Source organism: Pelagibius sp., from assembly GCF_028289705.1.
GTDB lineage: Bacteria > Pseudomonadota > Alphaproteobacteria > Kiloniellales > Kiloniellaceae > Pelagibius.
Window position 1 is genome coordinate 55366 of the sequence record NZ_JANQOI010000017.1, and the last position, 57182, is coordinate 112547.

Annotated in this window: 54 protein-coding genes (2 of these 54 only partly in view); 37 read left to right on the top strand and 17 right to left on the bottom strand. The window is 65.8% G+C overall.

The window, feature by feature from the left end:
• The 3 genes in view from Q0996_RS01865 to Q0996_RS01875 are tightly spaced (at most 8 nt apart) and all read right to left on the bottom strand, a layout consistent with a single transcriptional unit that may run on beyond the window.
• A protein-coding gene (locus tag Q0996_RS01865) for a CaiB/BaiF CoA-transferase family protein (protein WP_299615407.1) crosses the window boundary here: on the bottom strand, window positions 1-56 show its 5' portion. Its footprint begins 1069 nt before the window's first position; the window shows 56 of its 1125 coding nt (coding positions 1-56); the start codon lies at window positions 54-56; the stop codon falls past the left edge of the window.
• Window positions 53-694 carry a glutathione S-transferase family protein gene (locus Q0996_RS01870; protein ID WP_299615409.1) on the bottom strand — a complete coding sequence of 214 codons (642 nt, stop codon included), beginning with the start codon at window positions 692-694 and terminating at the stop codon, window positions 53-55. Before Q0996_RS01870 ends, Q0996_RS01865 begins: the two co-directional genes overlap by 4 nt.
• An 8-nt stretch (window positions 695-702) precedes the next feature.
• Complete coding sequence (locus Q0996_RS01875) at window positions 703-1863, bottom strand: acyl-CoA dehydrogenase family protein (RefSeq protein WP_299615411.1); 1161 nt, start codon at window positions 1861-1863, stop codon at window positions 703-705.
• A 164-nt stretch (window positions 1864-2027) separates the two neighbouring features.
• On the opposite strand from Q0996_RS01875, the gene Q0996_RS01880 reads away from it, so the two are divergent.
• Complete coding sequence (locus Q0996_RS01880; protein ID WP_299615413.1) at window positions 2028-3671, top strand: hypothetical protein; 1644 nt, start codon at window positions 2028-2030, stop codon at window positions 3669-3671.
• Here the strand turns inward: Q0996_RS01880 and Q0996_RS01885 are convergent.
• Window positions 3668-4522, bottom strand: coding sequence for a universal stress protein (locus Q0996_RS01885; protein WP_299615415.1), 855 nt, complete (start codon window positions 4520-4522; stop codon window positions 3668-3670). The two genes, Q0996_RS01880 and Q0996_RS01885, sit on opposite strands and share 4 nt — an antisense overlap.
• A 200-nt stretch (window positions 4523-4722) precedes the next feature.
• Here Q0996_RS01885 and Q0996_RS01890 point away from each other — a divergent pair, with 200 nt between their 5' ends.
• From Q0996_RS01890 to Q0996_RS01905, 4 genes are all read left to right on the top strand, one after another.
• Window positions 4723-6126, top strand: a complete 1404-nt coding sequence (locus Q0996_RS01890) for an adenylate/guanylate cyclase domain-containing protein (RefSeq protein WP_299615417.1) — start codon at window positions 4723-4725, stop codon at window positions 6124-6126.
• A 123-nt stretch (window positions 6127-6249) separates the two neighbouring features.
• Complete coding sequence (locus tag Q0996_RS01895; RefSeq protein ID WP_299615419.1) at window positions 6250-6942, top strand: class I SAM-dependent methyltransferase; 693 nt, start codon at window positions 6250-6252, stop codon at window positions 6940-6942.
• Window positions 6943-6953: 11 nt separating this feature from the next.
• A complete protein-coding gene (locus Q0996_RS01900; protein WP_299615421.1) occupies window positions 6954-7283 on the top strand; it encodes a hypothetical protein in 330 nt (109 codons plus the stop codon).
• A gap of 18 nt (window positions 7284-7301) precedes the next feature.
• Window positions 7302-8528 (top strand): winged helix-turn-helix domain-containing protein, encoded by a 1227-nt coding sequence (locus Q0996_RS01905; protein ID WP_299615423.1) that lies wholly within the window; start codon window positions 7302-7304, stop codon window positions 8526-8528.
• Here the strand turns inward: Q0996_RS01905 and Q0996_RS01910 are convergent.
• From Q0996_RS01910 to Q0996_RS01920, 3 genes are all read right to left on the bottom strand, one after another.
• The gene (locus Q0996_RS01910) at window positions 8525-9922 is read right to left on the bottom strand and encodes a hypothetical protein (protein ID WP_299615425.1); all 1398 of its coding nucleotides are present in this window, start codon (window positions 9920-9922) and stop codon (window positions 8525-8527) included. The genes Q0996_RS01905 and Q0996_RS01910 overlap by 4 nt on opposite strands.
• A gap of 133 nt (window positions 9923-10055) precedes the next feature.
• A complete protein-coding gene (locus Q0996_RS01915) occupies window positions 10056-10820 on the bottom strand; it encodes a hypothetical protein (protein WP_299615427.1) in 765 nt (254 codons plus the stop codon).
• Entirely contained in the window at window positions 10817-11503 is a 687-nt protein-coding gene (locus Q0996_RS01920; protein WP_299615429.1) for a ceramidase domain-containing protein, read from the bottom strand. Before Q0996_RS01920 ends, Q0996_RS01915 begins: the two co-directional genes overlap by 4 nt.
• A gap of 458 nt (window positions 11504-11961) precedes the next feature.
• Between Q0996_RS01920 and Q0996_RS01925 the strand changes: the two genes are divergently transcribed.
• Window positions 11962-12978: a cytochrome c peroxidase gene (locus Q0996_RS01925; protein WP_322096624.1), complete on the top strand. Its 1017-nt coding sequence runs from the start codon at window positions 11962-11964 to the stop codon at window positions 12976-12978.
• Between the two features lie 51 nt (window positions 12979-13029).
• Window positions 13030-14685, top strand: coding sequence for a methyl-accepting chemotaxis protein (locus Q0996_RS01930; RefSeq protein WP_299615430.1), 1656 nt, complete (start codon window positions 13030-13032; stop codon window positions 14683-14685).
• Between the two features lie 330 nt (window positions 14686-15015).
• Here the strand turns inward: Q0996_RS01930 and dgcA are convergent, their stop codons facing one another.
• Window positions 15016-16014 (bottom strand): N-acetyl-D-Glu racemase DgcA, encoded by a 999-nt coding sequence (gene dgcA, locus Q0996_RS01935; RefSeq protein ID WP_299615431.1) that lies wholly within the window; start codon window positions 16012-16014, stop codon window positions 15016-15018.
• 20 nt (window positions 16015-16034) lie between these two features.
• Window positions 16035-17033 (bottom strand): N-acetyltransferase DgcN, encoded by a 999-nt coding sequence (gene dgcN / locus Q0996_RS01940; protein ID WP_299615433.1) that lies wholly within the window; start codon window positions 17031-17033, stop codon window positions 16035-16037.
• A 227-nt stretch (window positions 17034-17260) separates the two neighbouring features.
• Here dgcN and Q0996_RS01945 point away from each other — a divergent pair, with 227 nt between their 5' ends.
• Entirely contained in the window at window positions 17261-18682 is a 1422-nt protein-coding gene (locus tag Q0996_RS01945; RefSeq protein WP_299615435.1) for an MATE family efflux transporter, read from the top strand.
• A gap of 29 nt (window positions 18683-18711) precedes the next feature.
• Here the strand turns inward: Q0996_RS01945 and Q0996_RS01950 are convergent, their stop codons facing one another.
• From Q0996_RS01950 to Q0996_RS01965, 4 genes are all read right to left on the bottom strand, one after another.
• Entirely contained in the window at window positions 18712-19119 is a 408-nt protein-coding gene (locus Q0996_RS01950) for a hypothetical protein (RefSeq protein ID WP_299615437.1), read from the bottom strand.
• Window positions 19120-19437: 318 nt separating this feature from the next.
• Window positions 19438-20994: an ATP-binding protein gene (locus tag Q0996_RS01955; protein WP_299615438.1), complete on the bottom strand. Its 1557-nt coding sequence runs from the start codon at window positions 20992-20994 to the stop codon at window positions 19438-19440.
• A 3-nt stretch (window positions 20995-20997) separates the two neighbouring features.
• Window positions 20998-21768, bottom strand: coding sequence for a response regulator transcription factor (locus Q0996_RS01960; protein ID WP_299615440.1), 771 nt, complete (start codon window positions 21766-21768; stop codon window positions 20998-21000).
• Between the two features lie 61 nt (window positions 21769-21829).
• Complete coding sequence (locus Q0996_RS01965; protein ID WP_299615441.1) at window positions 21830-22408, bottom strand: hypothetical protein; 579 nt, start codon at window positions 22406-22408, stop codon at window positions 21830-21832.
• Window positions 22409-23011: 603 nt separating this feature from the next.
• Between Q0996_RS01965 and Q0996_RS01970 the strand changes: the two genes are divergently transcribed.
• The 5 genes from Q0996_RS01970 to Q0996_RS01990 all read left to right on the top strand — a co-directional run bounded on the left by Q0996_RS01970 (window position 23012) and on the right by Q0996_RS01990 (window position 28707).
• Complete coding sequence (locus tag Q0996_RS01970) at window positions 23012-24112, top strand: polyamine ABC transporter substrate-binding protein (protein WP_299615443.1); 1101 nt, start codon at window positions 23012-23014, stop codon at window positions 24110-24112.
• A gap of 86 nt (window positions 24113-24198) precedes the next feature.
• Window positions 24199-25380 carry an ABC transporter ATP-binding protein gene (locus Q0996_RS01975; RefSeq protein WP_299615444.1) on the top strand — a complete coding sequence of 394 codons (1182 nt, stop codon included), beginning with the start codon at window positions 24199-24201 and terminating at the stop codon, window positions 25378-25380.
• A gap of 11 nt (window positions 25381-25391) precedes the next feature.
• The gene (locus tag Q0996_RS01980; RefSeq protein ID WP_299615446.1) at window positions 25392-26441 is read left to right on the top strand and encodes an ABC transporter permease subunit; all 1050 of its coding nucleotides are present in this window, start codon (window positions 25392-25394) and stop codon (window positions 26439-26441) included.
• Between the two features lie 4 nt (window positions 26442-26445).
• Complete coding sequence (locus tag Q0996_RS01985) at window positions 26446-27267, top strand: ABC transporter permease subunit (protein WP_299615447.1); 822 nt, start codon at window positions 26446-26448, stop codon at window positions 27265-27267.
• 186 nt (window positions 27268-27453) lie between these two features.
• A complete protein-coding gene (locus Q0996_RS01990) occupies window positions 27454-28707 on the top strand; it encodes an O-antigen ligase (RefSeq protein ID WP_299615448.1) in 1254 nt (417 codons plus the stop codon).
• A 35-nt stretch (window positions 28708-28742) separates the two neighbouring features.
• Here Q0996_RS01990 and cysC read toward each other — a convergent pair whose 3' ends face one another.
• The 4 genes from cysC to Q0996_RS02010 form a co-directional block, all read right to left on the bottom strand.
• On the bottom strand, window positions 28743-30686 hold the full coding sequence (gene cysC / locus Q0996_RS01995) for an adenylyl-sulfate kinase (protein ID WP_299615449.1): 1944 nt from the start codon (window positions 30684-30686) through the stop codon (window positions 28743-28745).
• Window positions 30687-30703: 17 nt separating this feature from the next.
• Window positions 30704-31498 carry a sulfate adenylyltransferase subunit CysD gene (cysD, locus tag Q0996_RS02000; protein ID WP_299615451.1) on the bottom strand — a complete coding sequence of 265 codons (795 nt, stop codon included), beginning with the start codon at window positions 31496-31498 and terminating at the stop codon, window positions 30704-30706.
• A 164-nt stretch (window positions 31499-31662) separates the two neighbouring features.
• Window positions 31663-32643: an SDR family NAD(P)-dependent oxidoreductase gene (locus tag Q0996_RS02005; RefSeq protein ID WP_299615452.1), complete on the bottom strand. Its 981-nt coding sequence runs from the start codon at window positions 32641-32643 to the stop codon at window positions 31663-31665.
• A gap of 258 nt (window positions 32644-32901) precedes the next feature.
• Window positions 32902-33474 carry a 3'-5' exonuclease gene (locus tag Q0996_RS02010; protein WP_299615453.1) on the bottom strand — a complete coding sequence of 191 codons (573 nt, stop codon included), beginning with the start codon at window positions 33472-33474 and terminating at the stop codon, window positions 32902-32904.
• Between the two features lie 236 nt (window positions 33475-33710).
• On the opposite strand from Q0996_RS02010, the gene Q0996_RS02015 reads away from it, so the two are divergent.
• The 24 genes from Q0996_RS02015 to Q0996_RS02130 form a co-directional block, all read left to right on the top strand.
• On the top strand, window positions 33711-35261 hold the full coding sequence (locus Q0996_RS02015; RefSeq protein WP_299615455.1) for a hypothetical protein: 1551 nt from the start codon (window positions 33711-33713) through the stop codon (window positions 35259-35261).
• Window positions 35262-35350: 89 nt separating this feature from the next.
• Window positions 35351-36040 (top strand): class I SAM-dependent methyltransferase, encoded by a 690-nt coding sequence (locus Q0996_RS02020; protein ID WP_299615592.1) that lies wholly within the window; start codon window positions 35351-35353, stop codon window positions 36038-36040.
• Window positions 36041-36065: 25 nt separating this feature from the next.
• Entirely contained in the window at window positions 36066-36914 is an 849-nt protein-coding gene (locus Q0996_RS02025; protein ID WP_299615456.1) for a PIG-L deacetylase family protein, read from the top strand.
• Window positions 36915-36966: 52 nt separating this feature from the next.
• Window positions 36967-38013, top strand: a complete 1047-nt coding sequence (locus tag Q0996_RS02030; protein ID WP_299615458.1) for a GNAT family N-acetyltransferase — start codon at window positions 36967-36969, stop codon at window positions 38011-38013.
• Window positions 38014-38211: 198 nt separating this feature from the next.
• A complete protein-coding gene (locus tag Q0996_RS02035; RefSeq protein ID WP_299615460.1) occupies window positions 38212-38901 on the top strand; it encodes a winged helix-turn-helix transcriptional regulator in 690 nt (229 codons plus the stop codon).
• Window positions 38898-39398 carry a transcription termination/antitermination protein NusG gene (locus Q0996_RS02040; protein ID WP_299615462.1) on the top strand — a complete coding sequence of 167 codons (501 nt, stop codon included), beginning with the start codon at window positions 38898-38900 and terminating at the stop codon, window positions 39396-39398. Before Q0996_RS02035 ends, Q0996_RS02040 begins: the two co-directional genes overlap by 4 nt.
• Window positions 39399-39586: 188 nt before the next feature.
• Complete coding sequence (gene pseB, locus Q0996_RS02045) at window positions 39587-40627, top strand: UDP-N-acetylglucosamine 4,6-dehydratase (inverting) (protein ID WP_299615464.1); 1041 nt, start codon at window positions 39587-39589, stop codon at window positions 40625-40627.
• The gene (gene pseC / locus Q0996_RS02050) at window positions 40627-41835 is read left to right on the top strand and encodes a UDP-4-amino-4,6-dideoxy-N-acetyl-beta-L-altrosamine transaminase (protein ID WP_299615466.1); all 1209 of its coding nucleotides are present in this window, start codon (window positions 40627-40629) and stop codon (window positions 41833-41835) included. The genes pseB and pseC overlap by 1 nt, the downstream gene beginning before the upstream one ends.
• A gap of 66 nt (window positions 41836-41901) precedes the next feature.
• Complete coding sequence (gene pseF, locus Q0996_RS02055; protein WP_299615468.1) at window positions 41902-42606, top strand: pseudaminic acid cytidylyltransferase; 705 nt, start codon at window positions 41902-41904, stop codon at window positions 42604-42606.
• Window positions 42607-42703: 97 nt separating this feature from the next.
• Window positions 42704-44266 carry a hypothetical protein gene (locus Q0996_RS02060; protein ID WP_299615470.1) on the top strand — a complete coding sequence of 521 codons (1563 nt, stop codon included), beginning with the start codon at window positions 42704-42706 and terminating at the stop codon, window positions 44264-44266.
• Window positions 44267-44514: 248 nt separating this feature from the next.
• The gene (locus Q0996_RS02065) at window positions 44515-45591 is read left to right on the top strand and encodes an N-acetylneuraminate synthase family protein (protein WP_299615472.1); all 1077 of its coding nucleotides are present in this window, start codon (window positions 44515-44517) and stop codon (window positions 45589-45591) included.
• Window positions 45591-46205: an imidazole glycerol phosphate synthase subunit HisH gene (gene hisH / locus Q0996_RS02070; RefSeq protein WP_299615474.1), complete on the top strand. Its 615-nt coding sequence runs from the start codon at window positions 45591-45593 to the stop codon at window positions 46203-46205. The genes Q0996_RS02065 and hisH overlap by 1 nt, the downstream gene beginning before the upstream one ends.
• A gap of 14 nt (window positions 46206-46219) precedes the next feature.
• Window positions 46220-47014, top strand: a complete 795-nt coding sequence (gene hisF, locus Q0996_RS02075) for an imidazole glycerol phosphate synthase subunit HisF (RefSeq protein WP_299615476.1) — start codon at window positions 46220-46222, stop codon at window positions 47012-47014.
• 23 nt (window positions 47015-47037) lie between these two features.
• A complete protein-coding gene (locus Q0996_RS02080; RefSeq protein WP_299615478.1) occupies window positions 47038-48327 on the top strand; it encodes an N-acetyl sugar amidotransferase in 1290 nt (429 codons plus the stop codon).
• A gap of 65 nt (window positions 48328-48392) precedes the next feature.
• Window positions 48393-49124 carry a GNAT family N-acetyltransferase gene (locus Q0996_RS02085; protein ID WP_299615480.1) on the top strand — a complete coding sequence of 244 codons (732 nt, stop codon included), beginning with the start codon at window positions 48393-48395 and terminating at the stop codon, window positions 49122-49124.
• Between the two features lie 144 nt (window positions 49125-49268).
• Complete coding sequence (locus Q0996_RS02090; RefSeq protein ID WP_299615482.1) at window positions 49269-49895, top strand: pseudaminic acid biosynthesis-associated methylase; 627 nt, start codon at window positions 49269-49271, stop codon at window positions 49893-49895.
• A gap of 16 nt (window positions 49896-49911) precedes the next feature.
• Window positions 49912-50613, top strand: a complete 702-nt coding sequence (locus tag Q0996_RS02095; protein WP_299615484.1) for an acylneuraminate cytidylyltransferase family protein — start codon at window positions 49912-49914, stop codon at window positions 50611-50613.
• Between the two features lie 20 nt (window positions 50614-50633).
• On the top strand, window positions 50634-51689 hold the full coding sequence (gene pseG, locus Q0996_RS02100) for a UDP-2,4-diacetamido-2,4,6-trideoxy-beta-L-altropyranose hydrolase (RefSeq protein WP_299615486.1): 1056 nt from the start codon (window positions 50634-50636) through the stop codon (window positions 51687-51689).
• A gap of 31 nt (window positions 51690-51720) precedes the next feature.
• Window positions 51721-52392, top strand: a complete 672-nt coding sequence (locus Q0996_RS02105; protein ID WP_299615488.1) for a formyltransferase family protein — start codon at window positions 51721-51723, stop codon at window positions 52390-52392.
• Window positions 52393-53451, top strand: a complete 1059-nt coding sequence (pseI, locus tag Q0996_RS02110) for a pseudaminic acid synthase (RefSeq protein WP_299615490.1) — start codon at window positions 52393-52395, stop codon at window positions 53449-53451.
• A gap of 123 nt (window positions 53452-53574) precedes the next feature.
• Window positions 53575-54429 carry an N-acetylneuraminate synthase family protein gene (locus tag Q0996_RS02115; RefSeq protein ID WP_299615492.1) on the top strand — a complete coding sequence of 285 codons (855 nt, stop codon included), beginning with the start codon at window positions 53575-53577 and terminating at the stop codon, window positions 54427-54429.
• A 12-nt stretch (window positions 54430-54441) separates the two neighbouring features.
• Window positions 54442-55146: an NTP transferase domain-containing protein gene (locus Q0996_RS02120; RefSeq protein ID WP_299615494.1), complete on the top strand. Its 705-nt coding sequence runs from the start codon at window positions 54442-54444 to the stop codon at window positions 55144-55146.
• Window positions 55143-56276, top strand: coding sequence for a polysaccharide pyruvyl transferase family protein (locus Q0996_RS02125; RefSeq protein ID WP_299615496.1), 1134 nt, complete (start codon window positions 55143-55145; stop codon window positions 56274-56276). The genes Q0996_RS02120 and Q0996_RS02125 overlap by 4 nt, the downstream gene beginning before the upstream one ends.
• 35 nt (window positions 56277-56311) lie before the next feature.
• On the top strand, window positions 56312-57182 hold the 5' portion of the coding sequence (locus Q0996_RS02130) for a hypothetical protein (RefSeq protein ID WP_299615498.1). The gene runs 503 nt beyond the window's last position; only the first 871 of its 1374 coding nucleotides appear in the window; its start codon is at window positions 56312-56314; its stop codon lies off the right edge, out of view.

Genomic DNA, 57182 nt, shown 5'->3' on the forward strand with positions numbered 1-57182 from the left:
GCCGCCACCGCCTGTTCCAGGCTGACGACCAGAAGGCCTTCCAACGGCCGGGTCATGACGACTCAAGCCCCATACAGGTGTCGCGCACGCTGGGCCGCGGCAGGACGCGCGCGCACCAATCCTCCAGACTCGGTTGCCCCGCGAGCAGCCGCTGGCCTTCTGCGGTCTCCAGGAAGTAGTGGAACATCGGTGCGGCATGCGCATCGGCGAGGCTGAAACCCGGGCCGGCGAGAAAGGGCTGGTCGCCCAGCAGCGCCGCCAGTGCCGTAAGGCAGCGCTCCGCTCTCGGCACAGCGGCCGCGATGACGGCCTCATCGGGTTCGCCTTTGCTGGCGCGTCCGGCACGCTGCACGAAGATCTCCCGCACCATGGGCCAGTAACCCTGACCGTCCAGCACAGAGATCACCTGTTCCATGCGGGCCCGGGCGCCCGGGCTGTCAGGCTGCAGGGGCGGCCCGTCAAAGGCCTCGTCGATGTAGCGGGCAATGGCGCGGGCCTCGTAGAGCCTCAAACCGTCATGTTCGAAAGCCGGGACCAAGCCGAACGGCTGGCGTTGAAGCCAGTCCTCCGGCCAGTCCGATCGGTCGAAAACATCGAAAGCCTGCTGATTGAAATCGACGCCCTTTTCAAGAAAAGTGATCTTCACAATGCGTACGTAGACGCTGTAGTGGGGACCGAAAAGAAGGGGCTTCACCTACAACCTCAGTACGACCGCGGCATGCCGAGCACGTGCTCGGCCAGATAGGCGAGGATCAGGTTGGTGGAGATCGGCGCCACCTGATAGAGCCGGGTCTCCCGATACTTGCGCTCGACGTCGTACTCCTCGGCGAAGCCGAAGCCGCCGTGGGTCTGCAGACAGGCTTCCGCCGCCGCCCAGGAGGCTTCGGAGGCCAGCAGCTTGGCCATGTTGGCCTCCTTGCCGCAGCGCTCCCCGGCATCGAACAGGCCCGCGGCCCGCGCCACCATCAGGGCCGCCGCCTCGCTCTGGGCATAGGCCCGGGCGATGGGGAACTGGACCCCCTGGTTCTGACCGATGGGCCGGCCGAAAACCCGGCGTTCACTCGCGTAGGCGCCGGCCTTGGCGATGAACCAGCGGGCATCGCCGATGCATTCGCCGGCGATCAGGATGCGCTCGGCGTTCATACCGTCGAGGATGTAGCGGAAACCCTGGCCCTCCTCGCCGATCAGGTTTCCCGCCGGCACCGAGAGGGTATCGAAGAACACCTCGGTGGCAGCGTGGTTCATCATGGCGCGGATCGGGCGGATGGTGACGCCCCGGCCCACCGCTTCGCGTAGGTCGACCAGAAAGACCGACAGGCCTTCGCCCTTCTTTGCCACCCGATCCTTTGGTGTGGTCCGCGCCAAGAGCAGCATGAGGTCGGAGTGCTCGGCGCGGCTGGTCCAGACCTTCTGGCCGTTGACGATGTAGCGGTCCCCCTCGCGCCTGGCCGTGGTGGCGAGGCTCAGGGTGTCGGTGCCGCTCGTCGGCTCGGTCACGCCGAAGGCCTGCAGCCGCAGGGAGCCCTCGGCGATGCCGGGCAGCCAGCGCTGTTTCTGTTCGGCGCTGCCGTGCTTCAGCAGCGTGCCCATGGTGTACATCTGGGCGTGGCAGGCGGCGCTGTTGCAGCCGGCCTTGTTGATCTCCTCCAGGATCGCCACCCCGGCCGAGAGCGGCAGGCCGCTGCCGCCGAAGTCTTCGGGGATCAGCGCCGCCAGATAGCCGGCCTCCGTGAGGGCCCGCACGAAGGCCTCCGGATAGGCACGTTCGGCATCCAGCCCCCGCCAGTACGCGCCGGGAAACCTGGCGCAGAGGGCACGGACCCCGGCGCGGATGTCGGGGAAGGTCTCGTCGTCACTGCTCATCGCGGGCGCTAGCCTAGCGATTCACCGGCGGGCCGCAAGGGCGCGGACTCTGCTGCCGGTTCACAACCGTACACTGGCCGATTTGCTTATGCTCTGTTGGACTATGTTCCCCGTTGTGCCATGATCGACGCAGACGCCATCACGTCACCGGGGGGAGCCGTCTGATGGCCTGTGAGATTTTCTTCGACTTCGTCGGCGCCGGCAGCGAGACCAGCGTGCTGGTGCAGGGCCGCATCGACGGTGAATGCCGGCGCATCTCCGTCCGCGTCGTTCTCTCCACCAGCGTCACCGTGCAAGAAGACGTCGACGTGCCCGGCAGCGGACTGCGCGACTGGTCCGTCACCATCGAGGGGGTCGAACCCGGCGTCCTCTCGTCCGCCTGCAAGGACGGCCGGGTGACGGTGCTGGCGAATTGCGTCGACGGTGGCGACTGCGAGGCCTCCCAGGAGCTGAGCTTCGTCTGCTGTCCGGACGTCCTCCTGAAGAAGCTGGACTTCAGCAGCGATTGCGTTCAGTCGGGCCCGGTCGGCTATGCCGCGGTGACCCTGGAGCTGGAAGTGCTCTGGCCGGAGGGCTACGAGGAGGAGCTGCTGGTCTCCGTCGCGATCCGCCCGGTCGACCCGCCGCAGGTGCCCACCACGACCGTGGTCATCCACTGCGCGCAACCACAGTCGGTCTATACCGACGCCGATTTCGCCTCGGCGCCGGACGGTCCGACCTACGTCATTGCCGGCCTCGACTACGAGGTGACCCTGCGCATCCTGGAGCCCGAACGCTGCCAGCGGGAGATCCCCATCCAGAGCTACAGCGTGCCGGCCTGCGAATGCGACTCGCTGCCGAACTTCGACGAGCTGTTCGACGTGTTCGATGCCGAGGGGCAGGAGATCGCGGATATCCACGGCATCGACTGCGTGGACAGCGCCAGCCTGCGCATCGTCCCCAGCCAGATCCCGACCGACTGGGAAGTGGCGGGCGACCCCGACGGCAACACGATCACGGTCTCCGCCGACCAGAGCGAAGCCACCGTCACCCTGCCGGAAGACGGCAGCGTCGCCATCGTCCTCGTCACCTTCGGTGAAGGCTCCTGCAAAGAGTCGGTGCCGATCAGCGCGCAGCGCTGCGTGGAACGCGAACCGGACGAACCGGGTGGAGATCCAACGGAGGACCCGGGCGAGGAACCGGGCGGAGACCCGACGGAAGATCCCACTGAGGACCCCAACGACGATCAGTCCGGCGGCCTGCCGGACTTCTGCAGCATCTTCGCGACACTGTTCCTGATCGGCATCGCGGTTGCGGCGGTGGGGCTGGTGCTGCTGGTCTGTCCGATGCTGACCGAACCGGCGATCCCCACCCAGTACGCGCTGATCATCGGCGGCGCGCTGCTGGCCGTCGGGCTCTTCGTGATGCTCTTCATGCTGTTCCTGATGTGGCTCTTCAACTGCCCGCTCGGCCCCTGTACCTGGCGCAAGTGGGCCTGGCAGGCCGCCTTCATCGTCGGCGCGGTGGCGATCTATGGCGGGCTCTGCCCGGGCTGTAGCTGGCTGCTCCTCGGGTTCCTGCTCTGGGGGCTGGCCGTCTGGTTCTTCCTGGAATGGCGGCGCCTCTGCCGGCCCTCCATCTGCCTGCAGTTCGCCGAACTGCTGCTGGCCACCATCGCCTTCGACATCGCCGCGGTGCTGGAAGGCGCGCTCGGCTTCTGCGTCATCACCTCCAACGGCTTCTGGGCCCTGGTCTGGGCGGCCTTCGTGGTTGCCTTCAACGTCTTCGTCTACGAAGGCCTGCGGCGCAACAACTGCCTGCGTGGCTAGGCCGGCTCGGGGATTGCTAGTACTGGGCACGGCGCGCGGCGCAGCACCTGCTCGGTGGTGCTGCCGCGCAGGGCATCGAGGATGCCATGGCGTCCCGCGGTGGTCATGACGATCAGGCTCGCCTCGCCTTCAATCGCCGCCTCCACGATGGCCTCGACCGGTGCGCCTCCTCGCGTGAGGCGCTCAAAGCTGCACGGCAGCTCCGCCGGCGGCACGACCGCCGGCATAGACCCGGCCTCCCCGACAAAGAGCGCTTCCAGCCTTGGCGACGCGGCACCGAAGGGCCGCAGCAAGGCGCCGGCCGCCGCGACGGCGCGCTGGGGGTCCGGCCGGTGGTCGACGGGAATCAGCACCCGGCTCAGATCGGCCTGGCCGTTCCCGGCGGAGACGAAGCCCCTGGCGCGGCCCGGAACGAAGAGGGTTACGGTCTTGCTGCGGCGGGCGAGGCGTTCGGAGACGGAGGGCTTGATCCAGCGCGGCAGGCCCTCCCGACCCTCGGTCGAGAGAACGAGAAGGTCCACGGTCTCCCCCTCCAGGAAGGTGGCCATGGCCGACACCGGGTCCCGGCTGCCAAGTTCCACCTTGCCGACCTTGAGCCCGAGTTCCGTGGCCACGGCGCCCTTCGGGCTGCCCTCCTCCAGCAGGCCCCAGCGCGCAAGGGTCTCGCGGACATGGGGAAACCCGGCCCAGTCCGGCCCGGCAGCGCTGTCGGAGTCGACATGAAGAATGTCGAGGTAGGATCGGTTGGCCAGCGCGATCTTCAGCGCATGTTCGAAGGCGACCCGGCTGGCGGCCGAGAAGTCGGTCGGGTGAAAGATCGAGCGGAATACGGGCTCTGAGGACTCGGACATGAGGCGCTCTCGGATGTGATCGAACGCACCCGAGGGGCGCGGGGGACGCCGGGACCCTACAACCGCATCGGCGCGGCGTCCACAGGCCCGGCTTGTCACGGCCCGGGCGGTAGGCTACCTGCCGCAGGACGCGGCAAACGGAGTGCACCTCTTGCCCAAGCGGAGCCGTAGGTTTGGGGACGACAGCAAAGGAGGAAGCCATGGCGGCATCCATAAGCGCAGCGATGCTTCCCCGCCGGGGGCAGAGCGAAGCACGACAACGGCTTGAACGGCGCACCGCCGACGCCTTTGCCGAGGAGGAACGGCAGGGCCTGATGCTCGCGGCCAAGACCAGAACGGCCGCGCTGCTGGTCATTCTGCTCTGGCAGGCCCTGGATAGCCCCAACAGCGGCCTCGCCTATGCCTTCGAACTGTTTCAGATCTCGGTCTTCGCGGTTCTCGGCCTGCTGCAGTACGCCAGCGCCCGCCAGCGCTTTCACATGAGCACGCTCAAGTACGTCTTCGTCGCGGCGGACTGCGCCCTGCTCGCCCATGTCCTGACGGTGCCCAATCCCTTCACGGGCTTGGAGCTGCCGCCGGCCATCTCCATGCACGGCAGTCCCTATACCTATTTCTTCCTGTTCCTGATGCAGTCGGCCTTCAGCCTGCGCCCGCGCTTCGTACTGTGGTGCGGGCTCTGCATGGTGCTGGCGCGCAGCGCCATGCTGCTCTGGGTGCTCGCTCAGCCGGGCGTCTACACCAATCTCGATCTGCCCGCCCATACGCCGGAAGTCGTGCTTGCGGCCGTGGCCGATCCCAACTTCGTCTTTCTCGGTCACTGGGCCATCGAGGTACTGGTCAGTCTGCTGGTCTCCGGCGGTCTCGCCCTCGTCGTGGTGCGCTCGCGCCGGCTGGTGGAAAGCCGCTCCCGCTCGGAGCGCGCCCGGGCCAACCTGGCGCGTTACTTCTCGCCCAACGTGGTGGACCGCCTCAGCGCCAGCAAGGACCCGCTCGGCGCCGTCGGGGAACTGCAGGTGGCGGTGCTCTTCGTCGACATCATGGGCTTCACGCCGCTCTGCGAGCGGGAGCCCGCGGCGAAGGTCATCGCCCTCTTGCGGGAGTATCACGACCGCCTCGGCCAGGCGGTGTTCGATAACGGCGGTACCCTCGACAAATACCTGGGCGACGGGCTGATGGCGACCTTCGGAACGCCGGAGCCGAGCCCGGAGGATGGCCGAAACGCCCTCAAATGCGCCCTGGACATGATCGCGGCCCTGGAAACCTGGAACGCTGAGCGCAAGACCGCGGGCGCCAAGCCCATCAAGGTCGGCATTGGGATTCACTACGGTCCGGTGATCGCCGGCGACATCGGCAACGAGCGGCGCCTGGAGCACAGCGTCATCGGCGATACGGTGAACATCGCCAGCCGCCTCGAGCAACTCACCCGCAGCCTGGGGACACCCCTGGTGGTCAGCGACGACCTGGTCCGGACCATCGATCCGGACGTCCAAGAGGACCAGCGCTTGATCGCGAAGTTGAGCAATGCCGGAGAGCAACAGATCCGCGGACGAGAGTCCGGGGTCCCGGTCTGGGTGCTGGCGCCAGGGACGCCGGCGACGTCGTAGGACCCTAGCTCAGTCCTTCTGTCAGGGGTGTGGCACCTGACAGCGGATCATCGGTCCAGAAGCCCTGGCGCAGGCCGCCCGGCGGACACTAGAATGGCCGCCGCCGCATAAACGAAGATCCCGATGACCGAAGCGCCTTTGCTGAAACACACCGCCGTGCTGCGCGACCGCCTCGCCCTGGACGGTGCGCGGGTGGTCGATGTCGGCTGCGGGAGCGGTGCCCTGGTCCGCGCCATGACCCGCTTCGGCGCCCGCGCGATCGGCATCGAGCCGGGCCCCGCCCAACTCGCCCGGGCCCGCGCCGAGGCCGTCATCGCCGACGAGGTCTATGTCTGTGCGCTGGGCGAAGCCCTGCCCCTGCCCTCCGCCAGCATGGACATCCTGATCTTCTTCAACGCCCTACACCATGTGCCGGTGGCGGTGCAGGATGCCGCCCTGGCCGAGGCGGTGCGGGTGCTGCGGCCCGGCGGACAGCTCTACGTGCAGGAGCCGCTGTCCGAAGGCGCCTTCTTCGAGATGGTCCGGCCCATCGAGGACGAGACCGAGGTCTGCGCAGCGGCCTATGGGGCCCTGCGCCGCGCATGCGCGGGGTCGGCTCTGGAAGAACAGGAGGAGTTCGTCTACCGGGCGCCCTACCGCCTGGCCAGCTTCGAGACCTTCCGCGACGACCTGATCGCCGTCGATCTGCGCCGCCGCCCCGTGGTGCTGGCCCGGGAGGAGTCGTTGCGGCAGAGCTTCATGGCGGCGGGAGAACAGCGCGACGACGCCTTCTGGTTCGAGATTCCCAGCCGGCTCAATCTCATGCAACGTCTCTGAGGTCTCTCATCGTGGCCATCCGCTATCTTTCGGAACACGACTCGCCCGACGATCCCGGCGGCATGATCCGCGAGGTCCTGGAGATGGGCGAAGCCTTCCCCGGGCCGGCGGAGGACGTGGTCCTGGCCTGGGTCCTGCGGCTGGGCGAGGGGCGTGATCCGGCGGCAGCAGCCAAGCAACTGATCGCCGACTACCGGCTGGACCAGAAACCGCAGCCCGGCGGCGCCTGCGGCCGCGTCATCGAAATGCTGAAGGAAACCGCCAGCTATCCCGGCGACCGCATGGCCCGGCACGTCTGTCAGCCACGCCGGCGCGGCGGCTGGCGGCGCAACCGCAGCTAGGCAGGCGACACGCCAGGCATGGCCCCACGACTCATCGACAATCGTTCCGCCCGGCGGCTGTTCCTGGCACGCCAGGGCCTCTGCCGCGATCCCTACCACCGCATCGGCGATTCCGAGCTGCTGGCCCTGATCGAGGCGCTGGGCTTCATCCAGGTGGATTCGATCCAGACCGTCGAGCGCGCCCACCACATGATCCTCTTCGCGCGCAACCAGACCTATCGCCACAAGCAGTTGCGGCGCCTGATCGAGAGGGAGGGGGCGCTGTTCGAGAACTGGACCCACGACGCTGCCATCATCCCGAGCCGCTTCTACCCCTACTGGAAGCGCCGCTTCGCCCAGATGGAGGTGGGTCTGCGCCAGCGCTGGCTGGCCTTGCGGCGCGGCAACTTCGAGCAGGAGGTGGCCGGCGTCCTGGACCACATCCGCGCCCACGGCCCGGCCATGGCCCGCGACCTGGGAAACGATCCCGAGGGGCAGGAACCCAAGCGCGCCAAGGACAGCGCCGGCTGGTGGGACTGGCATCCCTCCAAGACCGCCCTGGAATACCTCTGGCGCAGCGGCCAGTTGGCGGTCTGTGCCCGCAGCGGCTTCCAGAAGGTCTATGACCTCACCGAGCGCGTCGTCCCCGCGGCCCATCGCGAAGCCGAACCGACCGAGGCCGAAGCCATCGACTGGGCCTGCAGCGGCGCCCTGGACCGCCTGGGGCTGGCCACCCACGGCGAGATCGCCGCCTTTTGGGATCTGGTCTCCGTCGACGAAGCGAAAGCCTGGTGTCAGGAGCGCAAGGGACGTGTTCTGGAAGAAGTGCAGGTCGAAAGCGCCAACGGCGGCAAGCCCCGTGCGGCCTTCTGCTGGGCCGGCAGCGACCCTTTGAAGGACCTGCCCGAGCCGCCGAAGCGCCTGCGCGTGCTCAGCCCTTTCGATCCGCTGCTGCGCGACCGCAACCGCAGCGAACGGCTGTTCGGCTTCCACTACCGGATCGAGGTCTTCGTGCCGGCGGCCAAGCGGCGCTACGGCTATTACGTCTTCCCGATCCTGGAAGGCGACCGCCTGATCGGGCGGATCGACATGAAGCATGAGCGCGAGGGCGCCTGCCTACGGGTCAGGGGCCTCTGGCTGGAGCCGAAGGTTAAGCCTTCGCGCGCACGGCTGGAGCGGCTGGAAGCGGAACTGGAACGCCAGCGCCGGTTTACGGGCGCTGCCTGCGTGGTCTTCGAGGATGGTTATCTCAAGGACGAAGCTTAGAACTCTTCGATGCCGGTCCAGGCCTCGTGGATCTCCTTTGTCTGATCACGCAGCAACTGGACCAGGCTGCCGAACAGCACCAGCGCGCAGAGCGCCGCGACGGCGATCCAGAGATACTCCCAGAAATGATCCGGCGGGCTCGGACTCTCCGGGAGGTTCTCGACGCCGAGCCCTGCGAGAACCTCGCTTAACCAAGTCATGTTGGCGGCGAATGCCTCGGCGATGAAAACACCGATCAGGATCTGCTTGGAGCTGTAGTAGCCGGCCACCGCGACCGCGGCCAGCGGGGCAGCCTGGCCGACGAAAAGGAAGACGGCCATCAAGAGGGACTGCAGCTTGCGCCAGGCGCCGTCGGACTCGCTCATGTTCAGGACCAGGCTGTTCAGCACCCAGGTCTCGTCCAGGAGGTTCAGGCGGGTCGAAGACAGCTCCGGCAGGAGGCGGCGGCGCAGGGCCTGGCGGCGGCGGAACTGCAGCGCATAGATGTGGTAGGCGACGAGCAGCACCAGCGGCGAGGCAGGCACCACGATGTCCCGCGCGAGATTGACTTCCAGCCCCGGCGCCGAGAGCTTGCCGGCGGCATCGCCGGCCCTCTCCTCCTGCCACTTGCGGATGTCAGCGACCGAGCAGTTGGCCATGGCGTTGGCAACGCAGAATGTGTCGATGATCAGGACGGCACGGAAAGCCTCCTCGCCCTGCGGCAACTCCAGCAGATGGTTCTGCAGGACGGTGTCCTGCACGACGGTATCGTTGAAGCGCCTCAGATCGATCAGGCGAAGATCCTGCTCCATGAGCTGCCGGCGAGTCGGCAGATCGCCGGGCAGCAGGTCGCCGGCCTTGAGGATCACCTCCCGGCCCCGCTCCAGGCCCGCGGCCAGATGCTCGGCATAGAGCAGGAAGGCGGTCAATCCGGCCAGATGCTTGTAGTCGAGGGTCCCCAGATCGACCTCGAAGAAGGTGTTGAGGATCTGCCGGTCAGCCTCGAACCGCGAATACTCGACGAAGGCCTCCAGCAGTTCGAACTGCGCTTCCGGCAACTGGCGCGCCAGCTGCTCGACGGCCTGCTCCCGGTCCTCCTCCGGCAGCGCCTCGATGGTCCCCCGCAGGGCTTGCGCCGTCGCCTCGGCCAGCGCCAGGACCTTCAGCAGACCTTGATGATAGTTGAAGGAGAGGACATCGCTGGCCTTGACCGCCTCTTCCACCTTGAGCACCGGCTGCAGGGTCGCCAGGGCCGGCGACACCTTCTCGGAGACAAAGGCCGGATCTTGCAGCACCAGGAAGATGACGGCTCCGGCCAGCAGCAGGTTGACATAGAAGAGATTGCGCAGGCGAAGGGTCGTCGCCGACAGGCGATCGATCAGCTTGGCCTGATGGCCGTCCCCTTCCCCTGCCATTCGGGCGCTCCCCTGGCAGCGGCGCGCGCAGTCGCGCCGGTCTCAGGATAGTCTGCCGGGACGCCCCGGAGAAGCCAGCCCTTTCCCCGCCCGCGCCCGCCTCTTTGTAGGTAGGTCGCGGAAGCCGGACCCATCAGGCCACGCGCTTGGCAAGCTCCTTCGGGGAGAGGTAGTGGTAGGACAGCAGCGCGCCGTCCTTGACGACGGCGAAGACCCCGTAAGGCGTCGGCGAGAGGGCCCGCACCTCCGCGGCGCTCGTCAGCTCGATCTCGCGAAAGGCGATGCCGCGCTCTTCGGCGAAGCGCGCAACGTTCAGCACAGCGTTGTCCAGATAGGGGCACTGGTCGCTGCGGAACACCGTGAAGCCCGCGCCGCCGCCCGGCAGATCGGCGAGCTTCTTCTCCCAGCCGCCGCAGAAGTTGGGTGCGGGGGCCGCAGGCTCGAAGCTGCGCAGCATGATGTCGAAGGCCGGCGGGGCCTTGGCCACGGACCGAAAGCCGTGATGCTCCAGGATTCCGGCGTCGATGAGCCAGTTGTTGGCACTGGTGACGGCGGCAAGCCCCTTGAAGCCGCCGGCCTGGGCTGTCGCCAGGGCATCCTCGATCAACAGGCTGGATAGGCCCTTGCCCTTGCTGCGGCCGACCACCCAGAGGCAGTGAATGACCATGTAGTCCCCCGCCCCTTCGATGGCCCGCCAGGCATAGTCGCCGGGCATGAACTCGATGAAGCCGCGTTCGCCGCCGCCCAGCAGACGCATCTGCAGGCCCTCGGCAAAGCGCGCCTTCAGCCAGGCCAGTTTGCGTTGATAGCCCGCTTCCTTGCGGGCGCTCATCTTGCAGAAGAATCCGGTCTTTTCCACGGTCTCCGCGGTGACGGAGATGAGGGAGGGCGCGGTCACGTCTCGGCCTTCGCCGGCCTCCGCGGTCCGCTGGGCGCAAGTCTCCGGCCGTGGGCGATCATGGTACGGGTCAGGCGGTAGAGCACGACGGCGTTCAGGATATGCCAGAGGAAATGGGTGCCCATGGGCAGCATCTCGCAAAGCGGCAGATCGGCGGTGCGCAGGCTGAGGGACAGGGCGAAAACACCGGCGGTAATAAGGATCGGCGAGCCCGCGGGGTGGCCGCGGACGAAGGCGAGAAAGCCGCCGACCAGAAACATCGCCGCCAAGGCCACGCCATAGGTCCCGAAACCGAAGCCGAACAGCCTCGGCAGCCCCATCAGCAACGCCAGGACCGCGATCATGCCCAAGAGAGCGCCCCAGGCCGGCAGGCCGACGAGGCGCCACAAGGCCAGGAACAGGTAGAGCAATATGAACAGGACGATGGGGATCACGTCGGCGAGGCCGGCCCAGCGCACCGCGAAGGTGTGGAACAGCCCGCTGCCGATACCGATAAGAAAAACCAGGACCACCAAGGCGATGACGGCAGGATCGCGGCGCACGGGCGCGTCTTCGCCGCGCAGCACCCGAACCAGCAGGACAGCGGCGACGATGAAGGCGATGTTGGTCAGGGCATTGAGCGGTTCCGCCCACAGCCCCGGCCCCAACCGCTCGCAGTAAATGTCGATATGATGCTGCGCCATGGCGGCGCTTACAGTCCGGTCTCGTGGAAGCGGCCGATCATCAGGGACCCCGTCCGTTCTGTTGGTTTGCCATCTCTTCTATGTAGTGGATGATCCGCCCCATCGGAATGGCGAAGACGCCCGCCCGCCCCCGGTTGAGGGACATGACAGTGGCCAATGCCCTGAAGCCGTTGCCGGCCGGCAGGAAATACGGCCCGCTCTCCCGAAAGGCGAAGAAGCTGGTGGCGATACAGGCCGCACCCAAAACCGGCTCAGGGCCGATTCTGTGAGCAATTTCAGGTGGTACGCGGCTCTGTCCGCCGCATCTCCCACGGGAACTTCGGATTTGGGCCCGATGGTTTCCAACCTCTAAATTAAAAGTTTCTCAATCAGACGGCGGATACAAGGTTACCAAAGGTCGCGCCGGGCCAAGGCCGTGCAATGCGGCCACCGAGGCGGATCAGAATCGGGAGAGAACCGTGTTCCGGGCATTCATTCTAGCAAGCTTCGTAGCCTTCTCCGCAGGCGCCGCCGTGGCTGCCGCACCACAAGGCACGGAGGACCTGGATACCCTGCGCAGCCTCTATCAGCGCCCGACGGCCATTCCCTTCCCCGAAGACGCCCCCTATTCGCCACAGCTCGCGACTCTGGGCAAGATGCTGTTCTTCGACCCGCGGCTGTCCGGCGCCAAGAACATGAACTGCGCCAGTTGCCACAATCCCTCCTTCGGCTACGAGGCCCCGGTGGAACTCGCGGTCGGCGGCCTCAACGAGCGCCTGTCGCGTCATGCCCCCACCACCCTCAACATGGCCTGGGTCGAGCCGCTGTTCTGGGACGGCCGGGCGGCCAGCCTGGAGGAACAGGCGGCGGGGCCGATCACCGCGCCGGCGGAGATGAACGGCAAGTTCGAAGAGATCATCGAAACCCTCTCGGCGATTCCCACCTATAGGACATGGTTCGAGCGGCTGTTCCCGAACAGGGGCATCTCGGTGGATACCATTCTGGTCGCCATCGCAACCTATGAACGGACCATCGTCTCAGGCTGGTCGCCCTTCGACCGTTGGGTCGACGGCGACGAGACTGCCATGAGCGAGTCGGAGATCAACGGCTTTCGGCTGTTCAATGGCAGGGCGAACTGCGCCGGCTGCCACAGCGGCTGGAACTTCACGGATAACGAGTTTCATGACATCGGCCTGTTTACGGCGGATATCGGCCGCGCCGGCATCGAGCGCGGCCCGCTGCGCAACCGGCATGCCTTCAAAACGCCCGGCCTGCGCGACCTGACCTACCGCGCGCCTTTCATGCACAACGGTTCGATCGCCGATCTGGAAGGCGTGATCATGCACTACGAAAGCGGCGGCATCGAGCGCCCCTCGCGCTCGGCAGAGATGCAGGCTTTCGAGCTGACCGACGAGGAACGCGGCGACCTGCTGGCCTTTCTCCGGGCGCTGACCGCCGAAGTCTCCGACACGCCGGTGCCGAACCTCCCGAACTGACGCCGCCTTCGCCCCCGCCCTAACCCGTCTCAACTGGACCGCACCGCGACCATGTCGATCAGAACCAAGATCTTTCTGCCTCTGCTCAGCGCTCTGCTGTTCGGCCTCGCCCTTTCCGGCTTTATCGCCCTGCAGGCAAACCTTCAGCAGGGCAAGGTCGAAGACATCATCGGCAAGGCGCTCTACGCCAATCAGAACGCTCAGGCCACCCGGCGGCACTTCGACGGCGCCAATACGGTCATCGAACGGGTCACCGACATGACCTCATTGATCTCGCATGAGGAGATCGAAGCCGGATTCCGCGCCTCGGCAAGCCCGCTCGGCGAAGCGATCGACATGCTTCCGGCGGTCGCGCTCTCCGAGGAGATGGGCGCAACGGCGATGGAGCTCCAGCAGGCCCACCAGGCCTGGCTGTCCGACGCGGAGATCGTCCTGGGTCTCAAGGCCTCCGCCGCCGTCCCGACCCTCGAACGCATGGATCGCCACCGCACCGCCATGACCCGGCTCATCGACCAGGCAAACGAGTTCGCCCGCCGGGACGGCAATGCGCAGACCGCCGCGGCGGGCGAGTCCATGCGAAGCGTGCTGATCTTCTGCCTGGCCCTGGCAGCGGCGCTGACCCTGATCGGCATCGGCGGCGCCTTCCTCCTGGCCCGCAGTCTCTCGCGTCCGCTGATCGATCTGGTCGGCAATGCCGAGCGCCTCGCCGGCGGCGATACCGCGGTCGACTTCACGGAAGCCTGCCGCAAGGATGAGATCGGCAGCGTCGCCCAGGCGATCGCCGGTTTCCGCGACGGCGTGGTCGAGCGATCGAAGCTGGAGGAAGAGGCCAAGCAGGATCAGACGGCCAGGGAAGCGAGACAATACCGCATCGAGCAATTGATCGAGAGCTTCAACACCCAGGCCTCCACCACCCTGGCCGCGGTCGACGAGAAGATGGGCGTGATGCAGCAGACTGCCAATGCCCTGACCGCCAGCGCCCAGGACACCTCCTGCCGGACCGGCGAAGCGGCGCAGTCTTCGGCGACGGCGGCCGGTAACGTGCAGTCGGTCGCCTCGGCCGCCGAAGAACTCACCACCTCGATCCAGGAGATCGCCCGCCAGATCTCCAACACCTCCGACAAGATCAACGCCGCGACGGAGAAGACGCGCCTGACCAACGACAAGGTGAACGGGTTGTCGGAAGCCGCCGGGCGGATCGGCGACGTGATCCAGCTCATCCAGGACATCGCCGAGCAGACCAATCTGCTGGCCCTCAACGCCACCATCGAAGCGGCGCGCGCCGGCGAAGCCGGAAAGGGTTTCGCCGTGGTGGCCAACGAGGTGAAGTCGCTGGCCAACCAGACCGCCAAGGCGACCGACGAGATCTCTAGTCAGATCACGGGCATCCAGGACTCCACTGGCGAGGCGGTCGACTCAATCATCGCCATCGCCGAGACCATGGAGGAGATCAACAGCGCGGCGGGAACCATCTCTTCGGCGATCGACCGGCAGGGAACCGCTACCCTGGGGATCCGCGAAAACGTCGATCGCGCCTCGGAATGCGCCGGCGACGTGGACCGCAACATCGGCATCGTGACCAGCGCCGTCGAGGAGACCGCGGGCTCCGCCGATGCGGTGAGAAACCACGCCGACCAGGTCCGCCAGCAGACCCATGAACTGAAAAGCGCTGTCGAGCAGTTCCTCAACGAGGTCTCTGCCGCCTAACCCCCGATTGCCGCCTAACCCTTGCCGCTGTCCGGTTAAACTGCCGGCGCGCGAGCAGGCGGTCATCGAGCGTGTAGCTCACCCCCCTCCCAACCTCCCCCCGTCAAGGGGGGAGGAGATTTTCTCAGCACTTCAATAACTTCCCCCTCCCCCTCGATGGGGGAGGGATGGGGTGGGGGTGACACCCTCTCCGCCGCAAGCCGTTCGCCACGGCGCTTTCGCTGTCCTATCCCAACACGCAGCTGTCAACTCTAACGCCTGACGACGCAAGCCTCTGCGCGATACACAAAACGCGAACTCGGAGAGCTGAACCTAAGCTCTGAGCAATACCTAGCCCCAGAGGGCCGCTTCCGGCGGGCTGACCAGGCTGTCGTCGATCCTGAGGGGCGGGGCACGGTCTTCGGCCAGCAGCAGCGGTCCGTCGAGGTCGACCACCGGCACGCCCTGCGCCAGGATCACCGCCGGCGCCATGGCCAGCGAGGTGGCGAGCATGCAGCCGACCATGATGCCGAAACCCTCCGCCTGGGCCGCCGCCTTCAGGCGCAGGGCCTCCGTCAGGCCGCCGGTCTTGTCGAGCTTGATGTTCACCATGTCATAGCACCCCTTCAGGGCCGCCAGGGTTGCGGTGTCGTGACAGGATTCATCGGCGCAGACCGGCACGGGGCGCCGCATCCCGGCCAGGGCCTGATCGTCGCCCGCAGGCAGGGGCTGTTCGATCATCTCCACCCCCAGCACCGCGAGTTGCGGGGCGAGGCGGGCATAGTCGGCAGCCGACCAGCCCTCATTGGCGTCGACGATGATACGTGCATGCGGCGCCTGCTCGCGCACCGCCGCCACCCGGGCCATATCGTCGGGTCCGGCGAGCTTCAGCTTCAGAAGCGGCCGTTCGGCATTGGCCGCGGCCGCCTTGGCCATGTTCTCGACCGTGTCCAGGGACAGCGTGTAGGCGGTCACCACCGGCTGCGGTTCGCTGGCGCCGATCAGCTCCCAATGGCGATGGCCGGCCTGCTTGCTTTCCAGGTCCCAGAACGCGAGGTCGACGGCGTTGCGCGCGGCACCGGGCGCCAAAACCGTCTGCAGCCCCAGGCGGTCCAGGCCGGCCGCCAGCCGCGGCCGCAGGGCCTCGATCTCCGCGATCACGCCCTCCATGGTCTCGCCGTAGCGGGCGTAGGGAACGGCCTCGCCGCGCCCGGTTTTGCCGCCGATGCTGAGCTCGACCAGCACCACGTCGGCCTGGGTCTTGCTGCCCCGCGAAATGGTAAAGCTGCCGCGGATCGGCCAGGACTCTGCGGTGACACTGAGCGCAATGCTGTCTGCGGCCTGAACCATCTGCGGGTGCGCGTGCCGGCCTACTGGAGCCGGTCGACCAGCGGCTTGACCCCCTCGCGGAAGGGATCGACCGTCGGCAACTCGAACTCGTCCTCCAGGCGGCGCAGGTAGGCCTCGATGGCCGAATCGTGCATCTGCGAGGTGTTTACCGCGATGCCGATGAAGTGAACCTTGGGGTTGGTGAGGCGCGCCGCCGCCAGGTTGGCATCGATGCAGGCGGAGAGGGTCGGCAGCGGATAGTCCGGCAGCCCGCGCATGTGCGGGCGCGTCGGCTCGTGACAGAGAATCAGCGCATCGGGCTGGGCACCGTGGAGCAGACCCATGGAAACGCCGGCGAAGGAGGCATGGAAGAGAGAGCCCTGCCCTTCGACGATGTCCCAATGATCAACGTCATTGGCAGGCGAGAGATACTCGACCGCACCGGAGATGAAGTCGGCAACCACGGCGTCGATGGACACGCCACTGCCGGCGATCAGGATGCCGGTCTGGCCGGTGGCGCGGAAGTCCACCTTCATGTCCCGCGCCTTCATCTCCTTCTCCAGGGCCAGGGCCGTGTACATCTTGCCCACTGAGCAGTCCGTGCCGACCGCCAGGATCCTCCTGCCCGAACGTTTCTTGCCGCTGGCCACCTCGAAGTCGCGGTCGGGATGGCGCACATCGAAGAGTTGGCGGCCGTGCTGCTCCGCCGCCGCCTTCAGCACCGGCACGTCGGCCAACCGGTTGTGCAGGCCCGCGGCCAGATCGAAGCCGAGAAGCAACGCCTGCTCGAGCACCGTGATCCAGCTCTCCGAGAACACGCCGCCGCGATTGGCCACACCGATCACCAGCGTCTTGGCACCGGCTTCCCGGGCCGCTTCCAGGGTCATTTCCGGCAGACCCAGGTCAGCCTTGCAGCCCTCCAGGCTGAGTTGGCCGACGCACCAGTCCGGGCGCCAGTGGGCGATGCCCTGAGCGGTCTTGGCGGCGAGCTGGTCCGGCGCGTCGCCGAGAAACAGGAGATACGGATGCTGAATCGCCATCGGCCCCTCGATCCCGTCTTTGCGTGGGGGCTGCCGGCCCCAGCCGCCACAGCCCACTTGATTGATTGCACCTCTGCCCCTGGGGAGAGGATCGTCCCCGGCCCAGAGCCCGGCATCTTAGAAACAACCGGCCGCCGCGCCAAGCCGGACGCAACGGTTTTCGCCGCCCGCGCCCTGGCCTATGCTGGCCGGCCCAAGCAGTTACCATCCAATTCCAGCGATCCGGCATGAGCAACCCGCCCAGGAGGGCAAGGCCCGGCCGCGGGGAAACCGGGCGCCCGCCGGACAGCGGCTGGCAGCCCGGCGACCGGAGCGGCGACTGGCACCGCAGGGTCTGGAGCCTGGCGGGCCCCATCATCCTGGCCAATCTGACGATCCCCCTGGTGGGCGCCGTCGACACGGCGGTTGTCGGCCATCTGCCCGACCCCAAGTTCATCGGCGGCGTCGCGGTCGGCAGCCTGGTCTTCTCTTTCCTGCTCTGGGCCTTCGGCTTTCTCAGAATGGGCACCACCGGCTTTACCGCCCAGGCTTATGGCGCCGGCGACCAGGCCGAGTTGCGCGCCGCCCTGTTGCGGCCCCTGGCGCTGGCCGCCGCCTTCGGCGTGCTGGTCATCCTGCTGCATGGGCCGGTGCGCATCTTGGCGCTCTGGGCCATGGATGCCAGCCCCGCGGTCAGCGCCGAGGCCGCTCTCTACTACGACATCCGGGTCTGGAGCGCGCCTGCGGCCCTGATCAACTTCACCATACTCGGCTGGCTGCTCGGCGTGCAGCGGGCGCGCACGGCGCTCGCCCTGCAGATCGTCCTCAACGGGGTCAACGTCGTCCTGGACCTGGTCTTCGTGCTGGGATTCGGCTGGGGCGTGGCCGGCGTCGCCTGGGCCACCCTGACGGCCGAGTTCACCGCGGCCCTGCTTGGCGGGATCATCCTGCTGCGCATCCTCGGGCGGCTTCCGGACAGGGACGATCTGACCCGTCTTGCGGACCGGAGCCGGCTTCTGGCCCTGTTCAAGGTGAACGTCGACATCTTCCTGCGCAGCGTCCTGCTGCTCTTGGCCTATGGGACTTTCACCTCCACCGGCGCCGGGCTCGGCGATCTGGTGCTCGCAGCCAACGCGGTACTGATGCTGTTCCACACCATCATTGCCTACGGTCTGGACGGCCTCGCCCATGCTGCGGAAATCCTCACCGGCGGCGCCTATGGCGCCCGGAACCGCAGAACCCTGCGCCAGGCGGTCATTGTCAGCGGGCTCTGGTCGTTGGCCTCGGCGCTCTTGCTGACAGTGATCTTCGCCGCCGCCGGCCCGGCCATCATCGCGATCTTCACCGACATTCCGGAGGTGCGGGAAACCGCTAGGGCCTATCTTTGGTGGGTGGTCGTACTGCCGCTCATTTCCGTCTGGAGCTTCTTCCTCGACGGTGTCTTTGTCGGCGCCACCCGCACGGCGGCGATGCGCAACACCGCCTTCCTCTCGCTCTGCTGTTTCCTTGCGGCCATCTGGGTCCTGGTGCCGATGCTTGGCAACGACGGCCTCTGGCTCAGCCTCATGGTGTTCATGGCGGCAAGAGCCGTCACGCTGGGGGCCTGCTATCCCGCTCTGGAGCGCAGCGCCGCGGCGCCGCTTCAGACCAAGAGCAAGATTGAAGCTTGAGGGGGCTCCGCTGGTCCGGACCGCCGGTCCTAGATGAGTGAACCGACGCTGCGCAGCGGGCGCAGCGGCAGATCGAGCAGGGTTTCGAAGATCGCCGTTCCATCGTCGATCGCGGCGGCATCGTAGTGCGTGGCCGCCACACGCAGGGCCCAGGTTGCCAGTCCGCCCCTCTGGAAACCGATGGCGAGACGCTGCCAAAGGACCTGTTCCGCCATCCGGTCATCGTCGATCCCCGGCGGATGGATGAAGATCACGTAGAGCGCGCCGTCCGGCGTCGGGGCGGCGATCAGGGAGGGATCGTCGACCCCCGCCAGGCGGCCGTCGCTGCCCTGGCGCAGCCGAATACAGCACAACGACAGGCGCAGGTGCTGACCGCGCAGGCGCCGCAGGCTGTCCTTGATGCTGTCCGGGATACCGCCCGGGATTGCGCCGGGCACGGAGGGTGCCGGCCGGGCTGTCGGGCCACCCGGCCGGCTGAGGGGAAGCTCGGGGGAGAACCCGAAGGGAGGGGCCGTCAGAACGCTTCCCCTTTCCAGTTCCAAGGACGTCGCCAATCGCGCAGGCACCGCGCCAGCCGAGCCGGCGGGAACGCCAGCGATAGGGGAACCCTGAGAACCGTGTTTGCTCCGCATCGCCTCTACAGTACTCCGTGATACAACTACACGGTGCGTCAATTTTGTGGCTCTGCGGTGCTCAAAATGCGACCAAGTCGCAAATTTTCTGCAATATTTGTAGGTGTTTATATTTTAGGTGCGTTAGGCCGCCAGGGGAAAGCGCATGACCATGGCGAGACCGCCGTCAGGACGATTTTCCGCGCGAACGCTACCACCAATCGCCTGTAAGTTGCGACGAACGATCCATAACCCGATTCCCATGTGTGGTGTGCCCTCGCCGCCGTCCGACGACGGATCGCCGGCCACCGGGGCCGAACGCAGGGAGACATAGCGCTCGAAGATGCGCGTCAGCTCGCCGTGGGGCACGCCGGGGCCGCGGTCCAGCAGCGACAGCTCGGCGCGGTCGTTCACCTTGCGCAGCTCGACGATGATCTTGGAGCCGGTGGGCGAGACCTCGACGGCGTTGTCGATAACGTTCTCCAGGACCGTTTCCAGCAGGTCCTCGCCGGCCAGGACCGAGATGTCCGGCTGCAGCCGCGCATCGAGGATCAGGCGCTGGCTGGCGAAGGTATCGGCATAGGCGGAGAGCATCCGCTCCACCATCTCGGTCAGCACGATGCGCTGGCGCGGCGGATCCAGCAGCTCGGCTGTGGTTTCCTCCAGGCGGCGGGCATAGGCGACCAGATGGTCAAGCCGGTCGATGGAGACCTCCAGCACGTCCATGGCCCGCTGGCCGCGTACCTCGTCCGGCGGCACCATGCGCCGCAGCGGCTCCAGCGACTGCCGCATGATGGCGATCGGCGTCTTGAAGGCGTGGGCGTTATCCTCGGCGGCCAGGCGGATGCTCTCGGCGGAGTCCTGCAGGGCACCGGTCATGCGGTCGAACTCCTCGGCCACCGGCGCCAGCTCCGGCACCCGGTTCTGCTGGGCGAAGCTGACGTGGCCGGACTTGCCGGTGCGGATGCTGCGCGCCAGGAAGCGGAAGCGCATGAGCCCGCGCCAGATGGAGACGAAGAGGCCGATGGTGAAGATCGCCATGGCGAAATAGATCGCCGCGGCAATGCGCACTTCCAGGGTCTTCCAATAGGGCTGATCGATGGATGTGCCGAGGAACTCAGCCGTCGAGTGGGTGGTGATCACCGCCCAACAGCCGGCATCGGTGTTGATCGGCGTGATCGAGGTCAGCAGTTCCTCCTCGCCGGAGGGGCGGCGGTGCCGCAGTGCCATTGACAGCTCGCCCCAGCAGCTCTGGGCGAGGTTGTCGAAGACGCCCCGCTCCACCAGACGGTCGCGCTCCTCGGCCAGTTCGGTGGGCGCGATGGTCGGCCGCGAGGCAACGAAGAAAAAGCTCTCCGCGCCGTATTCGCCGGCCGGCCGGAACAGGATCTTGACCCCGGTCTGGTCGGTGGCGAAGCGGGCGACCTCGTCGTTCAGCAGCGGCAGCGAAGAGACCTCCTGCTGTTCCAGCAGGGGGCGCAGGCTTTCCGCCACCACCCGGCCCTGCTCACGCACGCTTTCCATCAGCAGAAAGCGCTTCTCGGCGTCGGCCTCGCGGAACTGGGTGTAGAGGATGATCGGGACGGCACAGAAGATGATCAGCAGCAGGAAAAGCTTACTGACCAGCGAGCGGAAGGGCAGACTGAAGTAGAAGCTGCCGGGTGCCGGTGGCGGCAGCGATCCTTCCGCCCGTGCGACCACGGCCTAGGCGTCTCCGCCCTTGCCAGCCTGATCGCGCCAGCGATAGCCGAAACCGGGGTAGTTCTCGATACCGTCGAAGGCATCGTCGACGTCGCGGAACTTCTTGCGAATCCGCTTGATGAAGGAGCGGACATTGGCGCGGTAGCCGTCGGGGCCGTAGCCGGCCACGAAGTCCTTGCCGCGGACGATGTCATAGATCTGGCGGTAGGACACGTCGCCGCCCTGCTGGGTGACCAGGAACAGCACGATGGCGAACTCGGTGAGCGTCAGGTCAACCTGCTCGCCCGCCCAAAAGGCGCGGGAGATGTCGGTCTTCAACTCCAGGGGGCCGTTGCGGATGACCGCCGGCGTCTGGCCGCTGCTGTCGGCCGAGGGCTTGACCCCCTCGGTGATCAGCTTCAGCCGCTGGAGGATGATCGGCAGGCGGCGCGACTTGTCGATGAAGTCCACGGCCCCCCACTTCAGGGCTGCTTCTTCATAGATCTCGTCGCTCAAGACCGTCAGAAAGATCACCGGGGTCTGGATGCGGCATTCGCGCATGCGGCGCAGCACCGCCAGGCCGTCCAGGCCGGGCATGCGCCAGTCCAGAAGGACCGCTTCCGCCTCCTCTCCTGACATCATGAACTCGAGGGCGCTCTCGCCGTTGGCGAAGTCGACGACCTCGTAGCCCTCTTCGGCCAGGTTGAGCCCCAGGGATTCTCTGAAAAGGTCATCGTCGTCGACGATGAATACGCGATTGAAAGTAGTTTCTGCCACGACCGGCTGCACAGCCATCATATCTTCCTGCGCCTTGGGCGCCCCCTTTCCTGTTGCCTGCTTATGTCACCTCGCGCCGCTAGCCGCCTCCGGCCGCCCCATTCGACGGCTGCAGGGGGTCTGTGCCTTCTTCGACCCGCTCAGCCTCGGCCTGCGCCAGCAGCTCGCTCAAACAAAGGCGGGCAAACTCGTCCGGCACCGTGTCGCCGTTGGTGTCGCCCTCTGCGCCGCCCTTGACCTTGTATGTCAGGACCCGAAAGTCGCTGCCACCGACCTTCGGATAGAAGAATATATGTAGAACGCAGTTGCTGCCGTTGTAGGCCCAGATCTTGGCCGGCGGTTCTTCGATCAGCAATGCGGGATCGCCGAGCAAGGCCGAGGTGCGCTCAAAGTCGAGGCCCACCAGCGCGTCGGGATCTGCCTGCGGTTCCCGGGTCAGTTCGATCGCCGCTTGGGTCACTTCGGGCTTGCGCTTGGGAAGCGGCGGTGGCGGCTTCAGCTGGACCACCTTCGCTTCCTCAATCTTCGCCGGAAACCTTCCCATGTCGCTCAGTGCCTCATCAACGGACACAGGGCGCACAGTCTCCGGCGCCGGTCCGCGCGCGTCGAGAGCTGGAATGCCCAGTTCTGCACACGCAGAAAGACCCAGCAATGCCATCCCCAGGACCCCGTTTCGGAGTCTCATTATCTTTGTCCTGATCTTCGCTCGCTCCGGCTGGACCGGAACCCTGACAATCGTGAACCGCAAATTCTTAACGAAACCCTAAGGTGATGGCCCAGGACGGAGGTCGTTGGGATCCCGGCGCTGGAATCCTCAAAGAGATCAGCCAAGTGCTTAATATCGAACGGTTCCTGAACAGTGTGACAAATTTGGCGTGAGGTAATCTGGAACCGCAGAAGCACCCGGCATTGCCCTCTCGGAGCACCTGGCGGCCTGCCGCGAGACCGCCGTCCGACCCACCTGCGATACGTTATCGCCTTTGGACTTCAACCCTCAACACCGTTCTTTCGCTGACAAAGACGGCGAAGTTAGGGCAAGGGTCGGGCGGTGAAGTGGCACCACCGCGCCGCGGCCTTTTCTTGGTCACCCCCACGCAGCGGCAAACAGCCGCGTACCGTGGGACGGCCGCGTCTCGCAGGGCTGCGAAGAGGCATTGACAAGCGCATCCCGGGGGCTTGTTATCAAGACGAGGTTGGTCGGGTTGGACCCAATAAAGGCGCAAAGCGCGCCGACATGAAGTCACGAAACAGGGAAACCATCATGAATAGACTGTCGCTTCTTGCGTCTGCCTTCGCCGTTGCTGCCCTGGCGCTGCCTTCTGGGGCGGCGCAGGCTCAAAGTAAAGTCGTCCACGTCTACAACTGGTCCGATTACATCGACGAGACAATCCTGGAGGACTTCGAGAAGGAAACCGGGATCAAGGTCGTCTATGACGTCTACGATTCCAATGACGTATTGGAAACCAAGCTGCTGACTGGTAACAGCGGCTACGACGTTGTTGTGCCCTCCGGCACGTTCCTGGCGCGGCAAATTCAGGCCGGCGTTTATCAAAAGCTCGACCGGTCGAAATTGCCCAATCTCCCCAACATGTGGGGGGTAGTGACCGACCGGACAGCAAAGTACGACCCGGGCAATGCCTATTCCGTGAACTATATGTGGGGCACCACAGGGTTCGGTTACAACGAGGACATGATCCTGGAACGCATGCCTGATGCTCCGGTTGATTCCTGGCGCATGATCTTCGATCCAGACGTGGTTTCGAAGTTTGCAGACTGCGGCGTACACGTGCTTGATGCGTCGGACGAGTTGATTCCCGCAGCCCTCAACTACATCGGCGAGGATCCAGACAGCCAGGACCCCGACGTCATCCGCAAGGCTGAAGATGTGTTGATGGCAATCCGGCCACATATCTTGAAGTTTCATTCATCTGAGTATGTGAACGCTTTGCCGAACGGGGATATTTGCTTGGCACTAGGTTGGTCCGGCGACGTGCTGCAAGCCCGCGACCGGGCCGCCGAAGCCGACAACAACATCAAGATCAACTACGTCGTCCCGAAGGAAGGCGCGCTAATGTGGTTCGACCAGATGGCGATCCCGAAGGATGCGCCTCACCCCGAGGAGGCGCATATCTTCGTCAACTACATCATGAGGCCGGAGGTGATGGCCAAGGCTTCCAACGTTGTCTATTACGCCAATGGAAACAAAGCCTCTCAAGAGTTCCTGAACGAGGATGTCATCGGCGACCTGGCGATCTACCCAACGCCGGAGGCCGTGGCCTCGCTCTACACCACCACGCCCTACGCACCCCGGGTGCAGCGCGTGGTCACCCGGCTTTGGACCAAGGTCAAGAGCGGCCAGTAAGCGGTTGTAACGGCTCCGCCGACGCCGCGGCGGGGCCGTTTCTAGAGCATCAGGACGGCGGACGGCAAAAGCGAGCGGGGGAGTCGATGAGCGATGCCGGAGCAGCCGGGGGAGCGGCGCGCAGCGCGACCGCCCCCGCAGCGCGTCAGCGCTGGGAGCCCTGGAACGATCCCAGCCAGCGCCCCCACGTTGAAATCGTCGATGTGACCAAGCGTTTCGGCGACTTCGTCGCTGTCAACAACATCTCGCTGGACATTTTTCAGGGGGAGTTCTTTTCCCTGCTCGGGCCGTCGGGCTGCGGCAAGACCACGCTCTTGCGCATGCTGGCGGGCTTCGAACTGCCCAGCGAAGGCCAGATCCTGCTGGAGGGGGAAGACATGTCCGGCGTGCCGCCCTACGAGCGGCCGGTCAACATGATGTTCCAATCCTACGCCCTGTTCCCGCACATGAACGTGGAGAAGAACATCGCCTTCGGCCTGAAGCAGGACCGGGTCCCCAAGCCGGAGATCGAACGGCGGGTCGCCGAGGTGATCGAGATGGTGCAGCTCGGCCCCTTCGCCCGGCGCAAGCCCCACCAGCTCTCCGGCGGCCAACGCCAGCGCGTGGCCCTCGCGCGCTCTCTCGTCAAGAAGCCGAAGATGCTGCTGCTCGACGAACCGCTGGGGGCGCTGGACAAGAACCTGCGCACCCAGACCCAGTTCGAGCTGATGAACATCCAGGAAGAGACCGGCATCACCTTCGTGATCGTCACCCACGATCAGGAAGAGGCGATGACGGTATCCAGCCGGATCGCGGTGATGGATCACGGCAAGATCGTGCAGGTCTCCACCCCGGCAGAGCTCTATGAGTACCCGGATTCCCGCTACGTGGCAGATTTCATTGGAGAGGTGAACATCCTGGAAGGCCATGTCGAGGCCCGGGAGGGCGACCATCATCTGGTGCAAAGCAGCGAGGCCGGCTGCACGGTGCGGACCGGCCCCAGCGGCGAGGAACCGGCCGGCCGCCAGGTCTGGATCGCCATTCGCCCGGAAAAGCTGCAGATCTCCCTTGAGGCGCCCGACGATCAGTCGACCAACTGCATGGCAGGAGAGGTCTGGGATATCGGCTACCTCGGCAACCTCTCGATCTATCACGTGAAGCTGGACAGCGGGAAAATGGTGACGGCGACCCAGGCCAACATGGCTCGCCTGATCGAACGGCCGATCACCTGGGAGGACCGGGTCTATCTGACCTGGGCGCCGGATGCCGCCGTCGTGCTGCTGAGCTGAGCGGTCGCCCCTTGTCCAAGCCCGAAGACAGCCCCAGCCAAGGCACCCCCAGCCAAGGCCCCAAGGTCGCCTACATGAGCGGGCGCGATGCAACCGCCGGCGGCCTGGCCGGAGTCCATCAGCGCCTGCTTCTGATCCCGCCCTACCGGCTGCTGGCCGCCCTGCTCAGGCGTATCGGCCTCACGGGACACGGCCTGGTCATCGCGGTGCCCTACCTCTGGCTGCTGGCCTTTTTCCTGGCGCCCTTCCTGATCGTCCTGAAGATCAGCTTTGCCGAAGTCATCATCGCCCAGCCCCCCTACACGCCGCTCTTCGAGTTCGTCGAGGACGGCTTCATCTCCATCAAGGCCAGCCTGGAGAACTATCTGTTCCTGCTGGAGGACAGTCTCTACTGGAAATCCTACCTCTCCTCCCTGCGCATCGCGCTGATCTCCACAGCGCTGGCCCTGCTGCTGGGCTATCCCATCGCCTACGCCATGGCGCGAGCGCCCAAGCGCTGGCGCTTCGCGCTTCTGATGATGGTGATCCTGCCGTTCTGGACCTCCTTCCTGATCCGCGTCTACGCCTGGATCGGCATTCTGAAGAAAGAGGGCCTCTTGAACCTGGCGCTGATCGAGCTGGGCCTCATTTCGGAACCGCTGACCATCCTCAACACCGACATCGCGGTCTTCATCGGCATCGTCTATTCCTACCTGCCCTTCATGGTGCTGCCGCTCTACGCCAACCTGGAGAAGATGGACCTCAGCCTGCTGGAGGCGGCCGCCGACCTGGGCTGCCGGCCGGCCAAGGCCTTCTGGGTGATCACCGTGCCCCAGTCCATACCCGGCATCATCGCCGGCTGCTTCCTGGTCTTCATCCCCGCGGTCGGGGAGTTCGTCATCCCCGACCTGCTCGGCGGCTCCGAGACGCTGATGATCGGCAAGACGCTCTGGTCGGAGTTCTTCAACAACCGCGACTGGCCGCTGTCCTCCGCCGTGGCCGTAGTCCTGCTGCTGGTGCTGGTCATTCCCATCGTGCTGTTCCAGCGCATGCAGGAACGCAGCGCCCAGGCCGGGGGCTGATCCCATGAAACAGGGACTGACCTGGTTCAACCTCGGCTCGCTGGCCATCGGCTTTCTGTTCCTCTATCTGCCCATCGCCCTGCTGGTGATCTACAGCTTCAACGAGTCGCGCCTGGTCACGGTCTGGGCCGGCTTCTCGACCAAGTGGTACGGCGAGATGCTGCGCAATGAGTCCCTGATGAACGCAGCCTGGGTCACCCTGAAGGTGGCCTTCTTCGCCTCCACCATCGCCACCGTGCTGGGGACGCTGTCAGGCCTGATCATGGCCCGCTTCGGGGCCTTTCGCGGCCGCACCCTGTTTTCCGGGATGATCTACGCGCCGCTGGTAATGCCCGAGGTGATCACCGGGCTTTCCCTGCTGCTGATGTTCGTCGCCATCTCTCTGGACCGCGGCATGGTGACCGTCACCATCGCGCATACCACCTTTGCCATGTGCTATGTCGCGGTGGTGGTGCAGTCGCGCCTGGTCAGCTTCGACCGCTCGATCGAGGAAGCGGCCATGGACCTGGGCTGCCCGCCGGGGCAGACCTTCCTCAAGATCACCCTGCCGGTGATCGCGCCGGCAGTGGTCGCCGGCTGGCTGCTGTCCTTCACCCTCTCCCTCGACGACTTGGTCATCGCCAGCTTCACCACCGGGCCCGGCGCCACCACCCTGCCGATGAAGATCTACAGCCAGGTGCGCCTGGGCGTCACGCCGGAGATCAACGCCGTCTGCACCATCCTGGTGGGCTTGGTGGCCACCGGCGTTCTGGCCGCCTCCATCGTGACCCGCCGCCAGGAACTGCGCCGGGAACAGGAAGAGCGGGAGGCGCTGGCGGCGCCTTAGAATCTTTCATGTTTTGACGGCACCGGCCCGCACCCCTTCCCGGCCACCCCCCGATTGTTTCAATGGGCGATTATCCTAGTGGGTGGCCGGGTGGGGGCGCGGGCCGGAACCGTTTCGACGTCAGTCGAAAACACTTGGCCCGCCAGGGAGTTTTCCCGGGCCGCGCAATTCGCTACAAGTCCTGCCGTGTCCGCACTCCTGGAACCTCTTGCCGGTACCCGAAGCCGCCACGACCGCCTCGCCGTGGTCCTTTCGCTCTTCGGCCTGCTGTTGCCGCTGCTCGGCCTGCTTGCGCCCAAGGCCGTGGTGCCGCTCGTCCTGGTGACGGCAGGCCTCGCCGCGGTGCTCCTGGGCAGGCGGGCCCTGCCCTGGCAGATCATGGACCGGCCCATTACTCTGGCCTTCGGGCTCCTGACCCTCTGGTGTCTGATCGCTTCGCTCTGGACCTTCGCCCCCGGCGAAGCAGCGGCGCTGGCGCTACGCGTCGCTGTTCTTTTGCTGGTCTTGATTTACCTCTGCGCGCTCGCGGCAAGCCTCGACCATCGACAGCGGCGTGTCGCCGCCCTCGGCTTTGCTCTCGGCATGGCGCTGACCGTCGTTTTGGTGGTCGTCGAGTTCAGCTTCGGCTTCCCGGTCTCTTCGGCGCTCAAGGGCGACCTCGACCGCGCCGCCTTTAACTACGAGTATCATGCCTTTTCGCGCCTCAACCGAGGGATTTCGGCGCTGGCAATTCTGATCTGGCCGCTGGCGGCCCTGTGCTGGGATCGCGGCTGGCGGGCCCGTGCCCTCGCCCTACCGTCGGCCCTGTTCGCGCTCGTCATGGCATCCCAGTCATCCGCCGCGCTCCTCGGCCTTGGGTTGGGGATTCTCGCCGCAGCCATCGCGGCCCTGGGGCGCAGGGCCGGGCGCCTGGTCCTGGCGCTGGCAGTGGCCGGCGCCCTTTTGGCGGGCCCGGGCTTTGCCAAACTGATGAAAGCGGCGGAGTTGGACCAAGCCAGCTATCTCAGCGAAACGGCCAACTACCGGGTGCACATCTGGGACTTCGTCGCCGACCGCATACTGGAGCGCCCGCTCTTCGGCTGGGGGTTCGACTCCTCACCATCGATCCCGACCGAAGGTGTGACCCCGTTCAGGGCCGACAAGAACGTCATCCCCTCCCACCCCCACAACGGGCCGCTGCAGATCCTCCTCGAACTGGGCTACGTCGGCGGCACCTTGACCATCGCGGTGCTGTTCCTGCTTGGCCGAAAGCTGGACGGCCTGCCGGCGCCGGTGCGGGTTTGCGGTCAGGCTATGTTCATCACCATTCTTGCAATTGCGTCGAGCGCCTACGGCCTGTGGCAAAGCCATTGGCTGACCATGATGGGCGCCGCAGCGATGATTTTGGTGTTGGCTCTGCCCAGTAGCCCCGACGAACGGAAGACGGCCCCGCCCGACTGAGAAGGCCGGCGGATCCCTGTAATGGCCTACGGGACTTAGTCGGCGCGCTTCTTCAGGGTGAAGGCGTCTTCGATATACCTGATGATGCGGCCGACGGACTCGGAGACATCCTCGACTGCCGTGTCGACGACGAGATCGGGCGATTCCGGCGGCTCGTAGGGGGCAGAGATACCGGTGAACTGCGGGATCTCGCCGGCACGCGCCTTTTTGTAGAGGCCCTTGGGATCGCGCTGCTCACAGGTCTCCACGTCGGCCTTGATGAAGATCTCGTGAAACCGTCCCGGTGCCGAGGCACGGGCACGGTCACGATCCACCCGGTAGGGCGAGATGAAGGCGGTGATACAGATGATCCCGGAATCGGCGAAAAGCGCCGCGGCCTCGCCCACACGGCGGATGTTCTCGGTGCGATCCTCCGGCGAGAAACCAAGGTTGGCGTTCAGCCCCCGCCGCACGTTGTCGCCATCCAGCACGTAGACCTGATAGCCCCTGGCGAAGAGCCGCTGCTCGACCTCCATCGCCAGGGTGGACTTGCCGGCGCCGGACAGGCCGGTGAACCACAGCACGCCACCGTGGTGGCCGTTGCGCGCGGCGCGGGAGTCGGCGGTCAGGCTGTGCTCGACCGATATGACGTTGGTGGACTTCACGGCGATCGCCTGGCGCTGGTCCGGCAGTCCTTCCATGAAAATCACGCCGCCGCCGACGGTGTCGTAGTCCTCGACCAGCACGAAGCGGCCGGTCCTGGAGAGATCGCCATAGTCGTCCAGGGCGAGCACATGGCGGCTGTAGAGGGTCACCTCGGCCACGGCATTGCGCTCGACCGCATCGCCTGGGCTGTTCTGCAGGGTCTGGGTATCGACGATGCGTTCGATCGACTTCACCCGGACCTCGGCTTCCTGGGTCAGCAGCTTCAGCTTGTAGCTGTCGCCTTCCTTGAGCGGCTTGTGGCCGAGCCAGAAGAGCCGCGCGTGGAAAGTGGTGCTGAGCTTCGGCGGGTTCTCCGTGTGACTGACGACTTCGCCGCGCTCGACGAAGAGCTGCTCGTCCAGGGTGATGCCCACCGACTCCCCCGCCGCCGCCGTGTCGGGGGCGCTGCCCTGCGGCCAGGCCTCGATGGAGCGGACCTTCGCGGTCTTGTTGGACGGCGAGAAGAGCACCGTGTCGCCGACGGAGATGGCACCGGACTCGATCCGCCCGGCCAGGACGCGCCGGGCATCGAACTTGTAGACGTCCTGAATGGGCATCCGCAGCGGCTGGGCGCCGATGCCCGGATGGCCATGGAAGCCGTCCAGGGCCGAGATCACCGTCGGCCCGTCGTACCAGGGCGTCCGCTCTGAGCGGCCGGCAATGTTGTCGCCGCCGCGCGCGGAGATGGGCACGATCACCAGGGGGGCCGAGCCGATGGACTTCAGATAGTCGGAGATCTGCTGCGAGACTTCGTCGAAGCGCGCCTGGCTGTAATCCACCAGGTCCATCTTGTTGATCACCACGGCGATCTGCTGAACGCCCAGCAGGTGCAGGAGATAGGCGTGGCGGCGGGACTGCTCACGCACGCCCTCTTCCGCATCCACCACCATGATCGCCGCATCGGCGCTGGCGGCGCCGCTGACCATGTTCTTGAGGAACTCGCGGTGACCCGGCGCGTCGATGATCACATAGTCGCGCAGCGCGGTCTTGAACCAGATCTGCGTGGTGTCGATGGTCACCGCCTGGTCGCGTTCGGCCTGGAAGGCATCCAGGATGAAGGACCACTCCACCTCCATGCCGCGGCGCGCGGAAACCTCTTTGAGCTCCTCGAACTTGCCCGGCGGCAGGGAATCGGTGTCGTGCAGCAGCCGGCCGATCAGCGACGACTTGCCGTGGTCGACGTGGCCGACGATCACGATGCGGTGGAGCGCGCGCTCACCGACCGTTTCGTCCTCGCCCGGCAGAGCCAGGTTTTCCGTCGCATCTTCAGGCAAGGTGGTGCTGTCCTCGCTCATTGCTGGGCCGCTCCCGTCTACATGTAGCCGGTGGCGCGCAGGCGCTCAAAGGCGTCTTCGCGCTCGTGGTCCATGGCCCGGCCGGCCCGTTCCGCCGTCTTGGTGGTCTGCAGCTCGGCGATGATATCGTCGAGGGTGGCCGCATCGGAGTCGATGGGGTGGGTGATGTCCTCGTCGCCCAGGGAGCGATAGCGCTTGCCGTCGCGCGCGAAGTAGAGCGGCACGATGGGAATGCCCTCGCGCCGGGTATAGAGCCAGATGTCCAGCTCCGTCCAATGCAGCAGCGGGTGGATGCGGATGTGGGCGCCGGGCGGGAAGTCGGTCTTGTACTGGTCCCAGAACTCCGGCGGCTGGTCGCGGAAGTCCCACTGGCCGGTCTCGTCGCGGGGGCTGAAGACCCGCTCCTTGGCCCGGGTGGCCTGTTCGTCGCGGCGGATGCCGGCGATCACCGCCCGCAACTCATACTTCGCAATGGCCGTGCGCAGCCCCTCGGTCTTGCGCGCCGCCGAGCGCGCCGCCGGCGGCAGGCTCGGGTCGACCGCCTCGATGGGCGGGCATTCCTCGCGGCGGAAGTCGAGCTTCCACTCCGCCGCATAGCGGTCGCGGAAGGCGTACATCTCCTTGAACTTCTTGCCGGTGTCCACGTGCATCACCGGAAAGGGCACATGGCCGAAGAAGGCCTTGCGCGCCAGCCACAGCATCACGTTGGAATCCTTGCCGAGAGACCACAGCATGGCCAACGGCTCGATGCGGTTGTAGGCCTCGCGCAGGATGTAGACGGATTGGGCTTCCAGTTCGTCCAAACGGTCCATCTTGGAAGACTTCCTTGGGAAGATGCTGCAGGCGCGAAGGGCTTAGCGCCTTTGCCAACGCGAATCAAGGTTCATAAGGGGGTGGAGGATAGCCGACCTATGGTTAACACAGGCCTAGTCTGCTTCCCGCGGCGGCGCCGAAAATGCTTTGGAAAATGAGAGCGTTAGACGCGGTGGTAGTCGCGGTACCACTGCACGAAGCGCGGAATGCCCTGGTCTATGGTCACCCGCGGCTCGAAGCCGAGATCGCGGCGCGCCGGCTCGATATCCGCGTAGGTCTCCTTGACGTCGCCCGGCTGCATCTCGGCGAACTCGCGGATGGCCTTGCGCCCGCAGGCCTCCTCGATCAGTTCGACGAAGCGCAGCAGCGGTTCGGAGCGGTGGTTGCCGAGGTTGTAGACGGCATTCGGCGGCTGTCCGTTCTGCGCCTGGGGCGGCCGGTCAACGACGGCCAAAACGCCGGCGACGATGTCGTCGATGTAGGTGAAGTCGCGGCGCATGTCGCCGTGGTTGAAGATGCGGATCGGCTGCCCTTCGAAGATGGCCCGGGTGAAGATGTAGGCCGACATGTCCGGCCGGCCCCAGGGCCCATAGACGGTGAAGAACCGCAGCCCGGTGCTGGGCAGCTCATAGAGGTGGGTATAGCAGTGGGTCATCAGCTCGTCGGCGCGTTTGGTGGCGGCGTAGAGTGAGATCGGCTGATCGACCCGCTGGTCGACGGAAAAGGGCAGTTCCTTGTTGCCGCCGTAGACCGACGAGGACGACGCATAGACGAAGTGGCGCAGCTTGGTCAGCCGCCGGGCCAGTTCCATCATGCAGAGATGGCCCATGAGGTTCGTCTGTATGTAGGCGAAGGGATTTTCCAGCGAGTAGCGCACCCCGGCCTGGGCGGCCAGGTGAACCATCTCGGTCACCTCCGGGAACTCCTTGGCGAGCCCGAGCACCGCGTCCTTGTCGGAAATGTCCAACTGACGGAATGTGAAACCATTGTGACCGGAGAGGCGATCCAGCCGCGCCTGCTTCAGCGCCGGATCGTAATAGTCGTTCAGGTTGTCGACTCCGATGACTGCCTGGCCGCGCTCGATCAGCCGGCTGGCCACATGAAACCCAATGAAACCGGCAGCACCGGTCACGATGATGGACATTGGCTTCCTTTCATTGGGGCTCTCCACGCGCGCCGGGCGGCACGGACAGGCCCCTGTCCTATCGGTTCGACACCACCTGTCTGATCAGCCCCGACTCTGGTAGCCCCGGCCGGCCCGCCAGGGCGCGGACAATCCCTGCGGCTTGTGGATTTCTCGGGGGTCAACTAGCAGGTCTCGGCAGCGAGGCAAAGTCTCAAAGTCGCGACGCTTGGAACCCGGCCTGCCGCCGGCTCCATCACTGGGTTCTACGCGGGGGCTTTAGAGGGCCTCGGCCACGCCGGTTCGGAGGATCCGGACCACCGAGCGTGCATCGTCGATGGCCCGGTGCGCGGTGCCCTCAGGCGGCAGGCCCACCTTCCTGAGAGCGCCGTCCAGCCCCATCCCGCGCCGAAGCTTGAGGTGCTTGGCAAAGGCTTCCTTGACGTTCACGTAAGGCAGGGCCTCGAAGGGGTTGTCGATTCCGTGCTTGGCGCAGTCCCGGCCGATCTGCGCGCCGTCGTAATTGCCCCAGGCAGCCAGGGTGAAATCCCCCGCCTCTGTAGCCCAGCGGTGGAACGCCTGCAGGGCTTCGGGAAACCGCGGCGCAGAGTCGACGTCGGACTGGCGGATCGTGGTCAGCTCGGTACAGAAGGCCGAGAGCTTCGGCGCCATGAAGGGCCGCACGAAGGTTTGAAACTCGGGCGTCATGGTGCCCGGAGTCTCAGGCGCCTCATCCGGGCCGGGCAGGCTGAACCGAACGGCGCCGATTTCGATGATTTCCGAGGGAGCCTGCTCCTTGCCCCGGTGCCAGCAGGTTGCCTCCAGGTCAAAGACCACGTAGCGCTTTGCCATCTTAAACTTCTGACCGGCGGTTTCCGGCCCTGACAGTTCCTTCAATTCACGCCGCATATAGCCCGCAAGATAAACACAAATCAATGAAATTGTTCGGCTTTTCAAATTTCTGTTCATAATCAGAACATTGACAGAGGCAACCCTTCGAGAGTAGACAGAGCCAACGGGCGGGCCGGGCGCCGAGTCCCGCCGGATGCGTGCACCCGGCTTCCAATCCGGCACGTCAAAGGGAAACCATGCAAGCTGCCGCGATCCTCTATTTGGTCGACACGATGTTCGGCAACCGCTTCTGGTTCCCGCTGTTCGAGCGCGCCCATGCGGCCGGCGGCTACGCGGTCGATGCGGTCTGCTTCCAAAAGCATCAGCGCAAGTCGTTTCAAACCCTTGCCTGTTGTCGGCATGTCTATCCCGAACCCGAGTTCGTCTATGGCTACGCGGAGCTTCCGGACCGGCCGGACCCCGAGCTGGCTGACTGGGTACGGGATTTCGAGCGGGAAGCGGGCTGCCTGATCACCGATCTGATTCAGGCCGACCGCCATGTCGGCCTCGGGTTCCAGCAGGCCGGCCTCAACAATCCCGAGACCCATAACCGGCGCAAGGCCGCCTACTGGCGCACGCTGCGCTACATCAGGCAGCTCGACGGCTATGTCGAGGAGATCCTCGACCGCTCCGCCCCGAGCCTGGTGGTCACCTCGGTGGTCGCCGATCTCTACAGCAAGCTGATCTGCGCCAAGGCCCGGGCCCGCGGCATCCCCATCAGAATGTTCAACTCGCTGCAGGTCGGCAGCCTTTATGGCTGGTATCACGACGAGTACTGGACCCATCCGCCTCTGAGACACGCCCTGCAAGGCAAGATCGACGCGGCCCCACCGCAACTGGTCACCCCACCCGTGGGCAGCGGAACGCCGGAAGGCGCCAATCAGGATCTCGAGCCGGTTTACGCCACGCACTACCTGGCGAAGCTGAAGGCCGGCCTGGGCCTGCGCGCGCTGCTGCGCAGCCTGGTCCAGGAGGCAAAGCGATCGCTTGGCAATCTCAAAACGAAACGCCCCGACCGCCCGAGCTTCCTTGAGGCCGCCAAGCTGCAACTCCGCATACGACGCCAGTTCAGGGAGCTGGAACGGCGCGTGGGACAGCAGCCGGAGGAACTGCCCGAGCCCTTCGTGCTCTACGCGCTCCACAAGGAGCCGGAGGCCTCGACCATGGTCAAGGCGCCGGAGTTCAACAATCAGCTCGCGATCATCGACCTGGTGGCGCGCGCGCTGCCCGGCGGCTACACGCTGCTGGTCAAGGAGAGCATGGTGTCCCTCGGCTTCCGCTCCCAGGGCTTCTATCAGGCCGTTTCCGAGTTGCCCAACGTGCAGCTCGTCATGCCGGACCGCCGGGCCAGCGATCTTCTGCCGATGGCCGCCGCAACGGTGGTGATCACCGGCACAGTCGGGCTGGAAGCGGCAAGGGCCGGCATCCCGGTTCTCTCCTTCGGCACGCGGAACAACTACGATCCCATCGAGCACGTCCACGTCGTCACCGACTTCCTGCAGGTTCGCGCGAAGCTGGCCGAACTGCTCGCGGAGGTTCCGGAGACCACAAAGCAGCGCCGCGCGCGCCAGGCCCGGCTCTACGACGAGGCCGCCGCCGAGCTGGGGATCGAGATCGGGGAGTTCTTCGAGGCCAAACGCCGCAGCTCGGCACCGGTCGCCGAGCATGTCATCGAGCGCGCCATCGACCTGCTGTTGGCCTCGCTCTCCAGCACGCCACAGCCGGCGCGGAGGGTTTCGCAATCGTAAGGGACCAGAACCTGGAGATCTGGCAGACTGGCGGGCTGGTCGGCGACTACCTCGAGCGCTCGGAGCTCTACCCCGGCGAAGAGCGTTTTCTGAGCGACCATGCCGAGGAACTCAAGACCGCCAAGCTGCTCGACATCGGGGTCGGCGCCGGGCGGACCACCGCGCGCTTTGCCGCCGCCGTGCGGGACTATGTGGGTGCCGACTACTCTCCTTCCATGGTCGAGGCGGTCACCCGCAAGTTTGCCGGCAAGCTGGAGAACGCCCGCTTCGAGCAGGCCGACGCCCGGGATCTCGGCAACCACGCCGAGGGCAGCTTCGATGCCATCCTCTTCAGTTTCAACGGCCTCGACACCCTGGGCGCCGAGGAGCGAGCGATGTTCCTGGACGAGGCCCGGAGGGTCCTGCGGGACGATGGCCTGCTGGCCTTTTCCTCCCACAACCTCAGCGCCCTGGACCAGGTGTTCCGCTTCAAGCGCGCCAGATCGGTGGCCAAGCTGATCGAACACACCAAGCGCAAGGCGATCCAGCTTTCGCGCAATCCGCCGCTGTCCAAACTGATGGCCCGGGATTGGGCGCTGGTCTACGACGGCACCCACGGCAAGCTGTTGCGCCACTACTATGTGACGCCGCCGGCCCAGGTGCGCCAACTGGCCGAGCACGGCTTCGGCGAGATCCGGGTGATCGACACCAAAACCGGCGACGAGTTGGAGCCGGACTCCCGGGCCGCAGCGCGAGCGCGCTGGCCCTACTTCTTCGCCCGGGCCCAGAAGCGCGCCTGAGCCATGTCTGGCGGTTGGTGAGCGGATGCTGAGACTTCTGAAGCGCACGGGACGGCGGCTGGTGGCGGGTCTGGCCTCGCCGGCACCCAGCGCGGAGCTCTGGAAATCCGTGGCGGAGCTGCAACATGCGGCCAGGGTGGTGGATCTGGCGCGCCGGCGCGCGCTTTTCACCCCCCAGCTCACCGAGGCGCCCAAGGACCAGCGCGTTGTCGTCATCGCTCCGCATCCGGACGACGAGGTGATCGGCTGCGGCGGCACCCTGATCCTGGCGCGCCGGCACGGCTGCGCCGTCCGGGTCGTCTATCTGACCTCCGAAGGCTTCCAGGGCGCCGAGCAGCGGGTCGCCGAGGCGCGGCAGGTCTGCACCCACCTGGGGGCCGAGGCGGTGTTCCTGCCGTTCGTGCCCGGCCGGATCCCGATCACCGAGGACGCGGCGCGGCAGTTGGCCGAGGCCGTCGAGGCCTTCTCGCCCGGCCACATATTCCTGCCCTTCATCCTCGACGATCACGACGATCACCGCCGCGCCATCGAATTGTTTCGCGCGGCGGCCGGCTCCGGCCATCTGCGCGGTGAGCCAATGCTCTGGGCCTACCAGGTCTACAGCGGCGCGCCCCTGCCGAACGTCGTCGACATCTCCGAGGCGGCGTCAGAAAAGCGCACCGCCATTGCCTTCTACCGCTCGGAGATGGAAAAGCGGCACTGGGCCCACTATGCCCTGGGGCAGAACGCCGCCGCGTCCCGGTTTCTGCCCTCCAGCGCCAGGGAACACTACGCAGAGTTGTTCTTCCGCTCGACGCTGGAGGACTACCTGGCGCTGGCGGACACCTACTTCGCGCAAGGTAACACCTACCACCGCAGCTACCGGGACGGCTGACGCGGTGGCCCCTCGACCCCCTTCGATTGCGCGCGCCGGGAGCGCCCGCTAGGTGACGGAGCTCAGGGTTCTGACCGCACGCAACGAAGAGGTGGCGCCGCTGCTGAAGACCCTGGAGGGCTATGGCGCCCCCGCGCATTGCCTTGCCGCCCCCGCGTGGCTTCCGGTGCTGTCCAAGGCCTATGGGGTCGAGACCGTCTTCTTCCATCTGCGCGAAGCCGATGGCCGGCGGATCGCCGGCCAGCTTCCCGCCTACTACGGGAAGGGGGGCAAGGCACTCTACGGCCTGCGCTACGGCCTGCGGGCCCGCAGCGCGCAACAGGCCGAAGCGCTTCTGAAGAGCGCTGAGGACTTCGCCAGAACCAACGGCCTGGCGAAGATCGACCTTGGACTGGAGGCGGGCCTGGCCTTGACGCATGCCGATGTTATCACGGCGGCAACGTTTTCCTTCGATCTGAGCGGCTGCCGCGGAGAGGACGATCTCTGGCCGCTTCTGTCCCAGAGCGGCCGGCGCGCCCTGCGCGCGGCCCTGCGCAGCGACCAGCGCCCGTGCAGCGGCTGGGAGCACTTTGACGCCGCCTTTCGGCTGTATCGGGAGGCCATGGCGCCCAAGGGCGTGAGGGTGCACAGCGAAGCTTTCCTGCGCGCAATCGCCGAAGGCTTCCCCGACAGCTTCGTGCCGCTGGTCTGCTATGAAGACGAGACCCCCGTCGCGTCTGCCTTCCTGCTGCTCGGCGAGGACGTCGGCGCCTATCTCTATGGCGGCACCACCGCGCGCGGCACCGACCTCAGGTCGGCAACGCTGCTCTACTTCACCATGATGAAGCTCTGCCAGGAACGCGGACTGGCCTGCTTCGATGCCGGCGAGTCGGCGCAAGGCAGCGGCACCTTCGAGTTCAAGCGGCGCCTGGGGGGCCGGCAGGTCGAGATCTGCTACCTGCGCAAAACGGTCAGCGGCCAAGGCAGTCTCGGGGCGGCGGCAGCCCGGCAGGTCTCGCGCCTCACCGCCGGGCTCGCCCGCGCGGCCGCCAAGGGGCCCTTGGCGGCCCTGGCCCCCCGTGGCGGCGGACAGAACATCACCGCGCGGCGGATCATCTGAGGCCTTGCAGGTCGATTTCTGCATGGGCAGATCCGTGCCCCGGAAGCCATCCGGCATCCAGCCTCACGGCCCTCTTGAGGGTTCAATTTCCTGTGTTTAACAATTTGAAAATAATACTTAATTCTCTACAGAGTTCAGGTGGTGAACACTTGACAGCAGCCATTTCAGAGGAGTAGAAGAAGCCTCTAAGGGAGCACCTTGAAGACTCACAGGGGTGCGCCGGAGCAGCGCTTGGCCTCGCAGAACGAACCAGCCGTCGAACAGGATCAGGAAGGCGATTCCACACGCCTGATCCTGCATGCGATCGAGTCGCGGGACCGGGTGACCCAGCGGGGCCTGGCCGCCGAGCTGGGCATCGCCCTGGGCCTGACCAACATCTATCTGAAGCGCTGCCTCAGCAAAGGCCTGATCAAGATGCGCAAGGCGCCGGCCCGGCGCTATGCCTATTACCTGACGTCGAAAGGCTTCACCGAAAAGGCGCGGCTGACCGCCAAGTTCCTGCGCCGCTCCCTCAGCTTCTTTCGCCTGGCCCGCCAGGACTGTGCCGAACTCTTCGATCAGTGCCGCAACAGGGGCATCGAGAAGGTCGCCTTCGTCGGCGCCGGGGATCTCTGCGAGATCGCATCGCTGGCCGCGCTCGACAGTGAGGTCGAGGTGGTCGCGGTGCTGGACGAGGTGACCAACCGCCAGAAGGTCGCGGGCATCCCTGTCGTGCGCCGCCTCGATCAGCTTCCCGCGGCGGAAATTCTGGTGATCACCGATACCAGGGACCCGCAGGCCTGCTTCGACCGTCTGGCCGAATGGCATCCGCCGGAGAAGATCCTGTTCCCGGGCTTTTTGCACCTCTCGCGGGGCCGCAACGGCGGCCGGGAGGGCAGGTCCCGATGACCGACTGGTATGTGGTGCAGACCCTGGCGCGGTCCGAGGACCGCGCGGAGATCAACCTGAAACGCCAGGGGTTTCAAAGCTATCTGCCGAAGCTCCGCCGGGAGCGGCGCCACGCCCGGCGGCGGGAGATCGTCGCCTCGCCGCTCTTTCCCGGCTACCTCTTCGTCGAGATCGACATATCCCGGCAACCTTGGCGCTGCATCAACGGCACCTTTGGCGTGAGCCATCTGGTTTGCCATGGCAGCAGACCGAGCCCGGTTCCGCTTGGCGTCGTCGAGAGCCTGAGGGCGCGCGAAGACGAGACGGGCTTTGTCACGCTGGAGCCTCGGCGCTTCGAGCGGGGCGAGGCGCTGCGGTTCGTCAGCGGCGCCATGCGGGACTGTTTCGGCCTTTTCGAAGGCATGGCCGCGCGCGAGCGGGTCATCGTGCTGCTCGACCTGCTCGGCCGCAAGGTGCGGGTCGAAGCGCCCCTGGACGCCGTCGCCGCGGCGACCTGACCGGCGCCCGCCCGCGGCGCCTTTGTTCTTCGGTCTTGGTGAAGTTTTCACCCGGACTGCGGTAGCAGTGGTCAAACCCGGTTTTCCCGGAAGGGACTTGCGAAGCACTTCCGGAACCGCCCGATAGACCGGAGCCGCCGCTCTGACCCGCCTACCGCTTTCATTCCAGCCTTCCATCAGAGAGACCCATGTCCCCGTCGACGACCACTGACTTTTCCTCGGACCAGGATTTCGACCTCAACGGCAAGTCCGTGCTGATCACCGGCGGCACCGGCTCCTTCGGCAAGCGCTTCGTGAAGACGGTCCTGGAGCGCTACCAGCCACGGCGCCTGATCATCTTCTCCCGCGATGAACTGAAGCAGTTCGAGATGGCGCTCACCTTCTCGCCGGAACGCTATGCCTGTCTGCGCTACTTCATCGGTGACGTACGCGACAGCGACCGTCTCGATATGGCCCTGCGGGAGGTCGACGTGGTGGTCCACGCCGCCGCGCTGAAACAGGTGCCGGCGGCCGAGTACAATCCCTTCGAGTGCATCCAGACCAACGTCATCGGGGCCGAGAACGTGGTCCGCGCCGCCTTGCGCAACGGCGCCGAGCGGGTCATCGCCCTTTCGACCGACAAGGCTGCCAACCCGGTCAACCTCTATGGCGCCAGCAAGCTGGCCTCGGACAAGATCTTCGTGGCGGCCAACAATCTGAGCGGAACCATCGGCACCTCCTTCTCGGTGGTGCGCTACGGCAACGTCATGGGCTCGCGAGGCAGCGTCGTCCCCTTCTTCCAGAAGCTGATCGACGAGGGGGCCGAGAGCCTGCCCATTACCGACGAGAACATGACCCGCTTCTGGATCACCCTGCAGCAGGGCGTGGACTTCGTGCTGTCCTGCTTCACGCTGATGCGCGGCGGTGAGATCTTCGTCCCCAAGATCCCGAGCATGCGCATCACCGACCTGGCGAAGTTCATGGCACCGGCGCTGCCGCATCGCGAGGTGGGCATCCGCCCCGGCGAGAAGATCCACGAGGTGCTGATCACCGAAGAGGACTCGCGCAACACCTTCGAGTTGGCCGACCGCTACATGATCATGCCGGAGTTCAAGAGCTACCTGCGCCCCAACCCCGAAGAGCTCGGCGCCTCGCCGGTCCAACCGGGGTTCAAGTTCGCCAGCAACAACAACGACGACTGGCTCGACGAGACCCGTCTGGCCACCATGATGCAAGAAGCCGCGGAGTGATGGGCGAACCGCCCCCTTTCCTGCCCTACGGGCGCCAACTCGTCGACGAGGACGACATCGCCGCGGTCACAGAAGTGCTGCGTGGCGACTGGCTGACGACAGGGCCGATGGTCGAACGCCTGGAAGAAGCGGTGCGCGGCTACATCGGCGCGGAGCATGCCATCGCCTGCGCCAATGGGACCGCGGCCCTGCACCTGGCGGCGATGGCACTCGGCCTGGGGCCCGGCGACAAGGTGATCGTGCCCGCCGTCACCTTCCTGGCCACCGCCAATGCGGCCACCTACGTGGGGGCCGAGGTGGTCTTTGCCGACTGCGATGCCACGGACGGCCTGATGGGGCCGGCGGAGCTCGAAGACGCGCTGGAGCGCGCCGGGCCCGGCGTCAAAGCGGTCTTCCCCGTCCACCTGGCCGGCCAGTGTTCCGATCTCGATGCCATCTACGCGATTGCGCGGCGCCACGGGCTTGCCGTCGTCGAGGACGCCGCCCATGCCATCGGCACACGGATCGCCGGGGCGGACGGCCGGGAACGCTTCATCGGCGATTGCCCGGAGGCCGGCCTCGCCACCTTCTCCTTTCACCCCGTCAAGACCATGACCATGGGCGAAGGCGGCATGGTCACGACCAATGACTCAAATCTCGCGGAGCGCGCCCGGCGCTTCCGCTCCCACGGCATGCGGCGCGAGCCCGAGGCCTTCGAGAACAGCGCCATGGCCTTCATGCAGGATGGCGGGGCCAATCCCTGGTACTACGAGATGGCGGAACCGGGCTTCAACTACCGCGCCACCGATTTTCAGTGCGCCCTGGGCCTCAGCCAGTTCAAAAAGCTGGAGCGCTTCGTCGCGCAGCGCCGGGCGCTGGCCGAGCACTACGACACTCTCCTGCGCGACCTCCAGCTTCCGGTCACGCCGATCCGCAGGAACCCGCTCTGCACGGCGGCCTGGCACCTCTATGCCGTGCTCATCGACTTCGACGAGATCGAGGTCGAGCGCGGCGCGGTGATGCAGCGGCTGCGGGAGCAGGGCATCGGCACGCAGGTGCACTACATCCCGGTCCACACGCAGCCCTTCTACCGCCGCAGGAACGGCGATCTTTCGTTGCCCGGGGCCGAGCGCTACTACGCCCAGACCCTCTCCCTGCCGCTCTTCGCCGGCATGGACGAGAGCGACGTCGACCGGGTCGCCACCGCTCTACAGACCAGCCTGCGCTGAGCGGCGGCAAGCGCCCCCGCGCATCCTTCGCCCGTCGCATCATTCGACAGAGACCCGAACCACGCGATGAAGCTCGCCATCATTCCCGCAAGGGCCGGCAGCAAGCGGATAAAGAACAAGAACATCGTCGACTTCTGCGGCCGGCCGATGATTTCCTACGCGCTCACCTGCGCGCAGGACTCCGGGCTGTTCGACAAGATCCACGTGTCCACCGACAGCCGGGAGATCGCGGATCTGGTGGAACGCCTCGGCTTTCCGGTCGACTTCCTGCGCAGTCCGGATCTGGCGGACGACCGGACCCATGTGACGCCGGTCATGCGCTGGGTCATCAGGCAATACCGCCAGGCGGGGACGGAAGTAGAGAGCGTCTGCCTTCTCTTTCCCTGTTCGCCACTGATCGAGCCCTCCGACCTGCAGGCCGCCCATGGAAGCTTCGAAGCCCAGAACGGCAGCGTGCCGGTGCTTGCTGTCGTTCCCTTCCCCTTCCCCATTCAGCGGGCCTTGTCCGAGCGGCCCGACGGCCTGCTCGCGCCGCACTTTCCCGAGTACTGGGCCGCGCGGTCGCAAGATCTGGTTCCGACCTTTCATGACACCGGGACCTTCGGCTTCTTCGGCACCGAACACCTGCTGCGTTGCGGCGAGACTTTCGGCGACCGCTTCATCCCGCACTTCCTGCCGCGCCACAAGGTGATCGACATCGATGAGCCGGAAGACCTGGAGCTGGCGGAAATCCTGTTCCGGGGCGCTCAGGCGCGTGCGCGCGCCGGATAGAACCGCAGCGGCAACTTAACGAAAAGTTACCGGATTCACTCTATGGCTAAGGGACAGATCGCAAGCTCATCGAGGGACGCAAAGCTAAGCCATAGGAATGCGGGTCTTTATTCTCTTCGCGCCGGAGTTCATCGACTGGGCGCTGGCAATCGCCCGAAGACTCAAGGAAGAGGACCCTTCCTGCCAACTCCTCGGTGTGGCAAGCGGCCCCCCCGAAATCTACGAGCGGGTCGCCGCGGCGCAGGACTTACAGGTCTCACCTCTCTGGCGCCTGGAAGATCTGGAACGCAGCTGGCTCGACCACGCGCTGGCGCCGGAGCGCCGCAACGCACTGGAAGCCAGGATCGGCGCCGACGTCCTCCATCGGCTGGTGGTCGCCGACCGCGATCTCGGCCGGGGCTTCATTTCGGGCGGTGTGACCGCCGAAACACCCCTTTCGCGGATTGCCCGCGACCCCCAGCGGCTCGATCGCTACGTCTTCGGCCTGCTGGACCATGTCGAGCGGGCACTGCAGGACAAGGCCGTCGATCTGGTGTTCTGCCACAGCGTTGCCGATGCCCCCTCGCTGGCCCTCGGCCTGATGAGCCAAAGCCTCGGCATTCCTTTCGCGCAGGTGCGACATACCCGCATCGGATCGCGGGTGCTGATCGACACCTCGCCCTTCGACGAACTGGCGCCGGTGCAGGATTGCTTCGAGCGCATCGTGTTGACCAACCGTTTTCCGGCGGACTCGAAGACCACCTCCCACCGCTATCTCAATGCGGCACGCGCGCTCGACTCGGTGCCCGACTATCTGGACTATCACAGACAGCGCATCGGCCGGCAGCTTGCATGGCCAAAACTTCTGTGGCGGCTGGCGGTCAGCCTGCGCGCGGAATTGCTCGCGGCAAACAGCCCCGGGCGTCAAGGCCTGAGGAACGCATCGCCCCTCCGCCAGTGCCTGCTGGATCTGAAGGCGGCGATCGAGACACGCCGGCTGCTGTCCTCCGAGACCTTCCTGCCTCTGGGCGAGCGTCCGGCCGGTTCCTTCGCTTTCTTTCCGCTCCATGTCGACCCGGAAGCGTCGACCATGGTTCAATCGCCGATGCATACCGACCAGCTTTCGCTGGTCGAAGCGGTCGCCAAGAGCCTGCCCACCGACATGCCGCTGTTGGTGAAGGAACACCTGCCGACCCTCGGGCGCCGGCCCAAGGGCTTCTACGAAAGGCTCAAAGCGCTCCCGAGAGTCCTGCTGGCCTCGCCCTTCGAAAGCGGTGCGGCGCTGGTGCGCGAGGCGGCCCTGACAACGGTGGTCAGCAGCACCGCCGGATGGGAAGCCATGCTCTTCGGCAAGCCGGTGGTGGTCATGGCCTATCCGCCCTACGCCATGGTCAACGACGGCTTCGTCCACTGTCCCGATGTGACCAAGCTGCCGGGCGCCATCAGACAGGCTCTCGCGGGCGAACCGGCGGACGAGCGGCGCCTGGTCGCCTATGTCGCCGCTGCCCTGGCCTGCTCCTTCGAGTGTCCGACCGAGGATCTCTGGGGGGAGCGGGCAGCCGAGGCCGCCGGCAGCCGCCCGCAGTTGCTGGAAAACCTCGTGGCACAGCTTCGCGACGTCGCGGGACGCGAGCCCGCCGGCCAGGACGATATCTGGGAGGCCTTGCGGGAGGCTCTCTGACCGGCGCAGAGCCGAGGTATTAGGGGCTGGGTATTCGGGGGCTTGGCCGGCCGCGGATTGCCGTTCCAAAGCAGATAGTTAACAATTCGTTCGTAACTGCCGGTCTAGTCTCAACCTCTTGAGTTGGTTGTTGGCGATCTGTGTGCCAACCGCTTCGCGCTAAAGGTTCACAGCTTGCCCCACGGTCGCCCGTTCCGGCGTCAGCAGTCAGATCTTCCGGAACGCCGACGTCTCGGAGGTTTTGCCTGATGGTTGGTTTCGGCAAACGCCAGGTCGGGGATGGACATCCCTGTTTCATCACCTTTGAAGCCGGGCCGACGCACAGCGGACTGGAATCCGCGATGGAACTCGCCTCGCTGGCTGCCGCCGCGAAGGCGGACGCCATCAAGTTCCAGATGATCGACCCGGACCGCCTTGTCTCGGACCGCGAGCAGACCATCAGCTTCAAGATCCTGGTGGACAAGGAGACGAACCGGACGGAGACCGTCGAGGAACGGCTCTACGACATTCTCTGCCGCCGCGCCCTGACCAAGGAACAGTGGCACAGACTGAAAAAACACTGCGACCGCCTGGGTCTCGCCTTTTTCGCCACCATCGGCTTCGAGGAGGAGATCGAGCTTCTGGAAGACCTGGGCTGCGATTCCATCAAGATCGCCTCGGCCGACGTCAACCACGTCCCGCTCATCCGCCGCGCCGCGCAATCGGGCATGTGTCTGCAGCTCGACACCGGCAACGCCACCATCGGCGAGATCGAAACCACCGTCGACGTGATCCGCGCCGAAGGCAACGAGAACATCATCATCCATCACTGCCCTTCGGGCTATCCGGCACACCTCGACGGGATCAATCTCCGGGTCATCTCCACCCTGAAGCAGATGTTCCCCTATCCCATTGCCTACTCCGATCACACACCCGGCTGGGAAATGGATCTGGCCGCGGTGGCGTTGGGCGCGAACCTGGTGGAGAAGACAATCAGCAAGGACCGCACCACGCCGGCCATCGAACACATGATGTCCATCGAGCCCCAGGAGATGGACAGCTTCATCAAGGTGATCCGGGATCTGGAAACCGCACTGGGGCGCACGCGGCGGGTCATGAGCGGCGTCGAAAGAAAGCGCCGCGCCGCCAACCGGCGCAGCATCCACCTCTGCCGTGACGTCAGGGCCGGCAAGACGCTGGCCCACGAGGATCTCGACTACCGCCGGCCCGGTTACGGCATTCCGCCCTCGGAAGCCGATTTCGTCGTCGGCCAGACCCTCTGCCGGGCCAAGCGCAAAGGCGAACGCCTGGACTGGACCGATCTCGCGGCTATGGAGCTGGTCTGATGCCGCCGCTGGGCGTCGTCGACTACGGGATGGGCAACCTCCGTTCCGTGCTGAACGCTTTCGAAGAAATCGGTCATGAGGCCGAACTGGTCACCGAGGCCGAAGCGGTCGCCGGCTACGACAGGATCGTCATCCCCGGCGTCGGGGCGTTTTCGCAGGCCATGGCCAACCTCAGCCGAAGCGCCCTGGACGAGGCCCTGGACCGCCATGTCGCCGCCGGCAAGCCGCTGCTGGGCATCTGTCTGGGCATGCAACTGATCTGCCGCGAGTCTGACGAGGATGGAACCCACCAGGGGTTCGGCTGGATCGACGCCCAGGTGCGGCACTTTCCGCCCGCCGAAGGGCTGAAGGTCCCGCACATGGGCTGGAACGCGATCGAGATCGCCCGGGAAAACCCGCTGCTGCGCGAGGTGAATTCCGGGGCGGACGTCTATTTCGTGCACAGCTACTACGTGGACTGCGCGTCGGCGGAGGACGCGGTCTGCACCACCGAGCACGGCGTCCGCTTCGCCTCGGTGATTGCGAAAGAAAACGTCTTCGGCATGCAGTTCCATCCGGAAAAAAGCCAGAACATCGGCATGCAGTTGCTACGCAACTTCGCGACGCTGCATTAGGACGGACCGGTCCGATGGTGAAGAAGAGGCTTGTGGCGGTGCTGATCCTGCGCGATGGGCAGGTGGTGCAGAGCATCAAGTTCAAGCACACCAACGTCATCCACGCCGACCCGGTCCACGCCATGGAGGCCTTCAACAAGTGGTCGGTGGACGAGATCGTGCTGTTGAACGTTTCCCGCGAGGAGGAGAGCCGCGCGGCCTTCGCCGAGGCCGTGGAACGGGTCTCCAAACACTGCTTCGTGCCGCTCGCCGTGGGTGGCTGGATCACCGAGGTGGACTACGCCCGCGAACTCTTGACCAAGGGCGCCGACAAGCTGGTCCTCAACACCGCCTTCGCCGACCACCCGGCCTTCGTCGAGGCCGCCTCGAAGCGCTTCGGCAAGCAGTGCATTGTCGCCTCCATCGACGTGAAGCGCGATGACGCCGGTGTCGCGCATGTGGCCGTCGACCGCGGCCGGCGCCTGCTGGAGGAAACGCCCGCGGCCTGGGCCCAACAGGTCCGGGCCCTGGGCGCCGGGGAAATCTTCTTCAACTCCGTCGATCACGACGGCGCGCGCAAGGGCTACGACCTTGAATCCGTGAAGGCGATTGTCGAGGCCGTCGACCTGCCGGTCATCGCCTTCGGCGGCGTCTTCACCTGGTCGCATCTGCTGGCCGGCATCAAGGCCGGCGCCGAGGCCGTCGCCGCGGCCAACATCTTTCACTACACCGAGCAGGCCACCCGCAAGGCCAAGACCTTCCTCGCCAACGCCGGTGTCCCCGTGCGCAGCGAGGGCCAGAGCCTCGCCCCGGTGCGCGCCGCCGGCTGACGAGAGCCAAAAGAACCCAGACCATGGACTACTGCGCCCGCTGCCTCTATCCGGCCAACGCCAAGCCGACCATCATCCTCGACGAGGAGGGTGTCTGCAGCGGCTGCCGCTATCACGAAAGCCGCGATGCCAGCGACGTCGACTGGGAGGAGCGCCGCGAGATCTTCGAGCAGATCCTCGACGAGGCCCGGACCATGGCGAAACAGCGGGGCAACCATCACGACTGCATCGTGCCGGTCAGCGGCGGCAAGGATTCCCACTTCCAGGTCTGGATCCTGAAGAAGAAGTACGGGATGAACCCGCTGCTGGTGACCTTCAACCACACCTACAACGCCCCGGCCGGGGTGCGGAACCTGGAAAACCTGGTGGAGAAGTCCGGCTGCGATCTGGAGCGCTTCACCGCCGGGCCAGATTCCGTGCGCCGCATCTCCCGCCACATGCTGGAGACCGTGGGCGACATCACCTGGCACTACCACGCCGGCATCCGCACCTACCCCTTCCAGGTGGCGGTGCAGCGGAACATTCCGCTGATCGTCTGGGGCGAGCACGGCTTTGCCGAGCTGACCGGCATCGTCACCCTGGAGGACTTCGTCGAGTTCACCAAGTGGACGCGCAAGGAACACGATATGCGCGGCTACGAACCGGAGGATCTGATCGGCAAGGGCGGTATCACCCACCACGACATCGCCCCCTACGTCTATCCCAGCGACGAGGAGATCGCCCGCGCCGACATCCGCGGCATCTACATGAGCAACTTCTTCTTCTGGAATGCCAAGGCCCAGGGCGAAAAGATGATCGCCGAGTGGGACTTCGCGCCGGTGACCTATGAGCGCGAGCGCACCTTCAACCTCTATGCCAAGATCGAAGACCACGCCAACGACGTCCACGACTACCTGAAGTATCTCAAGTTCGGCTACGGCCGGGCCACCGACGACGCCAGCATGGAGATCCGCCACGGGCGCATGACCCGTGAGGAGGGCATCGACATGGTGGCGCGCTACGACGCCAACGAGCCCATGACCCTGGAGGGCTATTGCGAGTTTCTGGGGATCAGCAAGCAGGGGTTTTACGATCTGGTGGCGCCGATGCGCGACCCGCAGATCTGGGAGAAGCCGAACGGGCACTGGACAGCCAAGGATTCCGTGATCCGCCAGCCCATCGGCGCGCGCGAGGAGCGCGCCCGGGTCAGCCAGTCGAACGACCGGACCCTGGCCCCGGAAAACCGCCATCTTTACTACAACCCTGCCCTGCCCCCTCTACCCAGGGGCAATCCACTGCTCGACGAACGCCCGCTGCGGTTTAAGACACTTTAACGGTTTCTAAACGCCAAACCCGTTAGATTCCAGGCTAAGTCGTTATAAATGCCTGGAATAACTGAATGACCAGCAAACAGGGCGAGTTCTTTCTTTCGGGGTTCGGCAGAACCTATGGGTCGCCCGGAGACAGCTTCATAACCGAGGGATGTCAGGCCGCATTGCTGCAGAGCACGGGGGGAGTTCTCGGACATGCCGGCACAGCGCTGGCGAAGAGCGGTCTGGATCTCGGTTACGGCGCCCGCTACGGGAAATCGCGCCGCTCCGGGCGCGCGCTGCCCGGCGCAAACCCGCTGCGCTTCATTCGCGCCTCCCTCGCGGAGCTGCCGAAGCGGTTGGCGGCGGACGGCGGGCCCATCTGCCTACGTATGGCCAGGGCGGACGACGAAGCGACCATTCTCGCCTGGCAGCGCCAGCCTTCGACACGCCGGTTTTCGAGGATCCCGAGGGTCCCGTCCATCGAGGAGCACCATCACTGGTTCAACTCCCGCATCCGCTCCGAAAGCAGCCTGCTGACGATCATCGAGCACGCCTCCGCGCCCGGCGGTCTGTTGCGCCTGGACCTGGTGGACAGCGAGCCCGCGGGCACGGCGTTCGAGATTTCCATTCTTGTCTCCGCGGAGCTGCGGCGCCTCGGGTTGGCCAAACAGGCTTTGGAGCTGGCCCGGGAGTGGATTCCCGATGCGGAGTTCATCGCCGAGGTGTTTCCGGAGAACCTGCCGTCCCAGAAGCTCTTCATCTCGGCCGGTTACCAGCGGCTGGAAAGCGGGCTGTTCCACCACCTGCCGACCGAATAGCGCCAGCCACTCTTTAAAGTAGTGATTTCTTTTAATTCTCTTTAAAAGCGTGCTGTCGCTGCCACGTAAGACAGCTTAACGTTTTGTCAAAGCTGAACCCTGTAGATTCCAAGCAAAGTCATCACAAATGCTTGGAATCATTGAATGGTCAGCAAGCAGGTCGAGTTCTGGCGTTCTGAGTTTGGCGAGGCCTATGCGCAGCGCAACAACAACCGCATCACCGGCGAGGGCCAGGCGGCGCTATTGCGCGACTGGGGCAAGATCCTTGCCCATGCCGCCTCGCCGCGCCCCGAAAGTGCGCTGGAGGTCGGCTGCAACATCGGGCGCAACCTGCTCGCGCTCAAGCACTTCGTCGCCACCCTGCACGGCATCGAACCCAATCGCTTTACCTGCAAGACCGCACAACAGAACGAGGCCCTGAAGGGCGCCATCATCCAAGAGGGTGAAGGCTCCTCCCTTCCCTATGCCGACAACTCCATTGACCTGGTCTTCACTTCAGGCGTTCTCATTCACATCGCGCCCGAGAACCTCGGTGCCGTCGTCGACGAGATCGTGCGTGTCGCGCGCCACTACGTGGTCTGCATCGAATACTTCGCCCATGAGCCGACGGAGGTCGAGTACCACGGTCAGGCCGGTTATCTCTTCAAGCGCGACTTCGGGCAGTTCTACCTGGAACGCCATCCCGGCCTGCGGGTTCTTGACTACGGGTTCCTCTGGCAGGTGTTGGATTCCGCCGACAATGCCAACTGGTGGCTCTTCGCGAAGGGCTGATCGCGGCGTGAGACCCATGGCGACCGGCGGACCGACTCTGGGGCTGATCCCTGCCAAGGGCTCTTCCTCGCGGCTGTCGCGGAAGAACATTCGCAATCTGGGCGACAAGCCGCTGCTGGCCTGGGCCGCCGAGGCGGCGCGTGAAAGCGGCGTGGTCGACCGCCTGATCCTCTCGACCGAAGACAGTGAGGTGGCGCGGATCGCCGAAAGCTACGGCATCGAGGTTCCCTTCCTGCGGCCGCGCGCGCTCGCCAGAGATCCGGCAGGGGTCTCCGATACCGCCCTGCATGCAATCGAGCAGCTCGAGGCCTTGGGGGAGCACTTCAGGACCCTGGTCATCCTGCCGCCGACCTGTCCGCTGCGCACGGCCGAGGACATCCGCGCGGCCTACCGCCTGTTTCTCGAGAAGGACCGCCCGTTTCTGATGAGCGTCTCCGAGTTCAGCCATACGCCGCTGGCGGCGATGCAGCAGGCGGACGACGGCACCCTCGACCCCTATATGCCGCAGTACTTCGGCCGGCAGTCGCAGGACCTGCCGCCGGCTTACCGCCCAAACGGCGCGATCCACGTGCTCGACGTGGAAGCTTTCAAACGGGAGCGCTCCTACCTCGCCGAGCCGCTGGTCGGCTATGTCATGCCGCGCGAACGTAGCATCGACATCGACACGGAAGAGGACCTCCGTGCCGCGGAGTTGCGGCTCGCCGACAGCTTTACCTAGGGATTGTTCCTCAAAATCTGATGCATGCGGTCTTTCGCGTCGACGGCTCGCCCGCACTTGGCGGCGGGCACGTCATGCGGTGCCTCACCTTGGCACGGGCCCTGACGTCACGGGGCTGGACCTGCGCCTTCGCGACGACCGCCGCGAGCCCGCAGACGGTCCCCAGCCTCGCGCGGGAGGATCTGCGGCTCATCGAAGGCGACGCAGGGGAGGAGCCTGAGACGATGCGGCGCCTCTGGCCAACAGGCACCGACTTGCTGGTGGTCGATCACTACGAAAGGGACCGGACCTTCGAGAGCCGGTGCCGCGGCTGGGCGCGCCGCATCCTGGCGATCGACGATCTCGCCGACCGCGTGCACGATTGCGATCTTCTGGTGGACCAGACACTCGGCCGCCGTGCCGACGACTACGCCGGTCTGGTGCCGGAAGACTGCCGGCTGCTGACCGGTGCCGACTATGCTCTGCTGCGTCCGGAGTTCTCAGCGGTCCGCGACGAGAGCTTGTCGCGGAGGAATGAGAGAACGGGCCTCGGGCGGATCCTGGTCAACCTCGGAGCAACGGATGCCGAGAACCACAGCCTGGATGTGTTGCGCGCCGTTCAAGAGAGTGGCATTTCTGCCGCCGTCGACCTGGTGCTCGGCGCCGCGGCGCCACATATCGGCACGCTGGAGGGCATCATCGCCAACATGCCGCAGAGGGTGCGGCTTCACGTCGAGGTGGATGACATGGCGTCTTTGATGGCCGCCGCAGACCTGGCCATCGGTGCCGCCGGCACCGCAACCTGGGAGCGCTGCTGCCTCGGCCTGCCGAGCCTGGTGCTGGTGATCGCGGAGAATCAGCGCCGCATTGCCGAGGCGGTGGTGGCCGCCGGCGCGGCGCGCCTCATCCCCGGCCCGCGCCCCAAGCTGACCGGCCAGATCAAGGCGGCGCTTCAGGATCTCGCGGACGACGGCGCCGCCCTGAAAGACCTCTCACAAGGCGCCGCGCAGGTCTGCGACGGTCTGGGGGTCCAACGGATCGAACGGTTGCTCGCTGCGGCCGACCTCAAGCACGACAGCGCCGCAAGGCAGGTCTAGGCGCGCGGAATGCGAAAGCTGCGAAACGGTCATGACCTCTGACGCCGACTGGTGGACCAGGCCGCGACGCATCGCGGTCGTGGTCGACAATCCAAGCTGGGTCCTTCCCTTTGCGGAGGAGCTGGTGGAGGCCCTGAACGCCGACGGGGACCAGGCCACCCTGTTCCGCGACTATGATCAGATTCCCGCCGGAACGGCTGCGTTCTTTCTCGGCTGCATCCGGATCGCGCCGATGCCGGTCCTGGAGCGGAACCGTTTCAATCTGGTGGTTCACGCCAGCCCGCTGCCCAAGGGCCGCGGTTTCTCGCCGCTGACTTGGCTGATCCTGGAGGGACAAAACGAGGTTCCGGTCTGCCTGCTGCACGCCGCCCCGGACGTCGATTCCGGCCCGATCATCTATCGCGAGGACCTGCGTTTCGACGGCCATGAGCTGGTCGAGGAAATGCGCCTCGCCCTGGGCCGCAGCTCCATCGGGCTCTGCCGGAGGTTCCTCTCGGAAGCGACCCCGCCCGCGGGCCAACAGCAGGTCGGCGAGCCGAGCTACTACCAACGCCGCAAGCCGGACGACAGCGCGCTCGACCCGCACAAGACCATCGCCGAACAGTTCGACCTTCTGCGCACGGTCGACAACCGGAAGTACCCGGCGTTCTTCGATTACCGGGGGCATCGCTACGAGATCCGCATCACCAAGCAGGAAAAGTAAGTGACACCCAAAGCCGCCATAGAAATCGCGGGACGGAAGATCGGCTCCGGCCAGCCGCCCTACATCATCGCCGAGATGTCGGGCAACCATAACGGCGATTTGGAGCGCGCCCTTGCCTTGGTGGAGGCCGCCGCCGCAGCCGGCGCCGACGCCCTGAAGCTGCAGACCTACACCGCCGACACCATGACCATCGACCATGACGGCGCGGACTTTCGCATCGAAGGCGGCCTCTGGGACGGCAAGACGCTCTATGAGCTCTACGAGTGGGCCCACACACCCTGGGATTGGCACGAAGCGCTCTTCGCCAGGGGCCGTGAGCTGAGCCTCGCGGTGTTCAGCAGCCCGTTCGATGCCAGCGCCGTCGACTTTCTGGAAAGCCTCGATGCGCCGGCCTACAAGATCGCGTCCTTCGAGGCCGTCGACCTGCCGCTCATCGAGAAGGTCGCCAAGACCGGCAAGCCGATGATCATCTCCACCGGCATGGCCAACATCGAGGAAATCGGCGAGGCCATGGAGACCGCCAGGGCCTACGGCTCAGGCGAGATCGTCCTGCTGCACTGCATCAGCGGCTATCCCACGCCACCGGAAGAGGCGAACCTCGAGACCTTGCCGGACCTGGCCAGGCGCTTCGACGCGGTGGCCGGTCTCTCGGATCACACCCTGGGCCCCTCGGTGCCCATCGCGGCGGTCGCCCTGGGCGCCCAGGTCATCGAGAAGCACTTCACCCTGCGCCGCGCCGACGGCGGCCCCGATTCGGCCTTTTCTCTGGAACCCGAGGAACTGCGCCAGCTCTGCGAGACCACCCGGACGGCCTGGGCCGCCCTGGGGCGCGTCGACTATGGCCGCAAGCCGAGTGAAGCCGGCAGCGCCGTCTTCCGCCGTTCGCTCTATGTCGTCGAGGACATCGCCGCCGGCGAGCCCTTCACCGAGAAGAACCTGCGGGCCATCCGGCCCGGCCACGGCCTGCCGCCGAAACACATCACGGAGCTTCTCGGCCGGCCCGCAAAGACCGCGATCAAACGCGGGACGCCGCTGCGCTGGGATCTGGTGAGCTCCTGACCATCCACCTCGGTCAGCGGTCCCTGGCCGCGGCCCGCCCCAACCTGAACTTCGCGCACCGATGAGCGCGATCAAGGCCCTTTCCGCAGTCTTCAAACTCGTCACAACCAAGAAAGTACAGAAATGATCCAAGAAGGCAGGTGTTACGTCGTCGCCGAGATCGGCATCAACCACAACGGGGACATCGGCGCGGCAAAGCAGCTCATCAAGGCGGCGAAGGACGCCGGCTGCGACGCGGTGAAATTTCAGAAGCGCACCATCGAGGTGGTCTACACACCAGAGGAACTGGCGAAGCCCCGCGAAAACCCCTTCGGCGAGACCAACGGCGACCTGAAGCGGGGGCTGGAGTTCGGCAAGGCGGAATACGACCAGATCGACAGACTCTGCAAGGAACTGGAGATCGAGTGGTTCGCCTCCCCCTGGGACGAGGCCTCAGTGGACTTTCTCGTCCAGTACGACATCCCCTATCTGAAAATCGCCTCGGCCTCGGCGACCGACAAGGCGCTGCTGCACCACTGCGCCGCGACCGGCAAGCCGCTGCTGATTTCCACCGGCATGTGCGATCTCGACCTGATCCGGCAGATCGTCGCGGCGGTGAAGGACGCCGGCGGCACCATCGCCTGCCTCTACCACTGCACCTCCACCTACCCGGCCAACGCCGAAGAGCTGAACCTGCTTGGCATCAAGACCCTGGAACAGGAGTTCCCTGACATCCCGATCGGCTACTCCGGCCACGAAGTCGGCCTGCCGACGACGATCATGGCCGCCGCGCTGGGCGCCAAATCCATCGAACGGCACATCACCCTCAGCCGGGCGATGTGGGGCTCGGATCAGGCGGCCTCCATCGAGCTGCCGGGCCTGCAGCGGCTGGTGCGCGACATCCGTGCCTGGGAGGTGGCACGGGGCGACGGCCGGATCGTGATCTATGACTCCGAGCGGCCCATCGCCGACAAGCTGCGCCGGAAGCACACCCTCTAGGGGGCCGCAGGGGTGTCTGTCATTGCCGTCATTCCGGCGCGCGGCGGCTCCAAGACCGTCGCGCGCAAAAACCTCAGGCCCCTGGCCGGTAAGCCCCTGGTTGCCTGGACCATCGAGGCGGCGAAGGCGGCCCGGGAGGTGGACCGCGTCCTGGTCAGCACCGAGGACGAGGAGATCGCCGCCGCCGCCCGCCAGGCCGGCGCGGAGGTTCCCTTTCTGCGCCCCGAGGCGCTGGCCGGCGACGATGTGCACTCGGTGATGACGGTGCTGCATGCCCTCGACTGGCTGGAGACGGAAGAAGGCAGCCTGCCGGAGGCCGTGACCATGCTGCTGCCCACCAGCCCGCTGCGCGAGGCGGCGGACCTGGACCGGGCGGTGGCCCTGTGGCGAAGCGCCGGCGCGCCCAGCGTGATCTCGGTCTGTACCGCCGGCAGCCCCCTGGGCAGCCTGCGCTGGCTGCGCGACGGCCGGCTGGTGCCCCTGGACGAAGGAGCCAATCGCAACTTCCAGCGTCAGGACGTGGAGACGCTTTACGCGGTGAACGGTTCCATCTACGTTGCCGCCTCCGCAGCGCTGCGCGAGCAGGGGACTTTCCACATGACGGGGGCCCTTGGCTCGCCGATGTCCAAGCGCTGTTCCATCGATATCAACACCCTGGAAGACTTCGCGATCGCCGAGGCGCTCGTGTCGCTCGCCGGGCAGGAGAAACAGGCGTGAAACGGATTTACCATGTCGGCGGTTGGCATCGGAACTACGGGGACTTCGCCCTGCAGCTTGGCGAGATGCGTATGCTGCGGGCGGCCAGCGAGGAGTCCCTGGAGTTCATTCCCATCAACTGCCAGACCACCCGCTTTCACCGGGACCTGATCACGCTCATCAACGACGACGCCGATCTGCTGCTGGTCGGCGGCGGCGGCATGGTCTTTCACCGTCCGGAGGACGACAGCCAATCCGGCTGGCAGTTCAACATCTCGCAGGAGGATCTGGAGCGCCTGACCGTGCCCCTGGTGGTCTATGGGATCGGCTTCAACAAGTTCTACTTCGACGACCGCGGCTTCAAACCGCAGATGAACGAACACCTGCAGGCCACCCAGGCCAAGGCGGCGCTGTTTTCCGTCCGCAATCAGGGGACCTTCGACGAGCTTGTCTCCCGCGGGCTCTCGGCCGAGCGGATGGAGGTGATCCCGGACCCGGGCATGTTCGCGCCCACCGCGCCCCTCAGCCTGCCGGGTCTCACGGAGGGCGACTTCAAGATCGGCCTCAACTGGGCCGGCGACCGGAACTTCTACCGCTTCCCGGAACCCTGGGAGGAGACCCGGCTGCAGGTGGTCGACGCGCTCTGCGAGGCCCTCAAGCGCCTCTTGGACCGCCAGGGCGGCGGCAGAGTGGTGTTTATCCCGCACCTGGCGGAGAACATCGACAGCGAGGTCGCCCCGCTGTTCGAGGAACGCCTGGGCGCGGCCTTCTACAACGTGGAGGAGGAACTGCCCTTCCTCTATCCGGCCTCCCAGGCCCAGTTGCCGCTGTTCGCCGACATCTACCGCCAGATGGATCTGGTCGTCGGCATGAGGGGCCATTCCAACATTGTCCCCTTCGGCCTCGGCACCCGGGTCATCGGCCTGGGCAGCCACAACAAGAACCGTTTCTTCCTGGAGCAGATCGGCGAGAGCCAGGCCATGATCAACACGCAGAACTTCCCGAGTGGCTGTTCGGCGGAGGAGATGCTGGCGACGATGACGGCCGTGGTGGACGACGACAGCCTGGAGGCCCGGCAGGCCGAGCGCCTGGCCGCGCTCACCGCCGTCTCGGACAGCTTCAACAGACGCGTGGTCGGGCTTCTCGCCTAGCCCCCGACGGACGGTCACCCGGACTCATCAGTCGCATGAAACAAAGGGAGAGCGCAGACCAGCAGCAGGTCATCTTCTGCCTGCGCGCCGACAGCGACGTCGACCACATCGTGCCGGTGATCGATGCCCTGGCGCGCCAGCGCGACTATGGAATCCGGGTCGTGATCTACGATCCCATCAAAACCTATGCCGACGACTATCGGATGCAGCATCTGCGGAAGGAGCACGGCATCGAGGCCGAGCACCTGCTGCAGCTGACCGCCGTAGGCCTCTGGACGAAGAGTCTTTCCAGGGTCTTTCGCACGCTGTTCCACGGCCTGCTGCGGCTGCAGCGGCGCCTGCCGGCGCCCATCGTGACCCGGCTGCTGCGGCTGCCGCTGCGCGCCCTGCACCAGCGCTTGAAGGCACTCTGCGCCTCGGATGAGGCCATTGCCGCGCTGACGGAAGAAGTCGGCCGGGCGCGGAACGGTCTCGTGGTCTTCGATCACACAATCAACCCCCTGGCCGAGGCGGTCACGCGGGTAGCCCGCGGCCGCGGACTGGCGACCCTGGCGCTGCCGCATTCGGTGCCTCATCTGACCGACCTGCCGCGCGATGCGGTAGTCTCGCCCAGCGATGCCGACGGGTTGGACTGGGGCGCCCTCTACGACCGGGTGGTCCTGCCCAACGCCCCGTCGGCGGAGCGCTTCGCCCAGGACAGCCGCGACGACAGCCTGCTCACGGTCCTCGGCTCCGCCCGCTTCTGCCGCGGCTGGGGGCCGACGCTGGAACGCATTGCACCACGCTTCGATTGGAACCCAGGGGCCGGGCAGGCGGTCAAGGTGCTGTTCATTCTTTCGAAGAAGGGCCCCTATGTGGACTGGCCCGCGATCAACCGCGTGACCGAACGTCTCTGCCGCGACGAGC

What these genes read in the sequence shown, in the direction of transcription:
- Q0996_RS01875 (WP_299615411.1), bottom strand. Translation starts at nt 1,863, where the DNA reads ATGAGCAGTGACGACGAGACCTTCCCCGACATCCGCGCCGGGGTCCGT.
- Q0996_RS01880 (WP_299615413.1), top strand. Translation starts at nt 2,028, where the DNA reads ATGGCCTGTGAGATTTTCTTCGACTTCGTCGGCGCCGGCAGCGAGACC.
- Q0996_RS01885 (WP_299615415.1), bottom strand. Translation starts at nt 4,522, where the DNA reads ATGTCCGAGTCCTCAGAGCCCGTATTCCGCTCGATCTTTCACCCGACC.
- Q0996_RS01890 (WP_299615417.1), top strand. Translation starts at nt 4,723, where the DNA reads ATGGCGGCATCCATAAGCGCAGCGATGCTTCCCCGCCGGGGGCAGAGC.
- Q0996_RS01895 (WP_299615419.1), top strand. Translation starts at nt 6,250, where the DNA reads ATGACCGAAGCGCCTTTGCTGAAACACACCGCCGTGCTGCGCGACCGC.
- Q0996_RS01905 (WP_299615423.1), top strand. Translation starts at nt 7,302, where the DNA reads ATGGCCCCACGACTCATCGACAATCGTTCCGCCCGGCGGCTGTTCCTG.
- Q0996_RS01910 (WP_299615425.1), bottom strand. Translation starts at nt 9,922, where the DNA reads ATGGCAGGGGAAGGGGACGGCCATCAGGCCAAGCTGATCGATCGCCTG.
- Q0996_RS01920 (WP_299615429.1), bottom strand. Translation starts at nt 11,503, where the DNA reads ATGGCGCAGCATCATATCGACATTTACTGCGAGCGGTTGGGGCCGGGG.
- Q0996_RS01930 (WP_299615430.1), top strand. Translation starts at nt 13,030, where the DNA reads ATGTCGATCAGAACCAAGATCTTTCTGCCTCTGCTCAGCGCTCTGCTG.
- dgcA (WP_299615431.1), bottom strand. Translation starts at nt 16,014, where the DNA reads ATGGTTCAGGCCGCAGACAGCATTGCGCTCAGTGTCACCGCAGAGTCC.
- dgcN (WP_299615433.1), bottom strand. Translation starts at nt 17,033, where the DNA reads ATGGCGATTCAGCATCCGTATCTCCTGTTTCTCGGCGACGCGCCGGAC.
- Q0996_RS01945 (WP_299615435.1), top strand. Translation starts at nt 17,261, where the DNA reads ATGAGCAACCCGCCCAGGAGGGCAAGGCCCGGCCGCGGGGAAACCGGG.
- Q0996_RS01960 (WP_299615440.1), bottom strand. Translation starts at nt 21,768, where the DNA reads ATGGCTGTGCAGCCGGTCGTGGCAGAAACTACTTTCAATCGCGTATTC.
- Q0996_RS01965 (WP_299615441.1), bottom strand. Translation starts at nt 22,408, where the DNA reads ATGGCATTGCTGGGTCTTTCTGCGTGTGCAGAACTGGGCATTCCAGCT.
- Q0996_RS01970 (WP_299615443.1), top strand. Translation starts at nt 23,012, where the DNA reads ATGAATAGACTGTCGCTTCTTGCGTCTGCCTTCGCCGTTGCTGCCCTG.
- Q0996_RS01975 (WP_299615444.1), top strand. Translation starts at nt 24,199, where the DNA reads ATGAGCGATGCCGGAGCAGCCGGGGGAGCGGCGCGCAGCGCGACCGCC.
- Q0996_RS01985 (WP_299615447.1), top strand. Translation starts at nt 26,446, where the DNA reads ATGAAACAGGGACTGACCTGGTTCAACCTCGGCTCGCTGGCCATCGGC.
- cysC (WP_299615449.1), bottom strand. Translation starts at nt 30,686, where the DNA reads ATGAGCGAGGACAGCACCACCTTGCCTGAAGATGCGACGGAAAACCTG.
- cysD (WP_299615451.1), bottom strand. Translation starts at nt 31,498, where the DNA reads ATGGACCGTTTGGACGAACTGGAAGCCCAATCCGTCTACATCCTGCGC.
- Q0996_RS02005 (WP_299615452.1), bottom strand. Translation starts at nt 32,643, where the DNA reads ATGTCCATCATCGTGACCGGTGCTGCCGGTTTCATTGGGTTTCATGTG.
- Q0996_RS02010 (WP_299615453.1), bottom strand. Translation starts at nt 33,474, where the DNA reads ATGGCAAAGCGCTACGTGGTCTTTGACCTGGAGGCAACCTGCTGGCAC.
- Q0996_RS02015 (WP_299615455.1), top strand. Translation starts at nt 33,711, where the DNA reads ATGCAAGCTGCCGCGATCCTCTATTTGGTCGACACGATGTTCGGCAAC.
- Q0996_RS02025 (WP_299615456.1), top strand. Translation starts at nt 36,066, where the DNA reads ATGCTGAGACTTCTGAAGCGCACGGGACGGCGGCTGGTGGCGGGTCTG.
- Q0996_RS02040 (WP_299615462.1), top strand. Translation starts at nt 38,898, where the DNA reads ATGACCGACTGGTATGTGGTGCAGACCCTGGCGCGGTCCGAGGACCGC.
- pseB (WP_299615464.1), top strand. Translation starts at nt 39,587, where the DNA reads ATGTCCCCGTCGACGACCACTGACTTTTCCTCGGACCAGGATTTCGAC.
- pseC (WP_299615466.1), top strand. Translation starts at nt 40,627, where the DNA reads ATGGGCGAACCGCCCCCTTTCCTGCCCTACGGGCGCCAACTCGTCGAC.
- pseF (WP_299615468.1), top strand. Translation starts at nt 41,902, where the DNA reads ATGAAGCTCGCCATCATTCCCGCAAGGGCCGGCAGCAAGCGGATAAAG.
- Q0996_RS02060 (WP_299615470.1), top strand. Translation starts at nt 42,704, where the DNA reads ATGCGGGTCTTTATTCTCTTCGCGCCGGAGTTCATCGACTGGGCGCTG.
- Q0996_RS02065 (WP_299615472.1), top strand. Translation starts at nt 44,515, where the DNA reads ATGGTTGGTTTCGGCAAACGCCAGGTCGGGGATGGACATCCCTGTTTC.
- hisH (WP_299615474.1), top strand. Translation starts at nt 45,591, where the DNA reads ATGCCGCCGCTGGGCGTCGTCGACTACGGGATGGGCAACCTCCGTTCC.
- hisF (WP_299615476.1), top strand. Translation starts at nt 46,220, where the DNA reads ATGGTGAAGAAGAGGCTTGTGGCGGTGCTGATCCTGCGCGATGGGCAG.
- Q0996_RS02080 (WP_299615478.1), top strand. Translation starts at nt 47,038, where the DNA reads ATGGACTACTGCGCCCGCTGCCTCTATCCGGCCAACGCCAAGCCGACC.
- Q0996_RS02085 (WP_299615480.1), top strand. Translation starts at nt 48,393, where the DNA reads ATGACCAGCAAACAGGGCGAGTTCTTTCTTTCGGGGTTCGGCAGAACC.
- Q0996_RS02090 (WP_299615482.1), top strand. Translation starts at nt 49,269, where the DNA reads ATGGTCAGCAAGCAGGTCGAGTTCTGGCGTTCTGAGTTTGGCGAGGCC.
- Q0996_RS02095 (WP_299615484.1), top strand. Translation starts at nt 49,912, where the DNA reads ATGGCGACCGGCGGACCGACTCTGGGGCTGATCCCTGCCAAGGGCTCT.
- pseG (WP_299615486.1), top strand. Translation starts at nt 50,634, where the DNA reads ATGCATGCGGTCTTTCGCGTCGACGGCTCGCCCGCACTTGGCGGCGGG.
- Q0996_RS02105 (WP_299615488.1), top strand. Translation starts at nt 51,721, where the DNA reads ATGACCTCTGACGCCGACTGGTGGACCAGGCCGCGACGCATCGCGGTC.
- Q0996_RS02115 (WP_299615492.1), top strand. Translation starts at nt 53,575, where the DNA reads ATGATCCAAGAAGGCAGGTGTTACGTCGTCGCCGAGATCGGCATCAAC.